Here is a 57,034-nt window from a genome sequence, read left to right on the forward strand (position 1 = left end):
TATTTCACCCAAATCCTCTTGGGGCCCCAAAGTTGGCAACATGGCGTTGGTAAAGATGGTGGCAAACTCCATGCCGATCAAACCAACCCCAAAAAAGAAAAGCGTTGTGGTGACATCAAATGCCCCGGGTTCCGTGTACCACAGCATCCATGCGCCAAGGACATACATGACCGAAAACACCCAAACCCAGCGCATTCGTTTTCCAGAACTGTCGGCAATTGCACCGAGAATCGGCGCCAACACAGCGATAAAAATGCCTGAAATCGTCAGCCCATAACCCCAATACGCCTGCGCCTGGGCTTTGGCCGCGTCCGAAGTCATGCCTTGTTGAGAAAGAGACTCGGCGACAACAGACGCAAAATACGGTCCGAAAATGAACGTCAGCAGCAACGTGTTGAACGGCTGACTGGCCCAATCAAAGAACCACCAGCCCCAAATACGCTTGCGCGCTGAAATTTCCGTCATGCCCATCCCTCTGGCGTTTTTTACTATTTAGACAAGCCGCGCGCCGGTAAGGCAAGTTAATCCTGCATCGGAGGCCACGGGCGGGCAGCTTCTGCCGTGATCCATTGTTGCACCCAATCCGGAAGTTCGGAAGAACGGTCTGATGTGCCAAGCGCCTGCAAAACCTGAGTTGGCGCAACTATGCCAGTCTTTCCGGTGAACGCAGCGCGGTAAAGCGCATGGTTGGCGCATTCGCCATCCATGCGCCACATGGACTGTTCTATATAGACAAATTTGTCATCAGACCCCACTGCGCGGCTGCGCATCTCGATCTTTTCGAACGTTCTGACGCGACGCCGGTAACGTACTGAAACGCCTGCCATTGTCATGCCCCATCCGTTCTTGCGCAACACACTCAAAAGCCCAATTCGATAGGCCATAGGAATACGCCCAAGGTCAAACAGCGACAATGTGCGCCCATTGTTCAACTCGGCCCACAGATCGATATCCCACGGCCAGCACCGGTGCGACGACACATGTGTTCCCATCAACGGCAAAGGCGCTGCTTTGCGATATTTCACCATCTCTTTGACCATGCGAATGAACGGATACATTGGCTTCTCCTTCGCGTCCGTTTTTCGGGCCGTTTCCGTAAAGGTCAACCGCAACCTCGCGGCAGTCTTGTGCTTTTTTGGCTGGATGCTTAACTGTGTGCCAATAAACAGAAGGAACGAATTCATGATGGCGATCTACGGCCCGCTGCGGCTGATACTGGACGTGGCCTTTTTTATCATGTTGGCCCATATCATCATGAGCTGGCTGATCAGCTTTCAGGTGTTAAACCTGCACCAACCGATTGTCGGCCAGATCTGGACAGGTCTGAACCGTCTGCTAGAGCCGATTTACACGCCAATTCGCCGGTTTATGCCCGATACCCGCCCACTGGATCTGGCCCCATTGGTGGCATTCATCATTATTATCAGCCTGCGCGACTATATTCTGCCTTCTATCCTGTTGGGATAACGCTCGGGGCTTGTTCCGGGATTCCGGTTGTGGGAAAGTCTGCTCAACGAGCAGGCTAACTATCACAAACAGGTAATTTCATGTGCGCCGCTGCCACGGTTCTGCGTGATGTCTTTGGGTTCGACAAGTTTCGACCCGGTCAGCAGGAAATCATTGACGCCGTCACACGCGGTGAAAACGTGTTGGCAATCATGCCGACCGGCGGGGGCAAATCGCTTTGCTTTCAACTGCCAGCACTGCTGCGCGATGGCGTTACGGTTGTGATTTCACCGCTGATTGCGCTGATGCGCGATCAGGTACGCGCCTTGCGAGAGGCCGGTGTGGAAGCTGGTGCGCTGACATCTGGCAACACCGAAGAAGAGACTGCGCAAGTCTGGGAGGCGCTGGATCAGCGGCGGCTCAAACTGCTCTATATTGCGCCGGAACGGTTGGCGTCAGGCGCAGCGCTAGGCATGTTGCGTAAGATTGGTGTAAGCCTGATTGCCGTGGACGAGGCGCATTGCGTCAGCCAGTGGGGGCATGATTTCCGCCCGGACTATCTTCGGATCGGAGAGCTGCGGCGCGCCCTGAATGTGCCATTGGCCGCCTTTACCGCAACTGCTGATGCAGAAACCCGGGAAGAGATTGCGACGCGCCTGTTTGATGACGCCGCGCCGCAGACGTTCCTGCACGGGTTCGACCGGCCCAATATTCATCTGGCCTTTGCGGCCAAAGACAACCCGCGCCGCCAAATTTTGCAATTTGCAGCCGCGCGCAAAGGGCAATCGGGCATCGTGTATTGCGGCACCCGCGCCAAAACGGAATCCCTTGCGGCGGCCCTGCGTCAGGACGGGCATCTGGCGCTGCATTATCATGGCGGCATGGATCCGGATCAACGCCGCGATACCGAAGTGCGGTTTCAACGCGAAGACGGGCTGATCGTGGTGGCCACAGTGGCCTTTGGCATGGGCATCGACAAACCCGACATTCGCTGGGTTGCGCATGCGGACCTGCCGAAATCTATTGAATCCTATTACCAGGAAATCGGCCGTGCCGGGCGCGACGGGGCGCCAGCGGAAACGCTCACGTTGTTTGGTTCCGATGATATTCGACTGCGCCGTTCGCAAATCGACGAAGGATTGGCCCCGCCGGAACGTCGTGCCGCAGATCACGCGCGCCTGAATGCATTGCTTGGTCTGGCCGAGGCGCTGAAATGCCGCCGCGAGACTTTGCTGAGTTATTTCGGAGAGGATCAGGTGTCTTGCGCCAAATGCGACCTGTGTGACACGCCCGCTGATGTGTTTGACGGCACCGAAGCTGTGCGCAAGGCATTATCGGCGATTTTGCGCACTGGTGAATGGTTCGGCAGCGGCCATCTGATCGATATTTTGCGAGGCAATGAAACCGACAAGGTGCGCCAGCGTGGACATGATGCGTTGCCGACATTCTCGGTAGGGCGGGACTACGACAAACGGCAATGGCAGGCGATTTTTCGTCAGATGATGGGGCACGATCTGATCCGCCCCGACCCGGAACGACATGGCGCGCTGCGCATGACGGATACGGCGTTGCCTGTTTTACGGGGCGAAGACAGCGTGTCGTTGCGGCGCGACTCGATCAAAGCCGCGACCCGCAGACCCGCTACCAAAATGCTGGTCAGCGAAGAAGATGCGCCTTTGTTGTCCGCACTCAAGGCCAAACGACGCGCCTTGGCAGAGGCCGCCAAAGTCCCGGCCTATGTGATTTTTAACGACCGAACACTGATCGAGATGGCAGAAACACGGCCTGCAAATCTTGATGATATGGCGCGGGTCAACGGCGTTGGCGCGAAAAAACTGGCCAATTTTGGCGACGCGTTTCTGGCAGTAATCAATGGCGAAGCAGAAGACATGCACCCCAGCCGCAGAAAGATCGCGGGCCGGGACGAAGCGGTTTTGTATGACCGATTGCTCGAAGCGCAGGCCACGCTGGTACGCGGCCCGGACGGGATCGACAAACCGATGACTTGTTCCGCGTCTCTTTTGGCCAAAGTTGCAAACAGCCGCCCGCATGATTTGAACGACATGTCGCGGCTGTTGGGTGAAAAACGGGCACAAAGGTTTGCCGAGGCGTTTCTGGACGTCCTGGCCGTGGCGCGTTAGGTCAGTTGAGCAGATACAGGAGAAACCCATGCTGGTAGTGGTGTCGCCCGCGAAACGTCTGGACTGGAGCGAAGTCCCGGGTGAAATGACGGAACCCGAATTTCAGGACGACGCCGTGCGGTTGTCAAAAACCGCCCGCAATCTGACGCTGGGCGATCTGAAAAAGCTGATGAGCCTGAGCCCTGATCTGGCCCGCCTGAACCGGGATCGTTTCAAAGCATTTGACCCGGAACCCGACGCGACCCTCACACGCCCTGCCGTGCACGCCTTTGCGGGCGACACATATATCGGGCTGGACGCGGCCGGTCTGGACGCCGAAGAAATGACGTGGGCACAGGATCATTTGCGCATTCTGTCGGGGCTTTACGGTATTTTGCGTCCGATGGATGCGATCCAGCCTTATCGGCTGGAAATGGGCAGCCGGTTGAAAACACGTCGCGGCAAATCGCTGTATGAGTATTGGCGCAAGGCACCCGCTATGGCGCTGCGAGCGCAGGCTGATACGCTGGAAACCGAGACCCTGATCAATTGTGCCAGTCAGGAATATTTTGGGGCGGTCGACCTCAAAGCATTTGGGTTGCGCGTTGTGACGCCGGTATTTTTGGAAGAACGGGACGGCGAGGCCAAAATCGTTTCCTTTTTTGCCAAAAAAGCCCGCGGATTGATGGCGCGTTATATCATCCAGCACCGCCTGACCGATCCCGAGGGCATCAAGGATTTTGATTTCGGGGGCTATGCGTTTCAACCAGACATGTCAGAGGGCGATCGCTGGGTGTTTGTGCGCGACTACCCCGAAGCCTGAAGATTCCCCGACGGGCTTTCCGCTTCTTTAGCCGGGAAAGGATCGAAAGTTTCTGCCGGGCGATACTTCTCGATAATTTCGAATATTGCCGCCTTGCGAAGCGGTTTCGTCAGGTAGTGATCCAGCCCTGCCGCTAAAATCCCCTCTTTGTCGCCGTCAACCGCGTGTGCCGTCAACGCGACAATGGGGATGTGACAACCTTTCTGTTTTTCAATGTCGCGAATGGCATTGGTAGCTTGTTTGCCGTCCATCTTAGGCATTGAAATGTCCATGAAGACCAGGTCAGGTGCGAAGCTGTCATAAAGCTCGACAGCTTCTTCGCCATTGGCGGCATATTGGATGTCTACATCCAGAGTCTTGAGCAGCTTCCCAAAGACCAGACGGTTGGTTTTGTTGTCCTCGGCCGCCAGAATGCGCATTTCGCGGACCGGGGCATCTTGTGGCAACGCATCCGATGGTTCCGGGTGTTCCGTCGCGGGCAAAACAGATTGATTGACCCGCAAAAAAAGATCGCCGCGCGAAATCGGTTTGGCCAGCATGCCTTGCACCAGTTTTGTCCGGGGATCATCGGCAACAGCGCCAATATCGGACCCCAGCATGATAATCGGCACGGCATTGTCCTGTTGTCTCAGTTTCTCGGCCAGCGCCAGTGCGTCCAGCCCCGGTAAGTTTTGATCCGCTAAAATCAAATCGACCTGATCAGAAAGTTCGTCGGCGCGGCACCCCGAAGAGCAAAGCGAGACGCGCGCGCCCAATTGTTCTAGCTGACGTTTCAGCAACTGCCCGTTGATTTCGGTTTCGTCCGCAATCAATACGTGGCGAATGGATCGGGGCAGGGGCGTTGGCAAGCTGTCGCAATTTTCCTCGATGGGAAGTGACAGACGGAACCCGAAGCTGGACCCTTCGTCCACAACAGAATCGACCCAGATTTCGCCTTCCATCAGATGAATAAGCCGTCGTGTGATGGCCAATCCAAGGCCTGTGCCTTCGAACGAACGGTTGCGTTCTTCGTCCACCTGATTGAATTCGCCAAAGACGTGGTCCACCTTATCCGATGGAATACCGATCCCGGTGTCTTGCACCGTGACATGCAGCTCTGCCTCGCGTCCCTGATTGCGCACAACGCCAACGACGCGCACCATAACATGACCCTCAGATGTGAACTTGACCGCATTGCCAACAAGGTTGGTCAAAACCTGCCGCATACGACCGGGATCGCCAATAAACACGGTTGGCAGAAACAGATCATAGTCAACGATCAGCTCAACCCCTTTTTGCCGCGCGGACAGCTGCAACAAAGTCATCACTTCGTGGATACAACGCTCCAGATCAAATGGTTCAGGGCGCAGTTCCAGCTTGTCGGCCTCGATTTTCGAATAATCCAGAACGTCGTTGATGATCACCAACAGCGCCTCGCCTGAGTTTTTGATGGTCGAAACAAACAAACGCTGCTCTTCGCTAAGGTTTGTGTCGGTCAAAAGATCAGCCATCCCGACAACGCCATTCATGGGGGTGCGAATTTCATGGCTCATATTGGCAAGGAACGCAGATTTGGCGCGACTTGCCGCTTCGGCCCGTTTGCGTTCGTTTTTAAGCTGCGCCTCATATCGTACCGTGTCGGTGATATTCAGAGCGAGGCTGACAATATCCCCGCCATGCCCGCGTTGGTCGATCAGTTTGATGTATTCGCCATTCCAAAGACGCTGCACTACGGGTTCCGGCGTGGGTTGATGCCAGCGTTCCAGCATCATTTCGCGCCATTCCGCGGCTGGTTTTTTGCCGATATTGAAAATGCCTTCGTCGGTGATGCATTGCAGGATTTCCTGATAAGTAATGCCCGGGCGCACATAATCCAGCTCATCAAAAACCGAGAGATATGACGGGTTGGCGGCGATCATCCGGCTTTCGGCGTCAAAAAAGGCAAACCCATCGCGGATCGAAGCAATCGAAAGCCACAAGCGCCGCTCTGCAATCTCGATTTTCTCATTCGCGATCTGAAGATCAGATTTAACCTTTTTGTTTTCGTTGATCACATTGGCCACTTCGGCGCGGGTTTCGACGATCTCATTGGACAACTGCGCCGCATGTTTGCCCAACTTTTTGTTGGCGGCAAACAGCTCGACCTGTTTCAGCTCCAATAGCCGTTCCGCGGCCAGCCGCGCGCGGCGCTCATCCGCCAATTTTCTAGTGAGCGACATCATCCAATCCCCGGAATCACAAAACGTTTCCCGGCAGCTTCGCCAATGCGAATGAATATCCGCTTAAACTGATCCAGGGCATTTGAATCGTTGCACAGTCACAATACCGCTGGCACGATACCTCTATTACAGAACCGGGAGAGTATTATGCGTTGGTTGATTTTGGCCCTGACCGGTCTTTTGTTCGTTCAGACGGCAACAGCCCAACAAAGCTATGTTCCTGACCGACGCATCGTGGCCAGCCGGGACGTGGATTTCTTTGGGTCCGATCTGCAAAACCTGTTTGATACGACTTATGAAGCCTGTGTGCAGGCATGCTTGTCCGACAATCGGTGCGCCGCATTTACGTTCAACTCTCGCTCCAACGCCTGTTTCCCCAAAAGTGCTGTGAAAGAAAAACAACCTTACGAAGGCGCGCTGTCTGCTGAAATCTACACTGCTGAACCGGGGCTTAAGGCCGTGGCCGAACAACGGGCTGGCGAACTTGGCTTTCTGGGCAATTCCAGCCTGACCCGCGCCGTCGATCTGGCCCAGAGAATAGGACGCCTGCACGCGGCCGGGCCTTGGGGTGTTCAGGAGATGACCGAATACGCCCGCCAGCGTGAAAACGACGGCAACCTTGTCAGCGCGATGCGTTGGACAGGTGGCGCAGTCAGCAAATCAGATGCCAGCGATCTTTGGCTGGACTACGGGCGATTGAACAACAAGGCCGAAGGCGCCAACAGCTCGGAAACACGTAATTATCGCGACCGGGCGTTTCTGGCGACGGTGAACGCATATCTGAGAGCCAAAACAGATCCCGCGCGGGTCAGCGTGCTTTCGCAATTGGCCGATATGCTGGAAGAGCGCAAACGCGGCCAAAACATGTTGCGCGCCCTGCGTTTGGCAGAATCGATTCAGCCGCGGTCGGACATCGTGAGCAAGCTGGACAGCGCGATTGCCAAATACGGATTCCGCATCAGCGAACACAAGGTTGAAAACGACCCCGAAGAGCCTCGGGTTTGTGCGGAATTCAACGAGCCGCTGGTCAAGGCAGGCGTCGATTATGCACCCTATGTCAAACTGCCTGATCAACGTATGGCGCTTCAGGTCAGCGACCGGCAGATATGTGTAGAAGGTGTCGAACACGGACAGCGTTATACTCTGACATTCCGCGAAGGCTTGCCTGCAGAAAGCGGTGAGAAACTGATCAAGGATATCGACCTGACGGTGTATGTCCGGGATCGCGGGCCAAGCGTCGCTTTTCCGGGGCGCGCCTATGTTTTGCCCCGCACGTCGGACGCCGGATTGCCTATTGAAACCGTTAATCTGGATCAGGTCGATCTGACCTTGCAACGTGTGAGCGACCGCAATTTGCTGCGCGCCTTTCAGGACAATTATTTCGGAAAACCTCTGTCCTATTGGCAGTTTGAGGATTTCAGCCGCGACGTGGCAGAAACCGTCTGGAAAGGCACTGGCGAGGTGCGCAATGATCTGAACCGGAATATGACGACACGTCTGCCCATCGGTCAGGCGCTGGCCGATCAGCCGCCCGGTGTCTATGCGCTGACGGCGGATATTCCGGGTGCTGACGTTTATGATGAAACATCCACGACGCAATGGTTTGTGTTGTCCGATCTGGGCGTCACCACGCTCAGCGGGGTAGATGGCCTGCATGTCTTTGTCCGTGGTCTGGCGGATGCACAGGCCCGCGCGGCGACCAAAGTCACGTTGCTGTCACGTGCCAACCGGGTCTTGGGCACGCTGGAAACAGACGCTCAGGGCTATGCCCGTTTTGAGGCCGGACTGACGCGCGGCACGGATGGCGCTGCACCAGCTATCTTGCTGTTAGAGGACGGCGATGATTTTTCATTCCTGTCTTTGACCGATCCTGCCTTTGATCTGTCCGACCGTGGTGTCGAAGGGCGTCCGCCTGCGCCGCCGGTCGACCTGTTCGTGTCAACAGACCGGGGCGCATATCGCGCGGGTGAGACGATCTTTGCCACAGCGCTGGCGCGGGGCGACGTGGCTCAGGCATTGCCGGGTCTGCCGTTGACCGCCATCCTGACGCGACCTGACGGGGTGGAATATGCCCGGCACGTGTCCACCAGGGATGCGGCTGGCGGGCATGTGTTTACGATGCCAACCGGCACCACCGTGCCACGCGGATCGTGGAAAATCGACTTTAAGTCCGATCTGGAGGCCGCCCCGTTGGCCACCGCCAAGGTGTTGGTCGAGGATTTTCTGCCGGAACGGATCGATTTCAAGCTGACTTTGCCAGATGCCCCACTGGACATGAACGATCCTGCACCATTGACCGTAGACGCGCGCTATTTGTTCGGCGCTCCGGGTGCGGGTCTGGCCATCGAGGGCAATCTGTCACTCAAGGCGCGCAACGATGTTGATGGTTTCAATGGGTTTCTGTTTGGTCGTTATGATGAACGCCTGAGCAGCCAGACAGAGTATTTCAGTGGCGATGAAACTGGCACCGACGGGATTGCAGTCGTGTTCCTGACCATGCCGGATGTGGCCTCTAAGGGGCGTCCGATGAATGCGGAAATCACCGTGCGCGTGATGGAAGGATCGGGCCGCCCGGTCGAACGCCGTATTTCGCACGCTGTCGCACCAACCGGACCGATGATCGGTATAAAACCGGGGTTCGAAGAGGATGTCGTTGCCGAAGGCACGTCGGCAAATTTCGACATTATCGCACTGGATGCCGATCTGTCACCGCAACCGATGCAGGTTCGCTGGACCATCAATCGCGTGCGCACGACGTATCAGTGGTATCAGCTTTATGGAAACTGGGAATGGGAGCCAACCACGACCCGCACCCGCGTTGCCGGTGGAGAAGCCACATTAGGCAGCGATCCATTTGAGGTTGGTGCACCGGTTGAATGGGGTCGATACGAAATCGTGGTAGAGCAGATTGGCGGCGACTATGTGGCCAGCTCAACGGATTTCTATGCGGGCTGGTATGCGCCTGTGGATGCATCCGACACACCGGATACGCTGGAATTGTCGCTTGATAAGCCCGGATATCGCAGCGGTGAAACAGCGACGGTCCGCATTGTGCCGCGTTTCTCGGGAACCGCGTTGGTCACGGTCATGTCCAATCGCCTGATCGCGATGCAGGCGGTCGAGGTGCAGGAAGGGGAAAACCTGATACCTCTGGAAGTGACCGACGCCTGGGGCGCAGGCGCTTATGTCACCGCCTCTGTGATCCGCCCGGCGGACGAACCAGCAGGCCAAAACCCGTCGCGCGCATTGGGGCTGAGCTATGCCAAAATCGATCCGGGCGCGAAACAATTGTCGGTGTCTCTGGATGTGCCAGCACAGGTATCTCCGCGCGGCGCGCTGGATGTCACGGTCAAGGTTGACGGGGTGTCCCCCGGTGAAACCGCTTATGTCACACTGGCCGCCGTGGATCTGGGCATTCTCAACCTGACAGGGTTTCAGGCCCCGGACCCGTCCGGACACTATTTCGGTCAACGTCGTCTGGGCATGGAAGTGCGCGACATTTACGGGCGTCTGATTGACGGCATGAATGGTGCCATGGGCGCTATTCGCTCCGGTGGTGACGCAACCTCCGGTTCTCAGTTTGACTCGCCACCACCAACCGAAGAGCTGGTCGCCTATTTCGAAGGGCCGGTTCAGATAGGCGTGGATGGCACAGCGCAAGTCAGCTTTGATTTGCCGGAATTCAACGGCACCGTCCGGTTGATGGCAATCGCGTGGAGCCCCACCGCCGTGGGGCAGGCAGATCAGGACGTTCTGGTGCGCGATCCCGTGGTTGTCACGGCCAGCCTGCCACGCTTTCTGGCACCCGGCGACAGCAGCCGCCTGTTGCTGGAAATCGTACATGCCGAAGGCCCTTCGGGGCGCATGGGGCTGGATATCGTGGCCGATGGGGTTGCGGTTGATGCTAACGCGGTTCCGTCTGGCGTGACCGTCGCAGATAAGGCCACAACCCGCCTGACCATTCCGGTCACGGCGCAGGACGTGGGCGATCACAGCTTGCGTATCGCGCTGACCACGCCGGATGGTCGCCAGCTGGTTAAATCTCTGACCTTACCAGTGCGTGCCAACGATCCGGAAATCAGCACAACCCAACGCATCGAACTGGCGGCGGGCAAGACCATGACCGTCGATGCCAATTTGTTTGCCAATCTCAGACAGGGCACTGGTTCTGCCGTCATTTCGTCGGGTGCTTTGGCACGGTTTGACGCGCCCGGGCTTTTGCAGGCGTTGGACCGCTACCCCTATGGCTGCACCGAACAGGTCACATCGCGCGCTTTGCCGTTGCTCTATTTTGACACGGTATCCAGCGCGCTTGGACTGGCGTCTCGTGACAAGGTGCAGGAACGGATTGATCAGTCGGTCGAGCGGGTGCTGACCCGTCAGGCAAGCAATGGCGCCTTTGGGCTGTGGCGTGCAGAAAGTGGTGATTTCTGGCTGGATGCCTATGTCAGCGATTTTCTGTCCCGCGCCCGGGCCAAGGGGTATGACGTGCCCGACCTGGCCTTCCGTCAGGCGATGGATAATTTGCGCAACCGCATCAATTATGCCCCCGATTTTGACAAAGGCGGCGAAGACATCGCCTATGCCATTCTGGTGCTGGCGCGCGAAGGTGCCGCCGCGATGGGCGATCTGCGATACTATGCTGACGTTAAGGCCGAGGCCTTTGGCACGCCGTTGGCCGCGGCACAGCTTGGTGCGGCACTGGCCTATTACGGTGATCAGACCCGCGCCGACCGGATGTTCCGTCAGGCCGCCAATCAGGTCGAAAACCTGTGGTCGCAGAACCCGTCACAGCTTTGGCGGGCCGACTATGGAACCCGGTTGCGTGACGCAGCAGGCGTGCTGACGCTTGCCGTTGAGGCGGGCAGCACAGCGTTTGATCGCAACCAGCTTGCAACGCGGGTGTCTGCCCCGGGGCGGACATTGTCGACCCAGGAATCTGTGTGGTCTTTGATGGCGGCGCATGCATTGATTGATGATGACAGCCTCAACAATCTGAGCGTCAACGGAACGCCTGTAGAGGGGCCGCTCTTGAGGGCGCTGGAACGCGATATGCTGGCGGATCCGCTGCAAATTCGCAACGATGGCAACGCCCCGACGGATGTGACTTTGACCACACTGGGCGTGCCAAATTACCCGGTTGAACAGGACGGGTACGGTTACACAATTGATCGCGATTATTATGCGATCGATGGCACAGCAATGGATGCCTCTAACGTACATCCCGGCGACCGGTTTGTCGTTGTTCTGACTGTAAAACCGTTTGAAAGCGGCGGTGCGCGTTTGATGGTCAATGATCCTTTGCCAGCGGGGTTTGAGATCGACAATCCAAACCTGCTCAGCTCAGGCGATGTACGGGAACTGGACTGGCTTGAGCCCGCCTATGCCGAGCATTCTGAATTCCGGTCAGACCGGTTTCTCGCTGCAGTCGACTGGCGTTCTGATGCGTCCTTCCGGCTCGCCTATATTGTGCGCGCGGTGTCGCCGGGAACCTATCATCATCCGGCAGCTGTGGTTGAAGACATGTATCGCCCGCAATACCGGGCACATACATCCGCCGGACAGTTGATCGTGCAGCCGTAATGCGTCGGCTTTGGCCTCTTTTTCTCGTTGCCTTGCTCTTGTTTGGAGCAGGGGCACGGGATGCGTTTGATCGCTGGATCAAAGCCACGGACTTGCCGGTGTTGCTGGCCGATACCTCCGTCGAAGTGCGCGACCGCAACGGCGATCTTTTGCGGGCCTACACCGTGGACGGGGGAATCTGGAGGCTTGGCATAACCCCTGATCAGGTGGATCAGACATATCTGAAGATGTTGATCGCCTATGAGGATAAACGCTTTTTTGAACATCGTGGCGTTGATCCAAGGGCGATGCTGCGGGCGGTCTGGCAGGCGACGACCTCTGGTCAGATTGTGTCGGGCGGATCGACGTTAACCATGCAAGTGGCGCGTCTGATGGAAGATTCCGGAACCGGACGCTGGGCGGGAAAGCTGCGCCAGATCAGGGTGGCACTGGCGCTGGAACAACAGGTGTCCAAAGATCAGATACTGACGCTGTATCTGACCCATGCGCCGTTTGGGGGTAATCTGGAAGGCATTCGCGCGGCCTCTCTGGCTTGGTTCCGGAAAGAGCCTACCCGACTGACCCCGGCGCAAGCGGCCATGTTGGTGGCGTTGCCGCAAAGTCCAACCGCGCGGCGCCCTGACAAAAATCCGAAAGCAGCTACTGCGGCGCGGGAACGTGTTCTGACGCGTATGGTGGCGGCCAGGGTTCTGACGCAGGGCGCTTTTGAGGCGGCACTAAGTGAACCGGTCTCGACGACGAGACAACAGTTTCCAACCGTCGCGGCGCATATGGCCGACCGAGCCGTGTCGGGGCAGCCGGACGCGCAAAGCCACGGTTTGACGCTCAACAAAACGCTGCAAGTGTCTTTAGAAAGCCTTGCGGACAAGGCGCTTCAGGGGTTGGGCGAACGCTTGTCTGTGGCGATGGTCGTGGCGGATCATACAACCGGAGAAATCCTCGCGTCAGTTGGGTCTGCAGGCTATGCGCAGGGGGATCACAGGCAGGGGTTTGTCGATATGACACGAGCCCGACGGTCGCCCGGGTCCACGTTGAAACCGTTGGTCTATGGGTTGGCGTTTGATCAGGGGTTGGTGCATCCCAATACCATGATCAATGATCGCCCGGTGCGCTTTGGCACCTATGCGCCCCAGAATTTCGATGGGGCCTTTCGTGGCGAACTTCGGGTGTCCGAGGCGTTGAAGAATTCGCTGAATATTCCGGTTGTTTTACTGGTGGATGAGATTGGCCCTGCCAACCTTATGGCGGCGATGCGCAAGGCGGGAACTGACCCGAAACTGCCCGGTGGCAAGCCCGGATTGGCGATGGCGTTGGGCGGTGTTGGGGTCACGCTGGAAGAGCTGGTTCAGCTTTACGCCATGCAAGCACGGGGCGGGCTGGCGGGTGAGCTGATATGGCGTTTGGGTCAAAAAGGGGAAGAAACACAAAGAGTTATAAGCCGGTCAGCGGCGTGGCAACTGGGGCATATCCTGTCTGGCATTGCGCCGCCTCCCGGATCTTCGACGAACCGTTTGGCGTATAAGACCGGCACCAGTTATGGCCACCGCGACACATGGGCGATTGGCTATGATGGGACCCATGTTGCCGGGGTGTGGATCGGTCGCCCCGATGGCACACCTGTGCCCGGCGCATTTGGGGCGGCCGTGGCAGCACCGGTGCTGTTTGACATGTTCCAACGCATCAAGCCCAAGCTTGACCCGCTGGGGCCTCCGCCACCGGAAACGATCCTGTTGGCCAATGCGCAACTGCCTCAACCGCTTCGTCAGTTTCGCGGGCGCAACGCTCTTTTTGCGCCGACGCAAAATGCCCTGAAGCTCAGCTTTCCGCCAAATGGCGCGCGGCTGGCCCGCACCGGACAGGACCTGACGATCAAGGTCAGAAACGGCCAGAAACCCTATACCGTTTTGGCCAATGGTGCGCCTTTGGCCACCGGGATCAGGCGTGAGGAAATACAATTGCCACTGGCCGAGATTGGTGCGTCGACTATCACCGTGATTGATGCCGCTGGTCAGTCAGACCGGGTGCGTATCTGGCTGGAATAATCCGGCAAAAACCGGCATCGGCAGCGCGTCGGTATCACGTCGGTAATGCGTCGGTCCCATAAAAAGACATCCGGCGCAGGCAGACCCCGCGCCGGATGCGTGTATCAGATACGTTCGATCGCCAGCGCGATACCCTGACCGCCGCCGATGCACATGGTGATCAGCGCTTTGGAACCGCCGGTACGCTCCAGTTCGTACATCGCCTTGACAGTGATGATTGCGCCGGTTGCGCCCACAGGGTGGCCAAGCGCGATGGCGCCGCCGTTTGGGTTTACTTTGGACGTGTCCAGCCCCAGCCCCTTGTTCACGGCAATGGCTTGCGCGGCAAAGGCTTCGTTGGACTCGATCACATCGAAATCAGCAATCGACAGACCCGTGCGCGCCATCAGGTTTTCGACCGCAGGGACCGGACCAATGCCCATCACTTCGGGGCGTACGCCAGCATGGGCATAGCCCAGCACGCGGAACTTTGGTGTCAGACCTGCCTTTTCGGCGGCGTCAGCGCGTGCCAGAACGATGGCCCCGGCGCCGTCATTGATGCCGGATGCATTGCCCGCTGTCACGCGACCGTCTTTCTTGAACACCGTGCGCAGTTTGGCCAGCGACTCTGGCGTCGAAGCCGTGGGGTGTTCGTCGGTATCAAACGGTACCATGTCGCGGCGCACTTTGACATCGACAGGAACAATCTGGTCCTTGAAATACCCGGCCTCAATGGCGGCGGCGGCACGGTTTTGGCTTTGCAGCGCGAACGCGTCCATGTCATCGCGGCTGACGTCGTGTTCGTCGGCAACATTTTCTGCGGTCACACCCATATGGCCGGTGCCAAACGGACAGTTCAGCGCGCCCAGCATCATGTCCAGCGTCTTGATGTCACCCATCTTTTGCCCCCAGCGCTGGGCCGGAACGATATAGGGGGAACGGCTCATGCTTTCGGCACCGCCCGCGACGGCAAAATCAGCGTCACCCAGCATCAGGGATTGTGTGGCCGACACGATGGCCTGAGCCCCCGAGCCGCACAACCGGTTGACATTCATCGCCGGGACAGTGTCCGGGATGCCTGCCTGCATCGCGGCAACGCGCGACAGATACATATCGCGCGGTTCGGTGTTGATGACGTGGCCAAAGACAACATGGCCAACCTGTGCGCCCTCAACTCCCGCGCGCTCCAGCGCGGCCCTGGCCACTGTCGCGCCCAGATCAATAGGGGCCGTTCCGGCCAGCGATCCGCCAAAAGTCCCGATGGCGGTACGTGCTCCGCCTAGTATAACGATGTCAGACATCAATGTTTCCTCCAAAATTCTTAAGTGACCGCATTATGCAGACGCAGCATTGAGAGTCATCCCGACGTGTCGTCACAGGCATTTGATTGACAATTGGCGCGCTTTCACGGCAGGAGTGGGCGCATGGTGGGTGATCAACAGATACTGGACCTTTTGCCATCGCGATTGCGCGAGGCACGGCGCAATCAGGGGCTTTCGCTGGATGCGGTTGCCAAGCTTTCGGGGGTGTCCCGATCGATGGTCAGCCAGATTGAACGCGGCGAATCCAGCCCAACCATTGCCACGCTCTGGAACCTGACGCGGGCCCTGCAGGTCGATTTTGCCGGACTGTTGGAAGAAGGTGCCGATGCTGACCGGATCGAGGTGTTGCGCGATACGCAGGTGCCAACCATCGAGAACCGTGGCGAGGGGTGCCGCATCCGTATTTTGTCGCCGCCCAAGGACGCCGGAAAGCACGAAGTTTATGACATTCGGTTTTCGCCAGACGGCATTCTGGACAGCAAACCGCACACGCGCGGTGCTCGCGAACATCTGACGGTTGTCGAGGGGCTGGTCGAAGTGACCTCTGGCGAGGGTTCAGAAGACCTGAGGTCCGGGGATACGGCACGTTACGCGGCTGATATCCCTCATTGCATTCGTGCCAAGGATGGTCCGGCACGGGTGTTTCTGGTGGTTCAGGACGCCTGACGCCTTTTTCCTATGATTATGAGCTCAATGGCGATGCTATATCCGCTCAGTCGCGTCTTGTGTGTCCGTTATAGTGGACATGTTCCGTAATGACGCAAATCCCCTATTTCGGAATTGTGTCCGTTATGGTAGACGTATGTCCAGAATCATGGAGAGTGACATGCCCGAAGCCTTTCTGACCCACATTCGCGACACGCTGACCCAGATCGAAGCCGAGGGGATGATGAAGCGTGAACGCATGATCACGTCGCCTCAGGCGGGTGAGATCACGGTGGGTGACCGCGAGGTGATCAATCTGTGTGCCAACAACTATCTGGGGCTGGCCGATCACCCCGCGTTGATCGAGGCGGCGCAGGGCGCGATGGCGCCGCGTGGGTTTGGCATGGCATCGGTGCGTTTTATCTGTGGGACACAGGACATTCACCGCACTCTGGAGCAAAAGCTGGCCGCATTCCTGAACAAGGATGACGCCATTCTGTTTGCCGCCTGTTTTGACGCCAATGGCGGGTTGTTCGAACCGTTGCTGGGGCCAGAAGACGCGATCATTTCAGACAGCCTGAACCATGCCTCGATCATTGACGGGGTGCGTTTGTGCAAGGCAAAACGATATCGATACATGAACAACGATATGTCCGATCTGGAAGCGATGTTGAAACATGCCCGCGAAGAAGGCGCGCGCCATATTATGGTTGCCACCGACGGTGTGTTCAGCATGGACGGATATCTGGCCAACCTGCCCGAGATCACACGGCTGGCGACAGAATATGACGCGCTGGTCATGGTCGATGATTGCCACGCGACCGGGTTCATGGGGCCAAACGGCGCGGGAACGCCGGATCATTTCGGGGTGGACGTGGACATCTTGACGGGAACGTTGGGCAAGGCACTTGGGGGGGCCATTGGCGGTTATATCGCCGGGCCGCAGCCAGTGATTGACCTGTTGCGGCAGCGCGCGCGGCCCTATCTGTTTTCCAACTCGCTGCCGCCATCGATTGTTGCGGCCGGGATCGAGGCGATCCGGCTGGTGGAAGACGGAGCGGAACAGCGCGCGCGCCTGTTTGAGAACGCGCAATATTGGCGCGACGGGCTGGAGGCGCTGGGCTTTGACATTCTGCCAGGTGAGCATCCGATCATCCCGGTAATGCTGGGCGAGGCTCAGTTGGCGCAAGAGATGGCGAGCCGTCTGTTTGAAGAGGGCGTTTATGTCAGCGGGTTCTTTTTTCCGGTGGTGCCACGCGGGCAGGCGCGTATCCGTACACAGATGAATGCGGCCCTCAGCCGCACCGAGCTTGACCGGGCGCTGGCTGCGTTTGGCAAAGTCGGTAAGGATTTGGGGGTGATCTGATGAGCAAACCCAACACGATGAAGGCGCTGGAAAAGACGTTCCCACGCGAGGGACTGTGGGCGACGCAAGCCCCGGTGCCAGAGATTGGGTCCGATGATGTGCTGATCCGCATCAATAAAACCGGCATATGTGGCACGGATATTCACATCTGGAACTGGGATGACTGGGCCAGCGCCACGGTACCGGTGCCAATGATCACGGGGCATGAATTCGCAGGCGAGATTGTCGAGATTGGCAAAGACGTCACCGGGTTGAACATTGGTCAGCGGTGTTCCGGTGAGGGGCATCTGATCGAGCATGACAGCCGTCAAAGCCGCGCGGGCAAATTTCATCTGGACCCGGGCACGCGCGGCATTGGGGTGAACGAGCAGGGGGCCTTTGCCCAGTATCTGCGATTGCCTGCGTTCAACGTCGTGCCCTTGCCGGATGACATCCCGGACGAGATTGGCGCCATTCTGGACCCGCTGGGCAATGCGGTGCACACCGCGTTGAGCTTTGATTTGCTGGGCGAGGATGTGCTGATCACCGGGGCTGGACCAATTGGCATCATGGCCGCCGCCGTGGCGCGCCATGCAGGTGCGCGCAATGTGGTGATCACGGATATCAACGCTGACCGGCTCAGGCTTGCGGAACATGTTGTGCCAACGGTACGCGCGGTGGATGTGACGCGCGAAGAGCTGGAAGATGTCATTGCCGAACTGGGGCTGACGCAAGGCTTTGATGTGGGGCTGGAAATGTCCGGCTCACAAGTTGCGCTGGATCAGATGGTCGAAGCATTGGTGATGGGGGGCAAAATTGCTCTGCTAGGTATTCCGCCCGGAAAATCTCCGGTGGATTGGAGCCGGATCGTGTTCAAGGCGATTACCCTGAAAGGCGTCTATGGCCGCGAGATGTTTGAGACGTGGTACAAGATGATTGCCATGTTGCAGAACGGTCTGGATGTCAGCCGGGTGATCACGCATCAGTTTGATGTCGATGATTTCGAGCAGGGCTTTGCCGCCATGAAGTCAGGTGCGTCGGGCAAGGTTGTGCTGAACTGGCGATGACAGATGGGGTTGTCGCATTGAATTGGCGGTGACAGGATTGGCACAAAGGGAGCCAGGCCATGTCGAGCGCGCCAATTTTTGAAATCGATCCCAGGACTTTTTCGCAAGACCCCTATCCCGATCTGAAACGCATGCGGGCCGAGGCCCCCATTGCCTTTGTGCCTCAGCTGGGCGCGACGTTGATCACCCGGCGGGATGCCATTTTTGAGAATGAGAAAAGGATCGACGTGTTTTCGTCGGATCAGCCAGACGGGTTGATGACCGTGTTGATGGGGCAAAATATGATGCGCAAGGATGGTGCGCCCCATGCCGCCGAGCGCAAGGTGATCTTTCCAACCGTGTCCCCCAAAACCGTACAGCAGGTCTGGAAAAGCCAGTTTCGCAGCGCCTTGGCCGCCATACTGGACCGTATTGCGCCGCTTGGTCAGGCCGATCTGGTGGCCGACATTGCACGCCCCGTTTCGGGCGAGGCGCTTAAGGCGATGACCGGGTTGACCAATATGAGCTGGCAGGAAATGGATCGTGTCAGTCAGGGCATGATCGATGGCTGCGCGAATTATGCGGGCGATGAAAAAGTGACTGCACGGTGTCATGACTGCACGACCTCGATTGACCGGCACATAGATGCGCGCATGCCAGATCTGCTGGCCACGCCGGACAAATCGTTATTGTCGGTGATGATGCAGGCGGGGCTGCCGGATGCGGCGATCCGCGCCAATATTAAACTGGCGATCAGCGGTGGTCAGAACGAACCGCGCGATGCCATTGCCGGGGCCGCGTGGGCCGTGCTGCGCCATCCTGATCAGCTGGGCCAAGTGCGCGATGGCAAAGCGACCTGGTTACAGGTGTTCGAGGAATACGCCCGCTGGATGAGCCCGATTGGCATGTCGCCGCGTCGGGTGGTGCAGCAATACTCAACCGAAGGTGTGATGTTTGAGCCAGAGGACCGGGTGTTCCTGATGTTTGGGTCGGGCAATCGGGACGAGGCGGTGTTTGCCCATCCCGACAGGTTTGACGTGACACAGGATTGCGGCAAGGCGATCAGCTTTGGTGCGGGTCCGCATTTTTGCGCCGGAGCGTGGGCGGCGCGCTGTTTGATTGCCGAGGTGGCCTTGCCAATGCTGTTTGAGCGTTTGCCGGGATTGCAGCTGAACGGTGACGCGCCATTTATGGGCTGGGCGTTTCGTGGGCCTGTGTCGGTTCCCGTGGTGTGGTCCTGATCAGGTCAGCACAAACAACAGCGCAGACAACGTGAAAAACGCCCCCGTTGTGGCCATCAATGCGGCAATCGAGGCCGCGCCCTGAAGCCCCTGTTCCTGTGCCAGAACCGTGTAGATGCCGAACATTGGCATGGCCGCAGACAGGATCAATGCAGCCTGCATGTCAGCGGGCAGGGTCACGCCGCCAATCACTGTGAACGCGACCGCTGTCAGAGCGATCATTGCCGGGTGCAGGGTCAGTTTGCCGATCGCAATCTGGACCGCCATGCGCCAGTTGCCTTTCAGTGGCAGCCCCACCAGCGCGCCGCCGATCACCAACAAAGAGAGCGCCGAAGCTGATGCGGCGAGCATCTGAAACAGACGGGAGACCGGGGCAGGCATCGGCAGTTGCAGCAAAGAAGCCACGAGCCCAAGCAGCAATCCGATGACCATCGGACGTTTGAGCACGCCCAGCAGAACCTGCCCTATCAAGCGGATCAGGGACTGACCGGTGCGGTCCTTGGCCAGCTCCATAAGAACAAGGCAGATCGGGATGATCACGACAAATTCCACCAAAAAATTCAGGGCCAGTATAAGCCCGGCCAGATCGGGAAACAGCAAGAGCATCATCGGGTAGCCGATAAATCCCGAGTTTGGACAGGTCGACCCCATGACGGCAACGGCCCGGCGCGGGCGGTCAGCGGCTGTCATGCTGAACCAGCCAAAGCTGAGCGCAATGGTCGCCACCCCGCCAATCGCGTAAATCAGCATGTAATCAGGGCGCAGGACTTCGGAAACCTGCCGGCTGGCCACAGCATGAAACAGAAGGGCCGGCATTGCGATATCCATCACGTATTTGCCCAGCACTTTGAGGTCGCCCGGCGCGAACCATCCACGTGCAACAACCAGATAGCCGATGGCTATGGCGGCATAGATCGGAAAGGTGATGGCCAAAATATCGCTCACGTCGGGTCCGTCCAGTCCGGGGGCAGGGTGGTGCCCATGTCGTTGGCCAGTGATCTGGCAAAGCGCAGCATGTCGGCGCGGCGCGTCAGTGCAATTTTGCGGCCGGTGTCCGTCATCATATCGTCGGGCAAACGCAAGAGTTTGACCGGCCAGTGATCCAGCGCAAACTGACCGTCATTCAGCGGGCGCGCGGTGGCAAACGGGTCTTCAGGATCATAAAGCGGACGGTTCAGCGCGCCGGACACTACAAAACACCGGGCAATGCCGATGGCGCCAAGCGCATCAAGGCGGTCCGCGTCGCGCAGGATGCGGGCCTCGGGTGTTTCCGGCGGGATGCCCGCTGAATAACTGTGGGCGGCGATAGCATGGCAGGCAGAGGCGATCTCAGGTTCACAAAACCCCAGATCGGTCAGAATTGGCGCGGCTTGTTTGGCGGCAAGGGTCGAAGCCTGCGCGCGGTTTGGTGCGTCTTTGGGCAGGTTCACAAGGTCATGCAGGTAACACGCGGCCATCAGTACCCGCAGCGCAACTGAATCGTCATCCAAAGCGATCTGTTCGGCGGTGCGCCAGACGCGGTCAAGATGGGCCAGATCATGGGCGGGGTCCTGGGCCATATGGTCCATGACGATCCGGCGCAGGCTGTCGCGAAGGGCGATCATCTCAGCCGATTTTGCCGCGATTTTCGCCAACCTGGCCGCGATGCAACAAAAGGTGGTCCAGCACGACGCAGGCCATCATCGCCTCGCCCACGGGCACGGCGCGGATGCCGACACAGGGGTCGTGACGTCCTTTGGTGATCACTTCAATCGGCGTGCCGTCTTTGCGGATCGACTTGCGCGGGCTGAGGATGGATGAGGTTGGTTTAACAGCAAAGCGCACAACCAGATCCTGACCGGTCGAGATTCCGCCCAGAATTCCGCCAGCGTGGTTCGAACTGAATTCCGGGCCATTGGCGCCCATTGTGATTTCGTCAGCGTTTTGCGTGCCTTTCAGGCGGGCAGCGGCCATGCCTTCGCCAATCTCGACGCCTTTGACGGCGTTGATTGACATCATCGCGGATGCCAGATCGGTATCGAGCTTGCCATAGACCGGTGCGCCCAGCCCGGCAGGCACGTTGCGCGCGACGATTTCGACGATGCCGCCAACCGAGTCATGGGCTTTGCGCAGGGCCTGAAGATAGTCTTCCCAGTTTTGCGCAATCTCGGGGCCCTGGGGTATCCAGAAATCGTTCTGATCGATGGCGTCCCAGTCAAACCTGGCGCGATCAATGTCCAGCTCGCCCATCGACACCATGTAACCTTTGATCTCCACCTCGGGTGCCAGTGCCTTGATCGCTTCGCGCGCAATACCACCTGCGGCAACCCGCGCGGCGGTTTCACGGGCCGAGCTGCGACCGCCACCGCGATAGTCGCGGATGCCGTATTTTTGCCAATAGGTGATGTCGGCATGACCCGGGCGGAAGGTTTCGGAAATATCGCCATAGTCACGGCTGCGCTGATCGGTGTTTTCGATCATCAGCTGAATCGGAGTGCCGGTCGACTGACCCTCGAACACACCAGACAGGATTTTCACCGCGTCCGGTTCGTTGCGCTGGGTGGTGTTCTTGTTCTGACCGGGGCGGCGTTTGTCCAGCCATTGCTGTAGCATCTCTGGTTCAATCGGGACGCCCGGGGGGCACCCGTCAACCGTTGCGCCCAGCGCAGGACCGTGGCTTTCGCCCCATGTGGTGACGCGGAAAAGGTGGCCAAAGCTGTTCATCGACATGGGGGACAGACTCCTGAAACGTTCCGCGCCGGTCTATCGGGCGAGGCGGGTTTGCTCAAGGGGGTTTGCCATTGGCGACGGGAGACAGACGGATTTATCCGAACCGAAAGCTGGACGCCGTGACGCCGCCGCGAATGCCCGTCTGGTGATAGGTGCGCGTTGCGCTCTCACCCTCTGCCGCGCCCAAAGCTGCAAACAGTGGCACGAGGTGATCTTCCTTGGCGTGGCAAATCCGGGCAGAGGGCGCGGTTTCCCAGTCCAACACCGCGTGGGTACGCGCCGCCGCAGGCAGGGCCAATGTCTGGGTGAGCCACGTGTCAAACGCAGTGGAAGGGTCACGCGCAGCGGGGGTGAACAGCCTCAGATTGTGATAGCTGAGCCCTGAGCCGATAATCAGCACATCGCGGTCGCGCAGGGGCGCCAGTGCGCGACCCAGCGCCATATGGTCCGCAGGGTCGTAACTGTGGCGCATTGAGACCTGCAAAAGCGGTACGTCGGCATTGGGGTACATCACGGCCATGGGGACAAACGTACCGTGATCATACCCTTGATCCGGGTCCAGTCGGGTGGGCAATCCGGCCCGTGCGATCAGATCGTGCACCTCTTTTGCCAGATCAGGCGCACCGGGTGCGGGATAGCTGACCTCATAAGTGTGCGGTGGGAAGTTGTTATAGTCGTAAACCATCGGCGGGCGCGGCGACGACATAACGGCAAAGGCGTCTGTCTCCCAATGTCCTGAAATCATCACGATGGCGCGCGGCGTGCGTCCAACCTCAAAGGGCATGTGTGCCAGAGATTCTGCGAGCGGTGCAAATTCTGCCGCCATTTCGGGAATCCACGGCCAGGGGCCTCCGCCGTGCGAAATGAAATAGGTGGGCATGCGGGTGGCCATGGCGAATTCCTTATCGATCCTGCTTTCTGCCAACATAGCCTGAGTGCGCCGCTTCATAAGGGGCATATTCCGAACAAGTCCTGTGCGCAGATTGACGGTTGGCAATGTGCAGGGTCTCAGTTCGTAAATGTTGCCGCGTTCGACAAGTTCAATTGGTGAAACCACTGAACTATATTAAGGTAGTTGGGCGAACAGTGTTGGAGCCCCGTTTTTTGGAACGCAAACTGGTAACTATTTTGGTTGGTGACTTTGTTGGATCGACCCCGGCGATGGAAACTGACGAAGAAGGTGTTCTGAGCCGTGTGGTTCTGGGGCTGGACCTTGTCGCAGGCTGTGTCGCCCGCCATGGCGGGCGGGTTTTTAATACGGCAGGTGATGCGATTCTGGCCGAATTTGACAGCCCGGTGAATGCGCTGAAGGCGGCGATCGAGTCGCGGTCGCTGATGGCGTCATCGGATGGGCTGTCACCCAAAGACATGCGTTTTGGTATGCACGTGGCGGATGTTGTCTGTGTCGGGGATGATTTGCGTGGTGATGGGGTCAATATCGCGGCGCGACTGCAGCAATCGGCAGACCCCGGCGAGATTGACGTTTCAAAAACGCTGTATGATCACGTGCGCCGGGTTTCGCCCTGCAACTTTTCCGATTTGGGGGATCGCAGGTTCAAAGGCGTATCTGAGACCATGCAGGTGATGCGCGTGGGGGCATCCATGGACCGGCATGTGTATCAAAGCGCGCCGACGGTCACGGCGCCCAAACCCGAGCTGCGTGCAAATTCGATTGCAGTTGTGCCGTTTCGGGCCAGTGGTGCGGATGATGATCAGGCGTTTCTGGCCGATGGATTGACAGAAGACCTTGTGCACGAGCTGAGCCTGAACCGATCGTTATTTGTCAGTTCCCGCACCGCGTCGACGGCGTTGCAAACGCAAGACCCGGTTGAGATTGGCGAAACGCTTGGGGTGCGGTATGTGCTGTCCGGGTCGGTGCGCAAGTTGGGCAATCGGGTCAAGCTGGGCGTGTCCCTGTCGCGTACCAGCGATGGTGGCATGGTGTGGTCTGATCGCATTCAGCGCCCCTTTGACGAAGTACTGGATGCGCTTGAAGACATTGTTGCCCGTGTGGCGGCGACAGTGTCGGGGCGGATTGATCATTCGGAAATTCACGCGGCCCGCATGAAGCGCCCTGAAAACATGACCGCCTATGAGTATTATCTGCGCGGGTTGGAAAAACATCGTCTGGGCGGCGTGTCTGATCGCCATGTTCTTGAGGCGCGGGATTGGTTCCAGAAGTCTCAGGAGGCCGACCCGGGCTTTGCCCGCCCGGTGGCCATGGAAATCTGTGCGTGGTCCTATTTGCCTGACTTTGATCTGACTGTTGCAGAGAGAAATCTGAACCGCGCAATGGAGCTGGACGTGTCCGACCCCGAGTTGCACCGGATATTCGGTATCCTGCAAATCAAGCTGAACAAAGATTTTGATGCCAGCCGCAGGCACCATGAAATGGCGCTGAAGCTGGCGCCCAATGATGCCTATATCGTGGGGCGCTGCGCTGCGTTTTATACTTTTGCCGGGGAACCTGAACGGGCGATGGAATTGCTGGATCGGGCCGAAGAACTGGACCCGTTTTTGCCCGTCTGGATCGTTGAAGAACGGGTTGCCGCGCTTTATGCGATGGGGCGGTATCCGGAAATGAATGACGAAGCCCGCAGCCTGAACTTTCAGACGCGGCGGTCGCGGTTGTATCGCGCGGCAGGGCGTGTTGCGCGCGGTGATGTCGAACGCGGGCGGGCCTTGTTGCAGGAAGCGCTGGCAGATGACCCGACGCTGAGCGTGGGCTATGTGAAGTCACAAGAGCTGTTTAACGGCCCGCAGGTCCTGGACCATTTGCTGGACCGATTACGTCAGGCCGGGTTGCCAGAAGCCGATCCGACGGGATCAGCCGCCGGTCCGGTCTTGGTGTCCAGCCAATAGCGCGTCAGCCTTTGTCGTTGCCCACGTTTTCGGCAAACGCGACCTTAAACGCGGCCTGTTTGTCGGGGCTGGCGTCTGTCTGATAGTTGGCTTTCCATTCATCCATGGTCATGCCGTAATAGAGTTCGCGGGCCTCATCTTTGGTCATGCCGATGCCACGTTCGTTGGCCGCCTCCTGATACCAGCGGCTCAGGCAGTTCCGACAAAACCCGGCCAGGTTCATCATGTCGATATTCTGCACATCGGTGCGCTTTTCCATCAGGTGATCACGCAACGTGCGAAACGCGGCGGCTTCGAGTTCAATCTGGGTTTGCTTGTCCATGACGGGCTCCGATGTGATGTCTGCGGGCTAAGGGGGTAACAGTCGCGCAAGGTGTGGGCAACCGGGTCACATGATATGTAACGCCAGCCAGGGCACCAGCGCGAAGACGAATATGAGCAATTTATAAGTGGCCAGCCATGAATAAAACGTCTGGCGGACCTGCTGTTCTTCAAGATCAAACAATTTGGCATGCAGGCCCGTTGCCCAGTCGCGCATCAGGAACATGGCAAGCGTGGCAATAGTCAGGATCACAAAGTGAACAACTGTCATCCATCCAAAGAATGTCGTCAGGGTCTCTAAGCTCATCGCAGCCTCCGTCACATGTGATCAGTATCTTTAGGAAATATGGGGGCGGGCTGAGGTCAAGACAAGCGCGGCGGTCTCTGATCCATTGGCCAGAACAGGCGCGATCAAAGACCGGTTCGGTTCAACGTGTCTGTCAGAATACCGGCCAGTCGTTCTGCCCACTGGGCCTGACCCTCTTCGGTGGCAATGATGTCCTGACGCAATTCGATCAGCGCATTCAGGCGGCGTTGACGCAAGGCGTGCTGGTCCACGCTGTCGCCCGGTAAATGGCCCGCGTAAGGTTCGTTGTCACCCACGGTCAGGTCAGGTTCCTCGCGCAGGCGGTCGATCAGGGGGATGCCAAACCGGTCTTCTTGCGGGGCGTGCAGAATGCCGATCTCCCATGGGCGCGGTGCCCGTCCGTTCAGCTTGGGGGAAAACGAATGCATGGCCACAACGATGATGTCATCCTGCGCAGCGGCGAGGTCTGACAAGGCATCATGATAGGGTTGATAATAGGTGTCGATGCGGCGCTGAATTTCGGTATCGTCAACGTGGCGGTTGGCCGGGATGATGGTGCCATCATAAAGGCGCATCACCAGCGTCGGGTCCTGAATGCCCCGGTTGGGGTCAATCACAAGGCGCGAGAAGTTCGAACAGATCACCGGAGCGTTCAGCAGTTCGCCCAGAATAAGCGATGTGCCGCGTATGCCGATGTCATAGGCGATGTGCCGGTTCATGTCAGCAGTGCCGATACCCAGATCGCCACCATTGATTTCCAAAGGTACAAAATTCGACGCGTGGTCGCAGGTGATCAGCCACCGAGACGCCCGTTCGGGCCCGAAAACAGAAAATGGTTGGTATGTCATGTGCCTGTAAAATCCTTCGCAAAATATCTAGGGCACCCGGCTGCAAAAGGGAATTGCACAAAACCTTAACTTGACCTTGTTAGCGTTAACACATAGCAAGGGCACGATTTTGATACGTCGCAGCGGGGGCGACGCAACGACGGATGATGAGAAAATGAGACGCTTAAGAAATGTGAAAATCGTGGCCACGCTGGGCCCGGCCTCGGAAACATATGACATGATCCGGGCGCTGCATGAAACAGGTGCGGATGTTTTCCGCCTGAACATGAGCCACGGCACACATGACGAAATTCGAGAAAAACACCGCATTATCCGGCAGGTAGAAAAAGACCTGCAAAGCCCGATCGCCATTCTGGCTGACCTTCAGGGACCAAAATTGCGCGTAGGCGCCTTTGCCAATGGCTCTGAAGATCTGGAAGTTGGCGCGGCGTTCCGGTTGGATCTGGACCCGGCAGAAGGCGATATCAACCGTGTTTGCCTGCCGCATCCTGAAATTTTTCAGGCTTTGGAGCCGGGTGCGAACCTGTTGGTCAACGACGGTAAGATTCGCCTTAAGGTCGAAAACTGTGGCGAAGATCACGCCAATTGTGTGGTTGTGATCGGTGGCGCGATCTCGAATCGCAAAGGTGTGAACGTGCCTGACGTTGTGCTGCCTTTGGCTGCGCTGAGTGAAAAGGACCGTGAGGATCTGGAATTTGCCTGTGGACTGGGTGTCGACTGGTTGGCGCTGAGCTTTGTTCAGCGTCCTGCAGACGTGGAAGAAGCCCGCACGTTGGCGCAGGGCCGCGCGTCGATCCTGTCCAAAATTGAGAAACCGCAAGCGGTAGAATCATTTGACGACATCCTTGCCGTTTCTGACGGTATTATGGTTGCGCGTGGTGATCTGGGTGTGGAATTGCCAGTTGCGGCGGTGCCTCCGATCCAGAAACAGCTGGTGCGCAAATGTCGTTTTGCTGCCAAACCGGTGATTGTGGCGACTCAAATGCTGGAAAGCATGATCGAAAGCCCGATGCCAACCCGCGCCGAAGTCAGCGACGTGTCCGGTGCCATCTATGAAGGCGCGGATGCGATTATGTTGTCTGCGGAATCTGCCGCCGGTCAGTTCCCGTTGGAAGCGGTGTCTACCATGAACGATGTCGCCATCGAGGTGGAAAACGATCCCACCTATCGTCTGGTGATCGACGCATCGCGCAAGGCCCCCCGGTCAAGTGTTGCAGACGCAATCGTTGCAGCGGCACGTGAAGTTGCCGAGACCACCGAAGTGGCCGCAATCTGTTGTTTCTCGCAATCGGGCACAACGGCATTGCTGATCGCGCGCGAACGTCCCCGTGTGCCAATTGTGGCCATGACATCGTTGCGTGGCACAGCCCGTCGACTGGCGCTCAGCTGGGGTACAAACTGTGTGATCACCTCAGAAGTGTCCCGCTTTAAGATGGCGGTTGTTGCTGCGTCCCGCGCGGCATGTGGTCTGGGTTATGCTCAGAAGGAAGACCAGATTGTTGTGACAGCAGGTCTGCCGTTCAACATGCCGGGTTCGACCAACATCCTTCGGGTTGCGCCTTGTGATGAACGTTTGATTTTCAACATGGAAACCGAGTAGGTATGTCCCCGGGCAACCGGGGAATACTTTGACATGGCGACCGATTACCTGATGACAGTTGGCTTGGTAATCGGTCTGTTTTCCATCCCGGCGATGTTGTCAGCCTATGCGGATGAACGGTTTCCGCGCGGCCCTATGGCAGCCTTCATTCTGTCAGCCGCTATTATTGTCCTTGCCTGGGCGATGAACCCCGCACTTTACACCTTTGCTGAGCTGCCAAATGTGGTTGTACGGGTGATCGCGGATATCGTTAAATAAGCCCTTGCAGTTAAGTGTTTTGGCGACTATACGGCGCCTCTATTCGCGCGACCGGCCTGAAAGGCATGCCGAGTCGCGTTTGTCACCGACCGAATACTAAAGGAGACGGAAATGCCTAAGATGAAGACCAAGTCGAGCGCCAAGAAGCGCTTTAAGGTCACTGCCACAGGCAAAGTACTGGCTGGCCAAGCTGGTAAGCGCCACGGCATGATCAAACGCACCCGCAAATTCATTCGTGACGCCCGTGGCACCACGACCTTGTCTGCCCCAGACGCCAAGATCGTCAAGGGCTTTATGCCCTACGACCGCTAAGAGGAGATTGAGATATGTCCCGCGTTAAAGGTGGTACCGTTACCCACGCCCGTCACAAAAAAGTCGTCAATGCCGCAAAAGGCTATTATGGCCGTCGCAAAAATACCTTCAAGGTAGCGCGTCAGGCCGTCGACAAGGCGAACCAGTATGCAACCCGCGACCGTAAGAACCGCAAGCGCAATTTCCGCGCGCTGTGGATCCAGCGGATCAACGCAGCCGTGCGCAGCCACGACGAAGCACTGACATACAGCCGCTTCATCAATGGTCTGACATTGGCCGGCATTGAAGTGGACCGTAAGGTTCTGGCCGATCTGGCCGTGCACGAGCCCGAGGCATTCACTGCCATCGTGGATCAGGCGAAAGCCGCGCTGCCTGCATAAGCGGCCCGTCGGTTTAAAGATAAAAAGACCCCGTCAGCATCGCTGGCGGGGTTTTCTTTTTGCGCGGGCCGTGGCTTGCTGCAAACACATAACACAGGCGTCCCAATGTCAGACCCTTTTTGTCATCACCCCCGGCTTGCCGGGCTGATCACACCTCCTGCTGAGTCGTCGTTTCGCGAATTCGACCCAGCCAACATAAATGAGATCGTGCGGGCAAACGGCGCGCCGGAAGATTGGATGTTATCGGACGAGCTGCGTTCTGCAGATCGGATGGCGACGCTTGAAGGGCGTTGGGAACAGGATCTTTGGGTGTTTGCCTATGGCTCATTGATGTGGGATCCGGGTGTGCATTTTGACGAGGTTCGCCGCGGGTTCGCGCCCGGGGTCGAGCGGCGCTTTATCCTGTGTGACCGGTTTGGCGGACGTGGCACACAGGACGCACCGGGCGTTATGGCGGCGCTGGAAACCGGGGCGGGCTGTAACGGGCTGGCATTTCGGGTGACACGCGACAACATCGATTGTGAAACCGAGCTTTTGTGGCGCCGTGAACGCTTGGGCAATGCCTATCATTCCGAATTCATTGCCGTTGAAACTGACCATGGCACCATTCAGGCGCTGGCGTTTCTGGCCAATCACGAGGCGGAACTGATCGTGCCCGACCTGAGCCACGAAGATCAGGTAAGGTATTGTGCAACCGGCAAAGGCTGGCTGGGCACCAGCTTCGACTATGTCGCCAATTTGGCCGAACATTTTGAAACGATGGGGATCGAGGACGCGGGTGTGACCCGGTTGCTACGTGATGCGCGTGCGTTTCGCGGAGAGTGACAAACATGGTGCTTAGTCGCTGGGTTTGGACACTTTTTGGATCAGAGCCACCAGGATCAACGCCCCAACTGGCCACAAAGCCCATGCGTGCCCGCTCCAGCTAAACAAGTTGATCCCAATGAGCCCGGCAGACAGTATCACAGTGCGTACCGGTAGGGGGCCAATGGACTCGCGGTCCAGTATGTCTTCGCCCCATATCAGCCCCGACACGACCAGAGCGACCAGAACTACCCAATGTGTCCAGAACCCATCGCCTGTGAACAGGTCCGCCAAGACCAGCCCGCCGGTTGCCAAGAGCCCAACTTTTACCGTCCGTTTAAACGCGTCAGAGCCAAGATCAACCGGACCGGTTGGTGGGAACCTTTGCACCCCGATATCAGGGGTTTCATGTGGCTTTTTGTTCGGCCGGTTCTTTTGGAAGGTTTTCTTTTGGCGCACACCGGTCGACACCCGATAAATGGGTACGTCTTCGGTCAGGTTCTTTGGACGTTGCTCGCCAAGGTATTCAAACCCAATGGACAGCTTGGCGTGCACCTGATCATAAACCTGTTGTGAGATCAGCACCCCGCCGGGTTCCGCCATGGTTTGCAGGCGGGCGGCCAAGTTGACACCTTCCCCGATCAAATCCTCACCGTCGACGATCACGTCGCCCAGATGCACCCCGATACGGAATTGCAGGCCCTGTTCGCGCAGGCCCAGTTCCTGTTGGGCTTCGATGGCACATTGCACGGCTTCGACAACAGACGGAAATTCGGCAATCAGCCCGTCTCCGGCAGTGTTCGCAATGCGTCCGTCGTGACGCTCGATCAGCTTGGCAAACACGGCCCGCGCCGCGTGCAGGTCGGCATAGGTGCCCTCTTCGTCGAGGTCCATGGCCGTGCTGAACCCTGCGGCGTCCGCCGACAGGATCGTTGTGAGTTTGCGTGTGACTTTTTCAGACATAATTGTTCCAACGGGGTTGTCGAGAACATGGGGATGTTCGCGGTCGAGCGCAAGATGGCCCGCGTGATCCGGCCGGATGTGTTGTGAAACGGAGGGTGCCCACGGGAAACCGCGTCGGGGTGGTCTTGCTTTCGCGCGCCTATGTGGTAGCAGGACGCAAGCAGAATTTGAGGGACCGTCATGGACGATCTGAAGGCAAAATACCTGAGCCAGATTTCGCAAGCCGCCGATGAGGCCACGCTGGAAGCGATCCGTGTCGCCGCGGTTGGTAAAAAGGGCGAAGTCGCGTTGAAAATGCGTGAGCTGGGCAAGATGACAGCCGAAGAACGGCAGGTCATGGGCCCCAAGCTGAACGCGCTGAAGGACGAGATCAACAGTGCGCTGGCAGCCAAGAAAGTGGCGTTGGCCGATGCCGCGCTGGATGAGCGACTGAAAACCGAATGGCTGGACGTGACGATGCCTGCGCGCGCTCGGCGTCAGGGCTCGATCCATCCGATCAGTCAGGTCACCGAGGAAGTCACCGCAATCTTTGCGGATATGGGTTTCGCCGTGGCCGAAGGGCCGCAGATCGAAACCGACTGGTATAATTTTGACGCGCTGAACATTCCCGGACATCACCCAGCCCGTGCCGAGATGGACACGTTTTACACACACCGTGCTGAAGGCGATAATCGCCCGCCACATGTGCTGCGCACGCATACTTCGCCGGTGCAGATCCGGACGATGGAAAAAACCGGCGCACCGATCCGCATCATTTGCCCGGGCCGTGTGTATCGCGCCGATTATGACCAGACTCACACACCGATGTTCCATCAGGTCGAAGGTCTGGCGCTGGGCAAAGATATCTCGATGGCCAACCTGAAATGGGTTCTGGAAGAATTCTTTTCGGCGTTTTTCGGCACTCATGTGGAAACCCGTTTCCGCGCCTCGCATTTCCCGTTCACGGAACCCTCTGCCGAGGTGGATATCCAGTGCAGCTGGGAAGGTGGCACGGTCAAAGTGGGTGAAGGCAATGACTGGCTTGAGGTTCTGGGGTCCGGCATGGTGCATCCCAATGTTCTGAGAGCTGGGGGAATTGACCCGGACGAATATCAGGGCTTTGCCTTTGGTATCGGGATCGACCGTCTGGCGATGCTGAAATACGGCATCCCCGATCTGCGTGCGTTCTTTGACAGCGACCTGCGCTGGCTGCGCCATTATGGCTTTGCCGCGCTGGATCAGCCGACGCTGCATGGCGGTCTGAGCCGCTAGAACAGTAGCTTCGTATATCCAGAGAGATCGTAAGAGCCGCCTTTTTGGCGGCTTTTTCATTTTGGCGGCCGCGTTATGTCCCAAAGCCCGTCTTGCTGTGTAGTATGAGGGTCGCGACAAAGGGTGAGAGACCATGACCACAATTTCAATTCTGGAAGGCAATCCGCCCGTTTTGTTACAGCAAGGCAAATCTGCTGCCTTGCCTTTTGTGACCTGTTTGATGGCGCTGGATGCGAGCGCGTCATTGCAGATGGTCTGTCCCTACGCCGTGGATGTGACAGACGAAATGATTGATTGGGCAGATGGGGTTGTGTTCAGCGGTGCGGGGACCGTGTGGTCGGCTGCCGCGTCTGAGGCGGCGCCTCAGAGGGCGGCGATGCAGCGTGGTTTTGGCAAAGGCGTTCCGGTTTGGGGATCGTGCAACGGGATGCAACTGGCGTCCGTGGTGTTGGGCGGCGATTTAGGTGTTTCTGCGAATGGCGATGAATGTGGGGTGGCGCGCGATATCGCGCTGACACAAGCGGGGGTGGCCCATCCGATGATGACCGGCAAAGCCCCGGTTTTTGCGTCGCCATGTTCGCACCGGGATGAAGTGCAGACCTTGCCGGGCGGGGCCATTCTGATCGCCGGGAACGACCATTCACCAGTGCAGGCGATGGTTTACGAAAAAGACGGCGTTGATTTCTGGGGGGTGCAGTACCACCCGGAATGCTCCGCCCCTGATATTGCCGGTTGGATGCGGGGACGCGGGCCGGACTTTGCTCAGTTGGCGGATAATCTGGAACAGGCTGAAGCTGATCCGGCAGCGGCCGCAAGAATTGGTGCGACACCTCAGGAACTGGCGTTCTCACAGCGCACGCAAGAATTGTCCAATTGGTTGTCCCACGTCAAAGCCCGCGCCTAGGCGGCGAGCTTCTCCCCCAGCGCCTTAATCCTCGTGATACGGTTTTCCTTGTCGGGGACGATAATGCTCTTGAGCTTTTTCTGAACCATCCCGTTCATCAGTTTGCCCATGAATTTGGTCGATTTAGGTTTTTCAAAACGAAGTTTGATCATTGTGCCGTCACCCATCTCGACCAGTTCCATGGTTTCCAGCATGGACAGGCCCATTGGCAAATTGTACCGGCCGGTGACGTATTCACCCGGATTCCAGTCCACAATCTCAAATGGGAATATTTCGTCGCCGTGATAGCAGTGATACGTCGTGCCCGGTTCAATTTTGCCGTTATTGGTGTTCAAAAGTTCAACCTGATCCGCGCCGATCCATTCCGCGCGCAAGTCCGGTCGGGTGCAGATCGTAAAGGCGATATCCGGTGAAACCGGCACAGGGATAATCCATTCTTCCATCAGCAGGTCTGCGCCACCGTCGATGAATGTTCTATCGGTGCCGCGTCGACGTTCCCAAGCGGCGCGCATATCGCGCACCACAAATTCGACATCGCCAATATGTTCAATGTTTTCGGAGTGAAACTCTGAATCGTCAAAGTATTCGACCATGTCCATTGTGCGCAGAGCGTCACATGTAATCAGTGTATAGGCGTTCAGCCCGGTAGTTTCCTTCACGCTGTTCTTGAGAAGTCGAAAGGACGTAATAACGTCCTGCCCAGCCAATTCCTCCCGGTCGCCTGTTTCTTGAATAACGCACTCGCCATGGTGCACCACGATTTTTAGCTCCAATGCGTTTACATTCGAACAGGCATCACAAGGGCAACTGGTATTGATCAGCATTTTCTCTTTGCTGCGGGCAAAAACGCAATACAGCTGCTCTGAGAAGTCCAGAATGAACTGTTTGGTCATCACATCACTCTCAAACGCATAGGCAAAGACGGCATCTCCCTGAAGCCCCGAGATTTTCATTGGGGTTCTTATGGCTGGGACGAGGTCACCAAAGAGAGACTCCAAAATTCCCTTGGCGTGCTCGATGGCTGTTTCGGCCATGAATTTGGTATATCCCGAAATATCCGCAATCACGAAAAAGGCGGTTTTTACGCCGCTGTCTGGCTTGGCCATCGAACTACTCCCCTATTCTTCCCAGGGTCACTATGCGCCGAAGTCGCCCATTCTCAAACAAATATCGGGCGCGGCTGTTTCCATTGGCAGCCGCGCCCTAGATGAAATTGGTGAGGATGGGTTCAGGCCGTCACGATGTGCCTCAGCCCTGAAGTTCCTTGAGGATCTCTTCCAGCATATCCATGCCTTTGCCCCAACCCTGACCCATGCCATCCATTGCGGCCTCAAAGCAGGCAATCTCTTTGTCAGTGGCCTCGTGCGGTGTCCATGTCAGGCGCAGCCGGGTTTTGTCGCCCTCGGCGTCCATGGTGACAACCGTCAGCAGCAGGCGGGGCCAGTCGGGCATCATCGGGTTGGCGGTGATCATCCAGTCGCCATCGGTGTTGGCGTGCAGCCAGACCAGCCGGGTGTGCGGGGTCACCTCGGAGTAATCCGCGCGCTGATAGTTCGAATTGCCGCCCCATTGCATTTCATGCAGCCATTCACCGCCTTCGCGCACGTCCATCTTGTGCACGATTGACGTCACGCCTGGCCCGTACCACCGCTGGACCAGCTCAGGCTCGGTCCACGTGCGCCACACCAGCGCGGGCGGGGCATTGAAGGTGCGGTCCAGTACATATGTCGGCAATTCACTCATTTGGCGTCTCCTCGGCGGTTTTAAGGTCTTCAAGCAATATGTCGAGCTGATCAAAGCTGCCCGACCAGAAATTTCGGAATTCTTCCAGCCACGCCACCGCGTCTGCCATGGGCTGCGCGCACAGGCGGGCCGGGCGGCGTTGGCGGTCTATGTCGCGTTCGACCAATCCTGCGCGTTCCAGCACCTTGAGGTGTTTGGAGATTGCTGGCTGGCTGATCGAAAACGGTTCCGCAAGTTCTTGCACCGCGGCCTCGCCCGTGGACAGGCGGGCCAGAATGGCGCGCCGCGTCGGGTCGGCCAGCGCGGAAAACACCGCGTCAAGATTTGCGGAAGGATTAATATAACCAACTTGTTCCATAACTAAGTGGATATATAGGGGCGCGAAACTTGTCAACCCGACACAAAAGCGGGGTGAGTCTGGCAAGTGCCCTTTCCCCGCTCTGACATATCCGCTAAAGCCATTTTGACCTTAATTTCTGGACCGGACGCACGCGATGAAGTTCACTCTTTCCTGGTTGAAAGATCACCTAGAGACCGACGCCAGCGTAGACGAGATTGTCTATGCGTTGACTGACCTTGGGTTGGAGGTGGAAGAAGTGTTCAACCCTGCCGACCGTCTGTCGGCCTTTACGCTTGCCAAAGTGAAGCACGCCGAGCAGCACCCGGATGCAGACCGTCTGCGCGTGTGCACGGTTGAAACCAACGACGGTGACAAGCAAATCGTTTGCGGCGCCCCCAATGCGCGCGCCGGAATCACTGTGGTTCTGTGTAAGCCCGGCGATTATGTGCCCGGCATCGATATTACCCTGTCGGTTGGCAAAATTCGCGGCGTCGAAAGCCACGGCATGATGGCGTCCGAGCGCGAGCTTGAGCTGAGCGACGAGCATGACGGTATTGTCGAATTGCCTTCGGGTGAGGTGGGTCAGCTGTTTGTTGACTGGCTGGCAGAAAATGACCCCAGCAAGGTCGATCCGGTGATTGAGATTGCCATCACGCCAAACCGCCCGGATGCGCTGGGCGTGCGTGGGATTGCACTGGATCTGGCGGCGCGTGGGCTGGGGACGATGAAACCAGCCAAGACGGCGCAGATCGAGGGCAGCTTTCCTTGCCCCATCTCGGTGACCATCGACGAAGACACGCGCACCGATGGGTGTGAGGTGTTCGCCGGCCGTCTGATCAAAGGCATCAAGAACGGGCCCAGCCCCGAATGGCTTCAGGACCGGCTAAAGGCGATTGGCCTGCGCCCGATTTCCGCGCTGGTGGATGTGACCAATTTTTTCACGTTTGACTGCAACCGCCCGCTGCACGTGTTTGATGCCGACAAGGTCAAAGGCAACCTGCGGGTGCACCGCGCGAAAGGTGGCGAAACGCTGGTTGGGCTGGACGAGAAAGAATACATCTTCGGCCCCGGTATGGTGGTGATTTCCGACGACGAAGGTATCGAGTCGATTGGCGGCATCATGGGCGGATTGCAGACCGGCTGTACCGAAGACACGACAAATGTGTTCGTTGAGGCGGCATTCTGGGATCACATCCAGATCGCCTATACGGGCCGTGGGCTTAAGATCAATTCAGACGCGCGCTATCGCAACGAACGCGGCATTGATCCGGCGTTCAATATCGAAGCGGTCGATCTGGCCACTCAGATGATCATTGATTTGTGCGGTGGAGAGCCGTCTGACGTGATTGTCGCAGGTGAAGTGCCGGATGTCAGCCGCGCTTACAAGCTGGACACGGACCGTGTGCAATCGCTGGTCGGTATGGAAATTCCAGCCGAAACGCAGATCAAGACCCTGACCGACCTTGGCTTTGTCATGGATGGCGATATGGCGCAGGTGCCAAGCTGGCGCCCGGATGTGCGCGGCGAGGCCGATCTGGTCGAAGAAGTGGCGCGCGTTGCCTCGCTGACAAAGTTGCAAGGCAAGCCGATGGTGCGCTCTACGGCTGGCGTGCCGAAACAAATTCTGTCCCCGATGCAAAAGCGTGAACAAATCGCGCGGCGCACCACTGCGGGACTGGGTTACAACGAATGTGTGACCTACTCCTTTATCGACAAGGCAGCGGCCGAGCTGTTTGGCGGCGGTTCTGACGCCACGATGCTGGAAAACCCGATTTCGTCGGAAATGTCCCACATGCGCCCCGATCTTTTGCCGGGTCTTTTGCAGGCCGCAGCGCGCAATCAGGCGCGCGGCTTTATGGACATGGCGTTGTTTGAATGCGGCACGGCGTTTCAGGGCGGTGAACCGGGCGAGCAACATCTTCAGGTCGCGGGTCTGTTGGTTGGCAAAATCGTCCAAAAAGACGTGCATGGCGAAAGCCGTGGCGTGGACCTGTTTGACGCCAAGGCGGATGCCGAGGCGGTTCTGGCCGCCATTGGCGCGCCTGCCAAGGTTCAGATTTTACGCGGCGGTGCTGGTTGGTGGCATCCCGGGCGGCATGGCCGCATTTGTCTGGGACCGAAAAAGATGCTGGGCGTGTTTGGTGAAGTGCACCCCAAAGTGCTGAACGCGCTGGACGTCAAAGGCCCGGCTGTGGCCTTTACCTTGTTCCCCGAAGAAATCCCGATGCCACGCAAGAAATCGGCCAGCAAGGGCGCGCTTGAACTGCGTGACTTGCAAGCGGTCGAGCGTGATTTCGCCTTTGTCGTGGATGCACAGGTCGAGGCGTTGTCCCTGGTCAATGCGGCCTCTGGCGCGGATAAGACGCTGATCGAAGACGTGCGCGTGTTTGATGAGTTTATCGGCGGATCGCTGGGCGAAGGTAAAAAATCCATCGCTGTGACGGTGCGCCTGCAACCCACTGAAACGACGCTGAAAGAAGCCGATATCGAGGCTGTGGCCGCAAAGATCGTCGAGAAGGTCAGCAAGGCCACCGGCGGCACGTTGCGGGGTTGAACTGGTGACGCCGCGTCTTGCCCAACCGCAAGAAGCTGCTGAACTGGCCGCAATGATCGACGGTGCCTATCAGGCATACCGCGATCGCGGCGTCGCGTTGCCGGACGTCAGCGCGGGCGTGCCAGAGGCGATTGCCGCCGGCCAGGTCTGGACCATTGGGGACGCCCCTTTGATGGGCGTTCTCATGCTGAACACCCAAGGCGATGACGCGCATCTGATGAACGTCGCGGTTGCCGCCACGGCTCAGGGACAGGGCATTGGCGGTATCCTGATCCGCCATGCGCTGGCATTGGCCAATGCGGCGGGCTGCAAGGGCATTGCCTTGGCCACGCATCAGGATTTGTCGGAAAATCTCGCCCTCTATCAACATCTTGGCTGGTCTGAAACGGGCCGCGAAGGGGCCCGGGTCATGATGTATCGGGCGCTTACAAACGACGCCTAGTCTCGGCGCTCAGCCTGTTTTGGACAAATGATCCGCCAGTATGTCGAATACCAGCCGAATGCGGGCGCTGGTGTGCAATTCGCGATGTGTGGTGAGCCAGATGGGAAACACCACCGGATCAAGATCGGGCAAGACGCGCTCCAGCCCCAACGTATTTGCAGCCACATCATCGGACATGGGCGCAATACCAAACCCCTGCAGAACCAGTTCCCACGCCACCAGCCCGCTTTGTGACCCAACCCGGAAATTGTCATGCGTCAGATGGATGCCCAGCGGCTCCAGATAATCCAGCATCCGCTGTGTGTCGCCAAAGCTGACAAAATCATGCCGGATCAGATCACTGACGGTTTCAGGGCGCCCGGCACGATCCAGATACGCGGGAGTGGCGTAAAAATGCGCGGTTGCTTCGCGCACCATCCGGGCGATCAGGTCCGGTTGTTCGGGGCGGACATGCCGAATGGCAATGTCTGCCTCGCGGCGCATCAGATCACGAATGTCATTGGCCGCCACCACATCCACGGTCAGGCGCGGGGCCCTGATCCGCAACTCGCGCAGCGCGGGCGGCAGCAAAAAGGCAGAATAAACATCGCTGGCGGTGATCGCGACGCGCCCCTCGATGGATTGGGACTGACCCATCGCAACCAACGCAACCCTGTCCGCCGCCGCCCCCATCGAACGCACATGATCCAACAACTCGGCCCCCGCCGATGTCAAAGCCAGCGTGCGTCCGACCCGTTCAAACAACAACAGCCCAAGGTCTTCTTCAAGTGCAGCCACCTGACGTCCCAAGGTGGGTTGGGTCAGCCCAAGCTTGCGCGCAGCCGCAGACAGCGACCCTTCCTCAGCTGTGGCCAGAAAGGCGCGGATATGGTTCCAATCAAAGGGTGCAGGCGACGTATCCATGCATATCTGTATAACCAAAAACCGGAAATTGGCAATTTATGCGTTGAATGCCGTCAGATATGTATGTCGCCAAAGGAGACATACCATGCAATCCGCATCCAAATTCTGGGACCGGCTGGCCGCAAAATACGCTCAGGACCCAATTAGCGACGTAGAAGCCTATGAATACGCGCTCGAGCGCACCCGCTCGTATCTCAAACCCGATGACCGTGTGCTGGAACTGGGCTGCGGTACGGCCTCAACCGCCATCCGCCTTGCTGATGTGGTTGCCGAAGTGGTCGCCACCGATTTCTCGGCTGGCATGCTGGAACAGGGGCGCTTGCGCCTCGACGAAGCCGGAACGCAGAATGTCGATCTGGTTCAGGCCGACGCCGAAACGGCCCCGGCTGGCCCGTTTGATGCGGTGATGGCGTTTAATCTGATCCATCTGATCGAAGACACTGATAAGACGCTGCAATCTGTCTCGGATCGAGTGAAACCCGGCGGGTTGTTCATCTCTAAAACACCATGCATTGGCGAAGGCTTCAAATCGTTCAAATTCCGTCTCCTGAAGCTGGCGATTCCCGTGATGCAAATGATCGGCAAGGCTCCGTTTGTGCATTTCTTTAACATCGCCGATTTGGAAGCTGCCGTTGCCCGTGCGGGATTTCAGATCATTGAAACCGGAAACTATCCTGTTGATCCGCCCAGCCGCTATATTGTGGCGCGTAAAATCTGACCCGGTTTTTGCGCAAAGCACTTACTTGCGAATTCGTCGTTGGAGCTGTCGCCGCAAACAGATAAACCCGGGGCAACAAGGAGAGTATCTCATGAGTTTGAAAGTATATCTGTCAGGCGAGATTCACACAGACTGGCGTGAACAGATCGTCGAAGGCGCCAAGGGCTTGGATGTCAGCTTTGACAGCCCTGTCACAGATCACGCCGCCAGCGATGATTGCGGCGTCGCCATTCTGGGCGCAGAGCCGGATAAATACTGGCACGATCACAAAGGCGCCATGGTCAACGCCATCCGCACCCGCAAAGGCATCGAAGGTGCCGACGTGGTGGTTGTGCGCTTTGGCGACAAATACAAACAATGGAATGCCGCCTTTGACGCGGGCTATGCGGCAGCTTTGGGCAAGTCCATTATTGTGCTCAACCCGCCGGAGCATCAGCATGCCCTCAAAGAAGTGCATGCCGCAGCGCTGGCCGTTGCGCAAGAGCCGCCTCAGGTTGTCGAAATCCTGCGCTATGTTCTGACCGGTTCTCTGCCGGGTTGAAACGCACCAGATCAACCCGGCGCCCGGCCTGATCTTCATTTTGCCAGAAATACTCACGGGGGGTGAATTGTCCCGCAGGGGCAAGAGGGGGGCAGACAGCCCCCCACAACCCGGCTCAGTCGCGCGGTGGTGTCACCAGTCCTTTTTGCACAGCCGGGCGCGCCAGAAAACGGTCGAGATAGGCAATCACGTTGGGAAAATCGTCTAAGCCAACGATGCTCTGCGCTTTGTAAAAATCCAACGCGCGCAACCAAGGTCCCAGCGCGATGTCGGCAATGGAATAATCTCCGGCAATCCAGTCCTGCCCGTCTAATTGGGTGTTGACCACGTTCAGCAACCTTTTGGCTTCGTTGATATACCTGTCACGCGGACGGGGGTCTTCGATCTCGGCACCGGCGAATTTGTGAAAATAGCCAAGTTGGCCAAACATTGGCCCAACGCCGCCCATCTGAAACATAAGCCATTGAATGACCGTGGCCTTTTCAACCGGGTTGCGGCCCATCAGTTGCCCGGTTTTTTCGGCCAGGTAGATCAGGATTGCGCCACTTTCAAACAAAGCAACCGGCGCACCATCCGGTCCGTCCGGGTCCAGAATTGCGGGGATTTTGTTATTGGGGTTCAGCGACAGAAACTCAGGGCTTCTGACGTTGGCGTCTGACAGCCCAACCTTGTGCACTTCATAAGGCAGCCCGGTCTCTTCCAGCATGATCGACACTTTGACCCCGTTGGGGGTCGGAAAGGAGTAGAGCTGCAGGATATCCGGGTTTTTAGCTGGCCATTTGGCATTGATCGGGTGGTCCGTGACAAAACTCATCGCGTGGCTCCTGTGTCTGTTCACGGGAAAGATAGGTGGTTTTTCCCATCCCGCCAGAGGTGTTTACGTGCAAAAGACAACAGGCATCTCTGCGCAGACGCAGAGAGAACAAGACAACGCGCAACAGGGAAAAAGGGGAATATTGTGCTTCAGGAATTTAAAGACTTCATTGCCAAAGGCAATGTTATGGATATGGCGGTCGGGATCATTATCGGCGCGGCCTTCACCGCAATTGTCAAATCGATGGTTGGCGATCTGATCAATCCGTTTGTCGGGCTGTTCATGGGCGGTATCGACTTCACCAACCTCTATGTTGTGGTATCCGGCGAGGTGGCCGAGGGCACCAGCCTGGCCGCTGCGCGCGAAGCGGGGGCCGCAGTGTTTGCATATGGTGCGTTCTTTATGGCCGTGATCAATTTCCTGATCATCGCCTTCGTGGTCTTCATGCTGGTGCGCTATGTCAACAAGGTCAAAGAGGCCGCTGCGAAAGAGGAAGAAGAAGCACCTGCTGCCGAAGAACCCGCAGGCCCAAGCGAACTGGACGTTTTGCTGGAAATCCGGGATGCTCTGAACAAGTAAGTTGACCCCACGATAATTCCCGGCGGTGCGCATCATACTTGCGGGCCGCCGGGTTTCGTTTATGGACGCATAAAACGCGTTAAGAGGACATTCTTATGGAACTCATTATTAATCAGCTGGAGAATTTGGGCCCATTGGCTCTGGCGTCCGGTAAAGCGGCGATTGTTCTGATCCTTGGGTGGATCGTCGCCGGTTGGGTTGGCCGTTTTGTGCGGCGCCGGGTCAATGCCATGCCCGAGATCGACCAGACATTGGGCAATTTCGCCGCCAGCGTTGTGCGCTGGGTCATTTTGTTGATGGTGCTTGTCGCCATCATGGGCATCTTCGGGATCGAAGCCACATCGCTTGTCGCCATGATGGGGGCTGCCACTCTGGCCATCGGTCTGGCCTTGCAAGGCACGCTCAGCGATCTGGCCGCAGGGTTCATGCTGATCCTGTTCCGCCCTTACAAGATTGGCCAATATGTAGATGTTGGCGGAACCTCGGGTACAGTTGTCGACCTGAACCTGTTTGTGACTGAATTGGTCACGCCGGACAATATTCAGATCATCGTGCCAAATGGTCAGGCGTGGGGTGCGATTATCACCAACTATTCCGCGCACGACAACCGGCGTGTCGATCTTGTGTTTGGCATTGATTACGGTGACGAGGCCGAAAAGGCGAAAGACGTTATTCTGGCGGTTGCCACCGCAGATGACCGGGTGCTGAACGATCCGGAACCATGGGTGCGGGTGACCAATCTGGGCGACAGCTCGGTCGACATCACCGCCCGGCTTTGGTGCAAGACCGACGATTATTGGGAACTCAAATTTGCCATGACCCAAGCCGTCAAAGAAGCCTTTGATCAGGCTGGCATCTCGATCCCCTATCCGCACACGGTTATGGTTCAGTCCTGACCGGCTGATTGAAAATCACTCAGCCCGGATAATCTCGCTATAGGATTGACCGGGCTGGATCTGTTGCGCCTTGGTGCTGATCGCAGCACGCGCACGGAAATCCCCAAGCGGAGCGTCCCAGGCCAGCATGTCATGCTCGGCGAAGTATTCTGGCAATCCCCCCGACAGCACAAACCGCGGATCAAATTTTCGCCCGGGGCTGAAGCTGCGCACCAATCGATAAACGGCCGTTGAACAATTGGCCGTGATGGTGTTGTACCAGCGTGGTTCTTTGGCCAGCTGATTGCCCAACCGTGCATAAGACATAAACAGATCGCGCCGTGCCTTGGCGTCGACTTTCAGCGGATAAAGATAGACATCCTCTCGCGGGTCGCGGGCATTGGTCCGCAGGTACAGGATGTCCTGTTCGGTTGCCGCAATCAGCGAAAGCTCGAACTGCTTGAACAGACCGCCGAGTTCTGAAAACGCCTCGCCCAGTTCCTTGCGGATTTCGACTGAAAAGACGATCTGCTCGCCGTCCGCAAAACCAAAGCTCACCAACACATGCGCGATTTTGTCGATGCCCCAATAGCTGAGCGCAACGTCGACGCTGTCCAAAGTGTCCAGATCAAATGTGCGGCTGACCCAGCGTTCTTCGAATTCGGTTTCGCTGATCCATGTGAAATCGCGCACATTGTGCAATGTTGCCTGCGACCCTTCAAAGTCTGTCTGAACGGTTTGGGCCAGCTCTGGTGCCCAGTTTCGGTCATTGCGTGGCGCAACTCCGCTCCACCAGAACAGCGCTGCGATCACGGGCAAAAATCCCACAGTGATCGCGATGACGGGGCGTTTTGACGTGAAGACCAGGATCACAAAGACAATGCCAAGCCCGCCCGCGATGAGTGCGGTAATCGTACTGACATGCAGGGATAGCGCGGTCGCGCTAAGCCCATACCCAACCGCCAGCACCAACGCCGACAAACCCAGCGCGAGGAATTTGAACAAAGTTTTCAATGCAATCGCCTTGAAGTAGTTCTGTCCGGTTTAGGCAACTCTACAAAGCTTGGCAAAAGAAAACTGTGCCCTTGGGCTGATGTGAAACAGCACAAAAGCCAGGGCCGCCCCGAAGAGCGGCCTTGGTGAAATGAGTGTTGTGGCGAGTTGTCGCTCAGGCTTTCAGAGCCAAATTGGGCGACAGCACATCAAGGCCCAACGCTTTGCCCACCGCATAGTAGGTCAATTGACCGGCATGTACATTCAACCCGTTCAGCAAATGTGGATCATCCTCGCACGCCTGACGCCAGCCCTTGTCCGCCAGTGCCAGCAAGAAGGGCAGGGTGGCATTGCCAAGCGCAATGGTCGATGTCCGGGCAACCGCGCCCGGCATGTTGGCGACGCAATAATGCATGATGCCGTCCACGTCATAGATCGGATCGCCGTGGGTGGTGGCTTTGGACGTTTCAAAACACCCGCCCTGATCGATGGCCACATCCACAAGCGCGGCCCCCGGTTTCATGGTCGACAATTGTGCGCGGCTGACCAATTTGGGCGCGGCGGCGCCGGGGATCAGAACCGCACCGATCACCATGTCAGCGGATTGCAACAATTCAGCGGTGTTGCCCGCCGAGGAATACCCGGTCTTGAACACGTTTCCAAAGACGTCGTCGAGATAGCGCATGCGCGGCAACGAGCGGTCCAGCACGGTCACATCCGCGCCCATGCCTGCCGCAATCCGGGCCGCGTGCGTGCCCACGACACCGCCACCAATAACCATGACCCTGGCCGGACCCACACCGGGAACACCGCCCATCAGAACGCCGCGGCCGCCATTGGCCTTTTGCAGGGTCCAGGCGCCGACCTGAGGCGCCAGACGCCCGGCCACTTCGGACATAGGCGCCAGCAGCGGCAGCCCGCCCGCCGCGTCTGTAACGGTTTCATAAGCGATCGCCGTACAGCCCGACGCCAGAAGGTCATGGGTCTGGTCAGGGTCAGGCGCGAGGTGCAGGTAGGTGAACAGCAGCTGCCCTTCGCGCAGCATTTTACGCTCGACGGCCTGAGGCTCTTTGACCTTAACGATCATATCAGCGGCGGCAAAAATTTCTTCGGCAGTTCCAATGATGGCAGCGCCTGCGGCGATGTAATCTTCATCGGTAAACCCGGACCCTATGCCCGCGCCGGACTGGATGATCACTTCGTGACCATGCGCGACGGCCTCTTGCGCAGCATTGGGGGTCATGCCAACGCGAAACTCCTGTGGTTTTATTTCTGTGGGGCAGCCGATTTTCATGTCGCTCTCCTGTTGGCGGATGTCCCTTTAGTCTGCGCTGCGCGTTTCGAAATGTGCTTGTTTTTTGTGCGGTTTGAAAACTGGTGTTTCGAAGATTCTTCGAATAATGTGTTCGAAACTGCAAGGACCCCCGAACATATGTCTCTTGATCAAACGGATCACCGGATTCTCAGAGCCCTTCAAAAGCAAGGACGCATTTCAAACGCTGAGCTTGCCGAGCGGGTTAATCTGTCGGCATCTGCCTGTCATCGCCGGGTGCACCGGTTAGAAAAAGATGGCTATGTGCGCGACTATGTGGCGTTGCTTGATCCGCGAAAAATGAACTTGCCGACCACGGTTTTTGTCGAAATCACCCTGTCTGGTCAGGCGGACGAAGTGCTTGACGCGTTTGAAAAGGCCGTGTCCCGGGTGCCGCATGTTCTGGAATGCCATCTGATGGCGGGCACGGCGGATTACGTTCTCAAGGTTGTTGCCGAAGACACCGAAGATTTCGCCCGCATCCACCGTCAGCATCTGGCACGCTTGCCCGGGGTGGCGCAAATGCAAAGCTCTTTTGCCCTGCGCACGGTTTTCAAAACAACGGCGCTGCCGGTCTGAGTGTTGGAGAATAACGATGGATTGGGATCATATTGTTGTGGGCGCAGGCAGCGCGGGGTGTGTGGTGGCCAGCCGTTTGGCCAAAGCCGGGCGCAAGGTGTTGTTGCTCGAGGCCGGGGGCCGGGACAATTACCACTGGATCCATATCCCGATGGGATATCTGTATTGCATTGGCAATCCGCGCACCGACTGGATGTACAAAACCGCGGCTGACGCCGGGTTGAATGGCCGGTCATTGTTGTACCCGCGTGGCAAGGTGCTGGGTGGGTGTTCGTCGATCAATGGTATGCTTTATCTGCGCGGGCAGGCCGCCGACTATGATGGCTGGCGTCAAATGGGCAATCCCGGCTGGGCGTGGGACGATGTGTTGCCACTGTTCAAAGATGTCGAAGATTACATGGACGGCCCATCGGACATGCACGGCACGGGCGGTGAATGGCGTGTAGACAATCAGCGTTTGCATTGGGACGTGCTGGACCACTGGATGGCCGCCGCCGAGGCTGCGGGCATTCCGCGCACCGATGATTTCAACACTGGCACCAACGAAGGTGTCGGCTATTTCAAGGTCAACCAAAAGGACGGCTGGCGTCTGAACACATCCAAGGCGTTTTTACGCCCTGCGCGAGACGCCAAACTCAAGGTCGAAGTGCACGCGCTGACCGAACGGTTGCTGATCGAAGACGGACGTGTGGTGGGGGTCGCGTACCGCCAGAACGGCACGCTGAAACAGGCGCGATGCGGAGGCGATGTGGTGCTCAGCGCAGGGGCGGTGAACTCGCCTCAGATCCTGCAGCTTTCGGGCATCGGCCCGGGGGATGTTCTGCAAAAGCATGGGGTAGATTTGCGCCGCGAGATACCGCAGATCGGGGCCAACCTTCAGGACCATCTGCAATTGCGCTGCGCATGGAAGCTGGACGGCGCCAAAACACTGAACACGATGGCAAACTCGCTGATCGGCAAGGCAAAGATCGGGCTGGAATATCTGATGACCCGCTCTGGTCCGATGTCGATGTCCCCCAGCCAGCTTGGCGCCTTTACCAAATCGCGCCCCGATCTGGAAACGCCTGACCTTGAATATCACGTCCAGCCCCTGACGCTTGAGGCGTTTGGCCAGCCGCTGCATGATTTCCCGGCGATGACAGCCAGCGTATGTAACCTGCGTCCGGAAAGCCGGGGGCATGTGCATATCACGTCGCCCAACCCCGGTGATGCGCCTGAGATTGTGCCCAATTATCTGTCGACCGAAGGCGATCGTGCGGTGGCGGTGGCCTCTCTCAGACAGGCCCGCACAATTATGGCGCAGGCGCCCATGGCGCGTTACAGCCCCGAGGAAATGAAGCCCGGGATCACGGCACAGGATGACGCCGCTCTGGCGCGTGCGGCCGGGGACATTGGCACAACGATCTTTCACCCTGTCGGCACCATCCGTATGGGGGCAGACGACGCTGCCCCGCTGGATGCGCAGCTGCGGATGAAGGGGATTGGCGGATTGCGCGTCGCGGATGCGTCAATCATGCCAACCATCACCAGCGGGAACACCAATTCGCCGACCATCATGATCGGCGAAAAGGCAGCCCGGATGATGTTGCAAGAGGCGTGATTACGCCTCTTCTGCGGGTTCCAGCTTGTCTTGGGTCCGCGTGTCGAAATCGCTGGCCGAATGACGTTCGTGCAACTGGGTGTTCAATTCGCCAAAGGCGCGGTTGACCATGCGGCCACGCTGAACTGCAGGGCGGGCGTCAATCTCTTTGGCCCACCGCATCACGTTCTTAAAGCTTTCGACGTCAAGGAATTCGGCGGCGCTGTAAAGGCGTCCCAGAACCAGCTGTCCATACCATGACCAGATCGCGATATCAGCAATCGTGTAATTGTCGCCAACCATGAACCGGTTGTCGGCCAATTGCCGGTCCAGCACGTCAAGCTGTCGCTTGGTCTCCATCGCAAAACGGTTGATGGGGTATTCCCACTTTTCCGGCGCATAGGCGTAGAAATGACCAAACCCGCCCCCAAGATAGGGTGCGCTGCCCATCTGCCAGAACAACCAGCTGAGCATTTCCGTGCGCTTGCCTGCATCGCTTGGCAAAAACGCGTTAAATGTTTCGGCCAGATGCAACAGGATGGCGCCGGATTCAAACACCCGTGTGGGCGTGTCGCCGCTGCGGTCCATCAGGGCGGGAATTTTTGAGTTTGGGTTCACATCCACAAACCCCGACCCAAACTGATCGCCGTCACCAATCTTAATCAGCCACGCATCATATTCGGCACCGCTGTGGCCCGCTGCTAGCAACTCTTCCAGCATGACCGTCACTTTCACGCCATTGGGCGTGGCCAGCGAATAAAGCTGATAGGGGTGTTCGCCCACAGGCAGGTCTTTGTCATGGGTTGGTCCGGCAATCGGACGGTTGATGCTGGCAAACTGCCCGCCGCTTTCAGAGTCCCATGTCCAGACTTTCGGGGGGGTATAGGTATCGGTCATTATGCGCGCCTAGTTTGATTCCAATTGCTGTAACCTAGGCGCTTTATTTAGAATTTGCAGTGGCAAGTGAAAGGATTTTTCCGAGATCACACGAGCGTGTTCACCGGCAGATGTTTCCAAAGTGACAAGACAGGATGGGTTTGCCCGCCCTCTCAGCGTGGTTTCCCCCACGGCGCGCCAGCTGGTTGGGCCTGACACGGGCAGGTGCATGGCGCTCGTCTCATCCGTCAAAAGACAGACGCTGTGTTGTTTGCAAGCTTCCTGCAAACGTTTGGCGCGATTGATGGTGTCGCCGATATAGACAACCTGCCGCTTTTCCCATCCGCATTCCCCAACCGCCACAGGACCAGCCGCCACGCCAATTCTAAGTGTCGGGGCATGGCCAAAGCGCTGCATGTAATAAGGGCGTCGCGTTTCGAGGATGCGCGTGATGTCTGACAAACACCGCACCACACGCGCATTGGCGCGCCGGTCCCGTTGCGCCCAGCTGATCACGACCTCGTCGCCAACATATGAATGCACTTCGCCACCATGTCGCCGGATGGCCGGGTCAATGTCCAAAAACACACTGCTGATCATGTCCAGCGCGGCTGCGTCGCCCAGCTGTTCTGCAATGCTGGTCGATCCGACCATATCCGCCAGCACAAAAATCCGGTTTTCATGGGTTGGGCGGCTGTAGCGCCCCAACAGGAAATTCGTCAGCGTTCGGGCGCCGATCAGGCGGCGCGTGGCCAACATGACCTGCACCAGAAAGGCCATTGCCGCCGCCAGCATGAAATCGTTGGGCAGCCCGCGCTGCACCCAGACCAGATAGTTCTGGAGGTCGCGTATGAACACGATATGCGTGGTCGACAGCACCGTCAAAAGGATCAGCGTTGTGATCGCCACGCGGAGTGCCAGCGCCGGTCCAAACGCCATCTTGCGCAACCATTGTCCGATGACACCAGCGCTGACCCACATCTCAAGGCCTGCAACTGCAGATGCGACGATGATGCCCCGCACTGCGCCGCGCGGCATGGCTGCGATGCCATTTCCGCGATCCAGCAGCGTGTCGATCAACAACCCATACAACGCGCCAATCACGCCGCCCACAATGGCGATAAACAAAAATGCCTGGATGTTACGTTTCATCTGGGTGCCATGGGTTCGCGTTTCAGTGGGTGTCGTGCACCTGATACGCAGTCCGCCTGAAATTCCGGCGCGAAATCTTTTGTGTGCCGTAAAAAATGACAAACCCCCGAGGGCAAAGCCACCGGGGGTCGTCAATTCATGTGTCCAAAGCTGAAAAGTCGCTCTTAGAGCAAACCTTCACGCTGTGCTTTCTTACGCGCCAGTTTACGGGCACGGCGGATCGCTTCAGCTTTCTCGCGCGCTTTTTTCTCGGACGGCTTCTCGAAATGTTGCTTGAGCTTCATTTCACGAAAAACGCCTTCACGCTGCAGCTTTTTCTTCAGGGCACGAAGCGCCTGATCGACATTGTTGTCACGAACACTAACCTGCATGTGGTTTTCACCACCTTTCTAGATAGAGTTGCAATGATTTGCAGGAACCCGCGCTATAGCAAAGCCCGGTGCAAGTGTCTAGTATGCGCCGTACAAAGGAGTTCCCACATGAGCCAGGCCCCGCGCGACGATCTGAAAACCCGTCTTCTGGACGCAGCCGCGTTGCATGTGCCCTTTGATGGCTGGTCTGAAACGACATTTGAGGCCGCCGTGGCTGAATGTGATGTTGATCCGGTTGTGGCGCATGCCCTGTTTCCACGCGGTGCTGTTGATCTGGCTGTGGCCTTTCACAAACAGGGCGATTCGCTGATGAGCGCGCAACTGGCAGCTCAGGATTTGTCAGAGATGAAAATCCGCGAGAAAATCACACATGCGGTGCGCGTGCGGTTGGAAATTTGTCCGGACCGCGAGGTCGTGCGCCGCGGATCAACGCTGTTTGCATTGCCAAAATACGCCCCCACCGGTGCCGAGCTGATCTGGGGCACGGCAGATGCGATCTGGACCGCCATTGGCGACACATCCGAAGATGTGAACTGGTACACCAAACGCGCGACGCTCAGCGGTGTGTACGGTGCTACTGTGCTCTATTGGCTGGGCGATGACAGCGAAGGACACGAGGCGACTTGGGCCTTTCTGGACCGTCGCATTGAAAACGTCATGCAGTTCGAAAAGGTCAAGGCGCAGATGCGCAATGGGCCGCTGGGCAAACTGATGTCCGGCCCGCTTCAGGCCATGGGCCGCATACGCGCGCCATCTCCGATGCGCGATATGCCCGGACAATGGCGCCGCCCCAACACCTGACCCGGCCTTCGCCGATTCCCCTTGCCAGCTTGGCCTTGCCCGCATAAAACCCGCCTTACCTCGGGGTGCTCTGTCATGTGGACAGAGCTGAGATAGCATGATGCGAACCCGTAGAACCTGAACCGGTTAAGACCGGCGGAGGGAAGGTATGGACATGCTCCTACTTGCTCCGCCCGTCGCAATAAGGAGGATACCATGAAGTATCTGAGCATTGCCGCGGGACTGTTTGCTGCCACCACTGCTGTGGCTGACACTCCAGTTCTTACTGTTTACACCTATGACAGCTTTGTGTCTGACTGGGGTCCCGGTCCGGCTGTGGAAAAGGCATTTGAAGAAACCTGCGCCTGTGATCTGAAATTTGTAGGCGCTGACGATGGCGCGGCGCTGTTGGCCCGTGTCAAGCTGGAAGGCGCACGCACGGATGCCGACATCGTGCTGGGGCTGGACACCAACCTGACCGCCGCCGCCCGCGAAACCGGGCTGTTTGCCGATCACGCGGTTTCGGCAAACTATGCCTTTCCATTGGGTTGGAACGACGCTCAGTTTGTGCCGTTTGACTGGGGTATCTTTGCGTTTGTCAAAAATGCTGACCTTGACGCTCCAACCGATTTCAAAGCGCTGGGCGCGTCTGATCTGAAAATCGTCATTCAGGATCCCCGGTCGTCGACACCGGGTCTGGGCCTGCTGATGTGGGTCAAAACCGCCTATGGCGACGAAGCTCAGAGCGTCTGGGAAGGGCTGGCCGACAATATCGTGACCGTGACCAAAGGCTGGTCGGAATCCTATGGCATGTTCATCGAAGGCGAAGCTGACATGGTGCTCAGCTACACAACTTCACCGGCCTACCACCTGATCGCCGAAGAAGACGCCTCCAAGGATGCGGTCAAATTCAGCGAAGGTCACTATATGCAGATCGAAGTGGCCGGAAAGCTGAAATCGACCGATCAGGATGCACTGGCGGATCAGTTCCTTGCATTCATGGTCTCTGACGCGTTCCAGTCGATCATCCCGACAACCAACTGGATGTACCCGGCGGTCACACCAGCCGACGGCCTGCCCAAAGGGTTTGAGACATTGGTTGTGCCCGACAAGGGTCTTTTGGTGGCGTCCGACAAGGTGCCCGCGCTGCGCGAAGAAGCACTGGCCGAATGGCTTACCGCGCTGTCGCAATAAAACGCTGGCCCGGCATGGTTGCGGCGGCTTTGGTCGCCGCCATTGTGCTGGGCACGCTTTTGGCCGTCACTTTGCGGGCCGAGGCCGGACGTGGGCTTGGCCCGTCTGAATGGGCGGCCATCCGGTTTACCATTTTGCAGGCCGTGATCTCTGCCGCGATCAGCGTTGCGCTGGCTGTCCCGGTGGCCCGCGCGCTGGCGCGGCGTCGTTTTTTTGGGCGGCGCATCCTGATCACGCTGCTGGGTGCGCCGTTTATTTTGCCGGTGATCGTGGCCGTCATGGGATTGTTGGCGGTGTTCGGGCGCAGTGGCGTGCTGAATGTCGCGCTGCGCTGGCTTGGGCTGCCCGAAATGCAGGTCTATGGCTTTCACGGTGTGGTGCTGGCGCATGTGTTTTTCAATCTGCCACTGGCCTCGCGGCTGATCCTGCAGGGCTGGCAGGACATTCCGGCAGAACGGTTCCGGCTGGCGGCGCAACTGGGCTTTGGCCCGCGTGACATCTGGCGTGTGCTGGAGCGTCCGATGCTGCGCCGTGTGCTGCCCGGAGCGGCGGCGGTGATTTTTGCCATCTGCCTGTCCAGCTTTGCCGTGGCGCTGACACTTGGCGGCGGGCCCAAAGCCACCACCGTGGAACTGGCTATCTATCAGGCGTTTCGGTTTGATTTCGATCTGGGCCGGGCGGCGCTTTTGTCATGTGTGCAAATCCTGTTGGTGGGCACAGCCGCTTTGCTGGCGCTGCGCCTGTCCGGGCGGGACAGTTTTGGCGCGGGCATGGACCGCCAATTGCAGCGCTGGGATGCGCAATCCCGTGCGCTCAGGGTGACCGATGCAGCTTGTATCATGCTGGCCGCATTGTTTCTGGTCCTGCCGATTGGGCTGGTGCTGGCCAAAGGCCTGCCGGGTCTGCCGCAGCTTCCCGTAACTGTCTGGCGCGCGGCGGGTGTTTCGCTGATTGTGGCGTTGGTCTCAACCGTATTGATGCTGGTCTTTGCGCTGCCGATGGCCGTTGCCGCCGCCGCCGGGCGCGGACGATTGGAAGCGGCGGGGCTTTTGGGCATTGCCGCCTCTCCGCTGGTGATTGGCACCGGGCTGTTTATCGTGATCCACCCAATCGCCGATCCGTTTGCGTTTGCATTTCCGGTGACGGCGGTGGTGAACGCCATCATGGCGCTGCCTTTTGCATTGCGTATCATGGTGCCTGCGGTGCGCGACACGGTTCAAAGCTATGGCCAGCTGAGTGCGACACTGAACCTGAGCGGCATCACGTGGTTGCGTCTGGTTCTGATCCCACGCATTCGGGGCACGTTGGGGTTTGCCTGTGGTTTGACGGCGGCCATGTCGATGGGAGATCTGGGGGTCATCGCGCTGTTTGCTGATCCCGAACATGCGACATTGCCATTGCAGATGTACCGGCTGATGGGGGCGTATCAACTGCAGGCCGCCGCCGGTGCGGCGGTGTTATTACTGGTGCTGAGTTTTGGACTGTTCTGGCTGATGGACAAAGGGGGGCGCGGACATGCTGAGGCTTGACGGTATAGAGATCGTGCAGGACGCGTTTCGCCTGAACGCGCGTTTTGAGATCAACGACGGCGCGCGGGTGGCTGTGGTAGGGCCATCCGGGGCGGGCAAGTCCACCTTGTTGTCGGTGATCGCCGGGTTTCTGGCTCCGGTTGCAGGGCGCGTGTTGTGGGACGGGCGGGACATCACCGGGGACGCGCCCGGAGCGCGGCCAATTGCGATGCTGTTTCAGGACAATAACCTGTTCCCGCATATGAGCGCGGCACAGAATGTCGGGCTGGGGCTGCGCCCTGATCTGCGCCTGAACGCGGACCAACAAGCTCAGGTCACGCGCGCGTTGGATCAGGTCGGTTTGGGCGGTTTTGAAGATCGCAAACCAGGTGCCTTGTCCGGCGGACAACAAAGCCGCGTCGCGCTGGCGCGGGTTTTGGTGCAGGATCGGCCGCTGGTATTGCTGGATGAACCTTTTGCCGCGCTGGGACCGGCGCTCAAGGTGGAAATGCTGGATCTGGTGGCTGAGTTGCTGGACGGGACCGGGGCCACCATGTTGATGGTCAGCCATGATCCCAACGACGCGCGCCGCGTTGCGCCGCACACCATTCTGGTGGCCGAAGGACAGGCGCATACGCCGCAAGCGACAGCGGATTTGTTGGACAATCCACCACCGGTATTGCGCGACTATTTGGGCTAGCCGCTCCGACGCCCCCATTGAAGGGGCGGTCGGAGCGGCCCAACCCTGCGGGTCGGACGGCCCCCCCTCAATCGTGGGAAAAACCGGCGATGCGCGCGCCTTGTGTTGCGCAGGTGCGGATCAGCGGGCTGGGCTCCCAGACCAGCGGATCATGCTGGGCCAGCGCCTCAAGGCCCTCCTGCATAGCTTGTGCGCCCTGCGTATCGGCATAGTGCAGCAACCCGCCGCGCCACCGCGGGAAGCCATAGCCAAACACCGTAACCAGATCGATATCACGCGCGGATTGGGCGATGCCTTCCTGCAGGATATTTGCGGCCTCGTTGATCATCGCCAGCACCAGCGTATGGGCGATTTCGCCCTCTTCTAAAGCCCGTCGTGTGACACCAGCCGTTGCTGACTCTGTTTCAATAATGCGCGTCACCTCAGAATCCACAGCTTGCCGATCGGTATAATCATACCACCCCGCCCCGGTCTTGCGCCCCAGCCGGCCCGCATCAACCAGATGGTCGGCAATCGCAACATAGTGCTGCGCCGGATCGCGCGAGGCATCCTGACGGCGGCGATTGGCAAAGGCGATGTCCAGCCCGGACAAATCCTGCGCCTCATACGGACCCATCGCATAGCCAAAACCCCGCATTGCGGCGTCCACCTGATGCGGCAAGGCCCCCTCCAGCAACAGCGAATCCGCCGCCTCGCGATAACGGGCCAGAATGCGGTTGCCGATAAACCCGTCGCAGACCCCGGCCAGTACCGGCACCTTGCGCAGCCGTTTGGCCAGCGCAAACCCCAGCGCCAGCGCGCGGTCTGATGTGGCCTGTCCGCGCACAATTTCGAGCAGTTTCATAATATGGGCCGGGGCAAAGAAATGCAGCCCGACCATGCGTGTTGGATCATTCAGAACCGCCGCGATCTCGTCCACATCCAGATAAGATGTGTTGGTGGCCAGCACCGCGTCGGGCGCCATCACCGCCTGCAATTTCGTGAAAATCTCTTTCTTCACAGCCATGCTTTCAAAGGCCGCTTCGATGGCCAGCTCTGCATCCGCTGCCAGAGTGTAGTCATGCGTGCACACCAAATGGGCGCGCCGGTCCTGTGCCTTGGCTTCGTTGATCAAACCGCGTTTCAGGCTTGCCGAGATGATCTTTTCCACATTGTCCTGCGCGCGGGCCACGCCCTCGGCGCTGGTTTCCAGAACGGTCACGCGCAGCCCGGCATTCAGCAACGCATAGGCGATGCCCGCGCCCATCGTGCCACCGCCAACAACGGCCACATGGGTTGGATCGGGGGCAGCCGCATCGCGCAACCAGCCCGGAGCCTTGGCCGCACGTTCGGCAAAAAACACATGGCGCAAGGCGCGGGCCTGATCGCCCTGGCGAAGCGCGAGAAACGTCGCGCGTTCCTGTTGCATCGCGTCTTCGAAATCGACCGAACTGCTTTGAGCGACCAGATCGATGGCACACTGAGGCGCGATCTGGCTGGCGGTTTTCTGGTCCGCCGTTGCGCGCGCTGCAGAAACAGCCCCTTCATTGGCCTCCGGCCCGGGCAAATCTGCCAAGGCGGGCAGGGTGGTCAACAATTCGGCGTTCACCTCTTGGGCGGCAAAGATCACGTCATCCGCAACGTCTTGGATCAACCCGAGTTCGAGGGCCTGCGCGGCTTTGACTGGTTTGCCAGTTGAAATCATCTGCAACGCGTCTTCCAGCCCGACCAACCTTGGCAATCGCTGGGTTCCGCCTGCGCCGGGGATCACGCCCAGGGTCACTTCTGGCATTCCGATCAACGCGCCCGGCGCGGCGATGCGATACTGACAGCCCAGGACCAGCTCGCACCCGCCCCCAAGCGCCACGCCATCCACGGCGGCGATCCATGGGACATCACTTTGCTCCATGCGGCGGATCACATCGGGCAAATGTGGTGCGACGGGCGGGGCGTCAAATTCACGCGCATCAGCCCCGGCGGCAAAGGCACGCCCCTTACCGCTCAGGATGACCCGGTCCAGATGAGGTTTCCCAGCGATCCAGTCCAGCGCGTCCATCAACCCTTGCCTGATGTCCAAACCAATGGCATTCACTGGGGGGTTATCGAGTTCGACATAGGCGACGGGGCCTTCGCGGCGATAAGTGACGGGCATTGGTCCTCCTGACGTTTGTGCTTTTTAATGCACAATGCGTAATATAATGCAATCTCGAAAAGGAGAATGCTGATGACCGAACCTGTCCTGATGACCATCGAAAACGGCGTGGCCACGATTACGCTGAACCGCCCGGACCGGCTGAATGCGCTGACACGCGAACTGATCCTGTCGCTGCGCCAAAAAATAGATGCGGCGGCGGCGGATGATTCCATCCGTGTGATTTGTCTGACGGGGGCGGGCCGCGGGTTTTGCGCTGGGCAGGATCTGTCAGAACGTGATCCGCGCGGGCGCAGCGAACCCTTTGATCTGGAAGAGATTCAAGCCGAACTTTATCATCCGATTGTCCGCGCGATCGCCAATATGCCCAAACCCGTGGTGGCCAGCGTCAACGGAGTGGCGGCCGGAGCCGGTTCAGGATTGGCGCTGGCCTGCGATATCGTGATTGCTGCTGACAGTGCAAAGTTCATTCAGTCCTTTTCAAAGGTTGGTTTGTCCGTAGACGCGGGTGGTGGTCTTGCGCTTTTGCGCGGATTGGGCGCGCCGCGCGCCAAGGCCGCGCTGATGCTGGCCGAATCTCTTGCGGCAAAGGAAGCCGCCGCCTTGGGGTTGATCTGGAAATGTGTTTCCGATGATGCGCTGAGCGAAGAAACCGCCCGTCTGGTGGCAAAACTGGCCGCAACCCCCCGCACAGCGCTGGCCTGCATCAAACAAGCCATCGCCGCAGCAGCCACAGCGCCCGATCTGGATGACTACCTGAAACAGGAAGCCGCGCTTCAGGGCGTGGCAGGCGCGCACCCGGATTACAGCGAAGGTGTGTTGTCGTTTCTGGAGAAGCGCAAGCCGGATTTTGAATAAGTAGGGGACGATGCGAATTTGAGAATACGGGCGTAATTGTTTTTCCACAGATTCGGCTGTGTACGGTCATTGCGCGCGCCTCAATCAACGGCAGATTTGTTCCGCGCAGTCGGCATTGATGTCGAGCGATCCATGCCTGTAGACGTGGCCAGTTTCGCCAGAGCCTCGCATCTGTCGGATCAG

The 57,034-nt window shown here is 58.1% G+C and carries 54 protein-coding genes and 1 riboswitch (1 of these 55 cut by a window edge); of the genes, 30 read left to right on the forward strand and 24 right to left on the reverse strand.

Translation table 11 applies throughout. The annotated features are described in order from the left end of the window. Both ABJI08_RS15615 and ABJI08_RS15620 read right to left on the reverse strand, forming a co-directional pair. On the reverse strand, positions 1-465 hold a 465-nt coding region (locus ABJI08_RS15615), incomplete at its 3' end, for an MFS transporter (RefSeq protein ID WP_348402775.1). A 56-nt stretch (positions 466-521) separates the two neighbouring features. Beyond that, positions 522-1,058, reverse strand: a complete 537-nt coding sequence (locus ABJI08_RS15620) for an acyl-CoA thioesterase (protein WP_348402776.1) — start codon at positions 1,056-1,058, stop codon at positions 522-524. A 124-nt stretch (positions 1,059-1,182) separates the two neighbouring features. Here ABJI08_RS15620 and ABJI08_RS15625 point away from each other — a divergent pair, with 124 nt between their 5' ends. The 3 genes from ABJI08_RS15625 (at position 1,183) to yaaA (ending at position 4,389) form a co-directional block, all read left to right on the forward strand. Next, the gene (locus tag ABJI08_RS15625) at positions 1,183-1,467 is read left to right on the forward strand and encodes a YggT family protein (protein WP_348402777.1); all 285 of its coding nucleotides are present in this window, start codon (positions 1,183-1,185) and stop codon (positions 1,465-1,467) included. An 80-nt stretch (positions 1,468-1,547) separates the two neighbouring features. Further along, entirely contained in the window at positions 1,548-3,587 is a 2,040-nt protein-coding gene (recQ, locus tag ABJI08_RS15630) for a DNA helicase RecQ (RefSeq protein WP_348402778.1), read from the forward strand. Between the two features lie 28 nt (positions 3,588-3,615). Continuing rightward, the gene (yaaA, locus tag ABJI08_RS15635) at positions 3,616-4,389 is read left to right on the forward strand and encodes a peroxide stress protein YaaA (RefSeq protein WP_348402779.1); all 774 of its coding nucleotides are present in this window, start codon (positions 3,616-3,618) and stop codon (positions 4,387-4,389) included. On the opposite strand, the gene ABJI08_RS15640 is transcribed toward yaaA, so the two are convergent. After that, positions 4,374-6,587, reverse strand: coding sequence for a response regulator (locus ABJI08_RS15640; protein WP_348402780.1), 2,214 nt, complete (start codon positions 6,585-6,587; stop codon positions 4,374-4,376). The genes yaaA and ABJI08_RS15640 overlap by 16 nt on opposite strands. 147 nt (positions 6,588-6,734) lie before the next feature. Between ABJI08_RS15640 and ABJI08_RS15645 the strand changes: the two genes are divergently transcribed. Both ABJI08_RS15645 and pbpC read left to right on the forward strand, forming a co-directional pair. Next, entirely contained in the window at positions 6,735-12,170 is a 5,436-nt protein-coding gene (locus ABJI08_RS15645; protein WP_348402781.1) for an alpha-2-macroglobulin family protein, read from the forward strand. Further along, complete coding sequence (pbpC, locus tag ABJI08_RS15650) at positions 12,170-14,212, forward strand: penicillin-binding protein 1C (protein ID WP_348402782.1); 2,043 nt, start codon at positions 12,170-12,172, stop codon at positions 14,210-14,212. Before ABJI08_RS15645 ends, pbpC begins: the two co-directional genes overlap by 1 nt. Before the next feature lie 104 nt (positions 14,213-14,316). On the opposite strand, the gene ABJI08_RS15655 is transcribed toward pbpC, so the two are convergent. Continuing rightward, on the reverse strand, positions 14,317-15,492 hold the full coding sequence (locus ABJI08_RS15655) for an acetyl-CoA C-acyltransferase family protein (protein ID WP_348402783.1): 1,176 nt from the start codon (positions 15,490-15,492) through the stop codon (positions 14,317-14,319). A 123-nt stretch (positions 15,493-15,615) separates the two neighbouring features. On the opposite strand from ABJI08_RS15655, the gene ABJI08_RS15660 reads away from it, so the two are divergent. From ABJI08_RS15660 to ABJI08_RS15675, 4 genes are all read left to right on the forward strand, one after another. Beyond that, positions 15,616-16,179: an XRE family transcriptional regulator gene (locus ABJI08_RS15660; protein ID WP_348402784.1), complete on the forward strand. Its 564-nt coding sequence runs from the start codon at positions 15,616-15,618 to the stop codon at positions 16,177-16,179. 160 nt (positions 16,180-16,339) lie between these two features. Further along, positions 16,340-17,524 carry a glycine C-acetyltransferase gene (locus ABJI08_RS15665; protein ID WP_348402785.1) on the forward strand — a complete coding sequence of 395 codons (1,185 nt, stop codon included), beginning with the start codon at positions 16,340-16,342 and terminating at the stop codon, positions 17,522-17,524. 17 nt (positions 17,525-17,541) lie between these two features. Then, positions 17,542-18,570 carry an L-threonine 3-dehydrogenase gene (tdh, locus tag ABJI08_RS15670; protein WP_348402912.1) on the forward strand — a complete coding sequence of 343 codons (1,029 nt, stop codon included), beginning with the start codon at positions 17,542-17,544 and terminating at the stop codon, positions 18,568-18,570. A 59-nt stretch (positions 18,571-18,629) separates the two neighbouring features. After that, the gene (locus ABJI08_RS15675; RefSeq protein ID WP_348402786.1) at positions 18,630-19,790 is read left to right on the forward strand and encodes a cytochrome P450; all 1,161 of its coding nucleotides are present in this window, start codon (positions 18,630-18,632) and stop codon (positions 19,788-19,790) included. Here the strand turns inward: ABJI08_RS15675 and ABJI08_RS15680 are convergent, their stop codons facing one another. The 4 genes from ABJI08_RS15680 to ABJI08_RS15695 form a co-directional block, all read right to left on the reverse strand. Beyond that, positions 19,791-20,735 (reverse strand): AEC family transporter, encoded by a 945-nt coding sequence (locus tag ABJI08_RS15680; RefSeq protein ID WP_348402787.1) that lies wholly within the window; start codon positions 20,733-20,735, stop codon positions 19,791-19,793. It abuts the gene before it with no gap. Then, positions 20,732-21,394 (reverse strand): HD domain-containing protein, encoded by a 663-nt coding sequence (locus ABJI08_RS15685; protein WP_348402788.1) that lies wholly within the window; start codon positions 21,392-21,394, stop codon positions 20,732-20,734. Before ABJI08_RS15685 ends, ABJI08_RS15680 begins: the two co-directional genes overlap by 4 nt. A gap of 1 nt (position 21,395) precedes the next feature. After that, on the reverse strand, positions 21,396-22,499 hold the full coding sequence (gene aroC / locus ABJI08_RS15690) for a chorismate synthase (protein WP_348402789.1): 1,104 nt from the start codon (positions 22,497-22,499) through the stop codon (positions 21,396-21,398). Between the two features lie 94 nt (positions 22,500-22,593). Continuing rightward, positions 22,594-23,457 (reverse strand): class III extradiol ring-cleavage dioxygenase, encoded by an 864-nt coding sequence (locus ABJI08_RS15695; protein WP_348402790.1) that lies wholly within the window; start codon positions 23,455-23,457, stop codon positions 22,594-22,596. A gap of 146 nt (positions 23,458-23,603) precedes the next feature. On the opposite strand from ABJI08_RS15695, the gene ABJI08_RS15700 reads away from it, so the two are divergent. Continuing rightward, entirely contained in the window at positions 23,604-25,361 is a 1,758-nt protein-coding gene (locus tag ABJI08_RS15700) for an adenylate/guanylate cyclase domain-containing protein (protein WP_348402791.1), read from the forward strand. A gap of 4 nt (positions 25,362-25,365) precedes the next feature. Here the strand turns inward: ABJI08_RS15700 and ABJI08_RS15705 are convergent, their stop codons facing one another. The 3 genes from ABJI08_RS15705 to ABJI08_RS15715 form a co-directional block, all read right to left on the reverse strand. After that, the gene (locus tag ABJI08_RS15705; RefSeq protein ID WP_348402792.1) at positions 25,366-25,683 is read right to left on the reverse strand and encodes a DUF1244 domain-containing protein; all 318 of its coding nucleotides are present in this window, start codon (positions 25,681-25,683) and stop codon (positions 25,366-25,368) included. A gap of 66 nt (positions 25,684-25,749) precedes the next feature. After that, positions 25,750-25,989, reverse strand: a complete 240-nt coding sequence (locus tag ABJI08_RS15710) for a DUF6868 family protein (protein ID WP_348402793.1) — start codon at positions 25,987-25,989, stop codon at positions 25,750-25,752. Between the two features lie 104 nt (positions 25,990-26,093). Continuing rightward, positions 26,094-26,837 (reverse strand): N-formylglutamate amidohydrolase, encoded by a 744-nt coding sequence (locus ABJI08_RS15715; RefSeq protein WP_348402794.1) that lies wholly within the window; start codon positions 26,835-26,837, stop codon positions 26,094-26,096. A gap of 154 nt (positions 26,838-26,991) precedes the next feature. On the opposite strand from ABJI08_RS15715, the gene pyk reads away from it, so the two are divergent. The 5 genes from pyk to ABJI08_RS15740 all read left to right on the forward strand — a co-directional run bounded on the left by pyk (position 26,992) and on the right by ABJI08_RS15740 (position 30,212). Further along, entirely contained in the window at positions 26,992-28,437 is a 1,446-nt protein-coding gene (gene pyk / locus ABJI08_RS15720) for a pyruvate kinase (RefSeq protein WP_348402795.1), read from the forward strand. Between the two features lie 33 nt (positions 28,438-28,470). Next, positions 28,471-28,695, forward strand: coding sequence for a hypothetical protein (locus ABJI08_RS15725; RefSeq protein WP_348402796.1), 225 nt, complete (start codon positions 28,471-28,473; stop codon positions 28,693-28,695). A gap of 111 nt (positions 28,696-28,806) precedes the next feature. Continuing rightward, positions 28,807-29,007: a 50S ribosomal protein L35 gene (gene rpmI, locus ABJI08_RS15730; RefSeq protein WP_014873788.1), complete on the forward strand. Its 201-nt coding sequence runs from the start codon at positions 28,807-28,809 to the stop codon at positions 29,005-29,007. Positions 29,008-29,021: 14 nt separating this feature from the next. After that, positions 29,022-29,387 (forward strand): 50S ribosomal protein L20, encoded by a 366-nt coding sequence (gene rplT, locus ABJI08_RS15735; protein WP_348402797.1) that lies wholly within the window; start codon positions 29,022-29,024, stop codon positions 29,385-29,387. Between the two features lie 105 nt (positions 29,388-29,492). Continuing rightward, complete coding sequence (locus tag ABJI08_RS15740) at positions 29,493-30,212, forward strand: gamma-glutamylcyclotransferase (protein ID WP_348402798.1); 720 nt, start codon at positions 29,493-29,495, stop codon at positions 30,210-30,212. 12 nt (positions 30,213-30,224) lie between these two features. On the opposite strand, the gene ABJI08_RS15745 is transcribed toward ABJI08_RS15740, so the two are convergent. Next, positions 30,225-31,154 (reverse strand): adenylate/guanylate cyclase domain-containing protein, encoded by a 930-nt coding sequence (locus tag ABJI08_RS15745; RefSeq protein ID WP_348402799.1) that lies wholly within the window; start codon positions 31,152-31,154, stop codon positions 30,225-30,227. 180 nt (positions 31,155-31,334) lie between these two features. Between ABJI08_RS15745 and pheS the strand changes: the two genes are divergently transcribed. Both pheS and ABJI08_RS15755 read left to right on the forward strand, forming a co-directional pair. Further along, the gene (pheS, locus tag ABJI08_RS15750) at positions 31,335-32,405 is read left to right on the forward strand and encodes a phenylalanine--tRNA ligase subunit alpha (protein ID WP_348402800.1); all 1,071 of its coding nucleotides are present in this window, start codon (positions 31,335-31,337) and stop codon (positions 32,403-32,405) included. Between the two features lie 133 nt (positions 32,406-32,538). Then, on the forward strand, positions 32,539-33,309 hold the full coding sequence (locus tag ABJI08_RS15755; protein ID WP_348402801.1) for a gamma-glutamyl-gamma-aminobutyrate hydrolase family protein: 771 nt from the start codon (positions 32,539-32,541) through the stop codon (positions 33,307-33,309). Here the strand turns inward: ABJI08_RS15755 and ABJI08_RS15760 are convergent. The 3 genes from ABJI08_RS15760 to ABJI08_RS15770 all read right to left on the reverse strand — a co-directional run bounded on the left by ABJI08_RS15760 (position 33,306) and on the right by ABJI08_RS15770 (position 35,410). Continuing rightward, entirely contained in the window at positions 33,306-34,415 is a 1,110-nt protein-coding gene (locus ABJI08_RS15760; RefSeq protein WP_348402802.1) for a DUF2652 domain-containing protein, read from the reverse strand. The genes ABJI08_RS15755 and ABJI08_RS15760 overlap by 4 nt on opposite strands. A gap of 142 nt (positions 34,416-34,557) precedes the next feature. Next, the gene (locus tag ABJI08_RS15765; protein ID WP_348402803.1) at positions 34,558-35,052 is read right to left on the reverse strand and encodes an SRPBCC domain-containing protein; all 495 of its coding nucleotides are present in this window, start codon (positions 35,050-35,052) and stop codon (positions 34,558-34,560) included. Further along, the gene (locus ABJI08_RS15770) at positions 35,045-35,410 is read right to left on the reverse strand and encodes a metalloregulator ArsR/SmtB family transcription factor (protein WP_348402804.1); all 366 of its coding nucleotides are present in this window, start codon (positions 35,408-35,410) and stop codon (positions 35,045-35,047) included. The genes ABJI08_RS15765 and ABJI08_RS15770 overlap by 8 nt, the downstream gene beginning before the upstream one ends. 136 nt (positions 35,411-35,546) lie before the next feature. Between ABJI08_RS15770 and pheT the strand changes: the two genes are divergently transcribed. Together pheT and ABJI08_RS15780 are read left to right on the forward strand one after the other, a co-directional pair. After that, positions 35,547-37,946, forward strand: a complete 2,400-nt coding sequence (gene pheT / locus ABJI08_RS15775; RefSeq protein WP_348402805.1) for a phenylalanine--tRNA ligase subunit beta — start codon at positions 35,547-35,549, stop codon at positions 37,944-37,946. 4 nt (positions 37,947-37,950) lie between these two features. Beyond that, positions 37,951-38,388 (forward strand): GNAT family N-acetyltransferase, encoded by a 438-nt coding sequence (locus ABJI08_RS15780; protein ID WP_348402806.1) that lies wholly within the window; start codon positions 37,951-37,953, stop codon positions 38,386-38,388. Between the two features lie 9 nt (positions 38,389-38,397). Here the strand turns inward: ABJI08_RS15780 and ABJI08_RS15785 are convergent, their stop codons facing one another. Then, entirely contained in the window at positions 38,398-39,291 is an 894-nt protein-coding gene (locus ABJI08_RS15785; protein ID WP_348402807.1) for a LysR family transcriptional regulator, read from the reverse strand. Between the two features lie 85 nt (positions 39,292-39,376). Between ABJI08_RS15785 and ABJI08_RS15790 the strand changes: the two genes are divergently transcribed. Both ABJI08_RS15790 and ABJI08_RS15795 read left to right on the forward strand, forming a co-directional pair. After that, entirely contained in the window at positions 39,377-40,009 is a 633-nt protein-coding gene (locus tag ABJI08_RS15790; protein ID WP_348402808.1) for a class I SAM-dependent methyltransferase, read from the forward strand. A 91-nt stretch (positions 40,010-40,100) separates the two neighbouring features. Then, positions 40,101-40,550 (forward strand): YtoQ family protein, encoded by a 450-nt coding sequence (locus ABJI08_RS15795; protein ID WP_348402809.1) that lies wholly within the window; start codon positions 40,101-40,103, stop codon positions 40,548-40,550. 115 nt (positions 40,551-40,665) lie between these two features. Here the strand turns inward: ABJI08_RS15795 and ABJI08_RS15800 are convergent, their stop codons facing one another. Beyond that, the gene (locus tag ABJI08_RS15800; RefSeq protein ID WP_348402810.1) at positions 40,666-41,364 is read right to left on the reverse strand and encodes a glutathione S-transferase N-terminal domain-containing protein; all 699 of its coding nucleotides are present in this window, start codon (positions 41,362-41,364) and stop codon (positions 40,666-40,668) included. A 144-nt stretch (positions 41,365-41,508) separates the two neighbouring features. On the opposite strand from ABJI08_RS15800, the gene mscL reads away from it, so the two are divergent. After that, positions 41,509-41,943 carry a large conductance mechanosensitive channel protein MscL gene (gene mscL, locus ABJI08_RS15805; RefSeq protein ID WP_348402811.1) on the forward strand — a complete coding sequence of 145 codons (435 nt, stop codon included), beginning with the start codon at positions 41,509-41,511 and terminating at the stop codon, positions 41,941-41,943. Positions 41,944-42,038: 95 nt separating this feature from the next. After that, on the forward strand, positions 42,039-42,839 hold the full coding sequence (locus tag ABJI08_RS15810) for a mechanosensitive ion channel domain-containing protein (RefSeq protein WP_348402812.1): 801 nt from the start codon (positions 42,039-42,041) through the stop codon (positions 42,837-42,839). Between the two features lie 15 nt (positions 42,840-42,854). On the opposite strand, the gene ABJI08_RS15815 is transcribed toward ABJI08_RS15810, so the two are convergent. Together ABJI08_RS15815 and ald are read right to left on the reverse strand one after the other, a co-directional pair. Beyond that, positions 42,855-43,832 (reverse strand): DUF4105 domain-containing protein, encoded by a 978-nt coding sequence (locus ABJI08_RS15815; protein WP_348402813.1) that lies wholly within the window; start codon positions 43,830-43,832, stop codon positions 42,855-42,857. Between the two features lie 154 nt (positions 43,833-43,986). After that, positions 43,987-45,105, reverse strand: coding sequence for an alanine dehydrogenase (gene ald, locus ABJI08_RS15820; protein WP_348402814.1), 1,119 nt, complete (start codon positions 45,103-45,105; stop codon positions 43,987-43,989). Positions 45,106-45,243: 138 nt separating this feature from the next. Between ald and ABJI08_RS15825 the strand changes: the two genes are divergently transcribed. Both ABJI08_RS15825 and ABJI08_RS15830 read left to right on the forward strand, forming a co-directional pair. Further along, positions 45,244-45,702 (forward strand): Lrp/AsnC family transcriptional regulator, encoded by a 459-nt coding sequence (locus tag ABJI08_RS15825; protein ID WP_348402815.1) that lies wholly within the window; start codon positions 45,244-45,246, stop codon positions 45,700-45,702. A gap of 16 nt (positions 45,703-45,718) precedes the next feature. Further along, complete coding sequence (locus tag ABJI08_RS15830) at positions 45,719-47,302, forward strand: GMC family oxidoreductase N-terminal domain-containing protein (protein WP_348402816.1); 1,584 nt, start codon at positions 45,719-45,721, stop codon at positions 47,300-47,302. On the opposite strand, the gene yghU is transcribed toward ABJI08_RS15830, so the two are convergent. The 3 genes from yghU to rpsU all read right to left on the reverse strand — a co-directional run bounded on the left by yghU (position 47,303) and on the right by rpsU (position 49,680). After that, a complete protein-coding gene (yghU, locus tag ABJI08_RS15835) occupies positions 47,303-48,178 on the reverse strand; it encodes a glutathione-dependent disulfide-bond oxidoreductase (RefSeq protein WP_348402817.1) in 876 nt (291 codons plus the stop codon). Between the two features lie 9 nt (positions 48,179-48,187). Then, the gene (locus ABJI08_RS15840; RefSeq protein WP_348402818.1) at positions 48,188-49,309 is read right to left on the reverse strand and encodes an adenylate/guanylate cyclase domain-containing protein; all 1,122 of its coding nucleotides are present in this window, start codon (positions 49,307-49,309) and stop codon (positions 48,188-48,190) included. Positions 49,310-49,473: 164 nt separating this feature from the next. Beyond that, positions 49,474-49,680, reverse strand: a complete 207-nt coding sequence (rpsU, locus tag ABJI08_RS15845; RefSeq protein WP_005614280.1) for a 30S ribosomal protein S21 — start codon at positions 49,678-49,680, stop codon at positions 49,474-49,476. Between the two features lie 108 nt (positions 49,681-49,788). Here rpsU and ABJI08_RS15850 point away from each other — a divergent pair, with 108 nt between their 5' ends. The 4 genes from ABJI08_RS15850 to thiQ all read left to right on the forward strand — a co-directional run bounded on the left by ABJI08_RS15850 (position 49,789) and on the right by thiQ (position 53,862). Next, entirely contained in the window at positions 49,789-50,481 is a 693-nt protein-coding gene (locus ABJI08_RS15850) for a COQ9 family protein (RefSeq protein WP_348402819.1), read from the forward strand. Positions 50,482-50,532: 51 nt separating this feature from the next. Then, a riboswitch (TPP riboswitch) is annotated at positions 50,533-50,642 on the forward strand. 34 nt (positions 50,643-50,676) lie between these two features. Further along, entirely contained in the window at positions 50,677-51,654 is a 978-nt protein-coding gene (gene thiB / locus ABJI08_RS15855; protein ID WP_348402820.1) for a thiamine ABC transporter substrate binding subunit, read from the forward strand. Continuing rightward, entirely contained in the window at positions 51,630-53,183 is a 1,554-nt protein-coding gene (locus ABJI08_RS15860; protein WP_348402821.1) for a thiamine/thiamine pyrophosphate ABC transporter permease ThiP, read from the forward strand. The genes thiB and ABJI08_RS15860 overlap by 25 nt, the downstream gene beginning before the upstream one ends. Next, positions 53,170-53,862: a thiamine ABC transporter ATP-binding protein gene (gene thiQ, locus ABJI08_RS15865; RefSeq protein WP_348402822.1), complete on the forward strand. Its 693-nt coding sequence runs from the start codon at positions 53,170-53,172 to the stop codon at positions 53,860-53,862. Before ABJI08_RS15860 ends, thiQ begins: the two co-directional genes overlap by 14 nt. Before the next feature lie 67 nt (positions 53,863-53,929). Here thiQ and ABJI08_RS15870 read toward each other — a convergent pair whose 3' ends face one another. After that, positions 53,930-55,993: an FAD-dependent oxidoreductase gene (locus ABJI08_RS15870; RefSeq protein WP_348402823.1), complete on the reverse strand. Its 2,064-nt coding sequence runs from the start codon at positions 55,991-55,993 to the stop codon at positions 53,930-53,932. A 72-nt stretch (positions 55,994-56,065) separates the two neighbouring features. On the opposite strand from ABJI08_RS15870, the gene ABJI08_RS15875 reads away from it, so the two are divergent. Beyond that, on the forward strand, positions 56,066-56,851 hold the full coding sequence (locus ABJI08_RS15875; protein ID WP_348402824.1) for an enoyl-CoA hydratase-related protein: 786 nt from the start codon (positions 56,066-56,068) through the stop codon (positions 56,849-56,851). Between the two features lie 179 nt (positions 56,852-57,030). Here the strand turns inward: ABJI08_RS15875 and ABJI08_RS15880 are convergent, their stop codons facing one another. Then, positions 57,031-57,034 carry the final stretch of a helix-turn-helix transcriptional regulator gene (locus ABJI08_RS15880; protein ID WP_348402825.1) on the reverse strand. Its footprint extends 914 nt past the window's final position, so only the last 4 of its 918 coding nucleotides appear in the window; its start codon lies beyond the right edge, outside the window; the stop codon is at positions 57,031-57,033.

Origin of the sequence: Shimia sp. (genome assembly GCF_039969785.1) — a bacterium.
Lineage (GTDB): Bacteria > Pseudomonadota > Alphaproteobacteria > Rhodobacterales > Rhodobacteraceae > Shimia.

Coding starts and splice junctions, on each gene's coding strand:
- ABJI08_RS15640 (WP_348402780.1), bottom strand. CDS start 6,587: ATGTCGCTCACTAGAAAATTGGCGGATGAGCGCCGCGCGCGGCTGGCC.
- recQ (WP_348402778.1), top strand. CDS start 1,548: ATGTGCGCCGCTGCCACGGTTCTGCGTGATGTCTTTGGGTTCGACAAG.
- thiQ (WP_348402822.1), top strand. CDS start 53,170: ATGCTGAGGCTTGACGGTATAGAGATCGTGCAGGACGCGTTTCGCCTG.
- ABJI08_RS15800 (WP_348402810.1), bottom strand. CDS start 41,364: ATGAGTTTTGTCACGGACCACCCGATCAATGCCAAATGGCCAGCTAAA.
- ABJI08_RS15620 (WP_348402776.1), bottom strand. CDS start 1,058: ATGTATCCGTTCATTCGCATGGTCAAAGAGATGGTGAAATATCGCAAA.
- ABJI08_RS15745 (WP_348402799.1), bottom strand. CDS start 31,154: ATGTCTGAAAAAGTCACACGCAAACTCACAACGATCCTGTCGGCGGAC.
- yaaA (WP_348402779.1), top strand. CDS start 3,616: ATGCTGGTAGTGGTGTCGCCCGCGAAACGTCTGGACTGGAGCGAAGTC.
- rplT (WP_348402797.1), top strand. CDS start 29,022: ATGTCCCGCGTTAAAGGTGGTACCGTTACCCACGCCCGTCACAAAAAA.
- ABJI08_RS15645 (WP_348402781.1), top strand. CDS start 6,735: ATGCGTTGGTTGATTTTGGCCCTGACCGGTCTTTTGTTCGTTCAGACG.
- ABJI08_RS15850 (WP_348402819.1), top strand. CDS start 49,789: ATGAGCCAGGCCCCGCGCGACGATCTGAAAACCCGTCTTCTGGACGCA.
- ABJI08_RS15655 (WP_348402783.1), bottom strand. CDS start 15,492: ATGTCTGACATCGTTATACTAGGCGGAGCACGTACCGCCATCGGGACT.
- ABJI08_RS15870 (WP_348402823.1), bottom strand. CDS start 55,993: ATGCCCGTCACTTATCGCCGCGAAGGCCCCGTCGCCTATGTCGAACTC.
- pyk (WP_348402795.1), top strand. CDS start 26,992: ATGAGACGCTTAAGAAATGTGAAAATCGTGGCCACGCTGGGCCCGGCC.
- ABJI08_RS15660 (WP_348402784.1), top strand. CDS start 15,616: ATGGTGGGTGATCAACAGATACTGGACCTTTTGCCATCGCGATTGCGC.
- ABJI08_RS15705 (WP_348402792.1), bottom strand. CDS start 25,683: ATGGACAAGCAAACCCAGATTGAACTCGAAGCCGCCGCGTTTCGCACG.
- ABJI08_RS15625 (WP_348402777.1), top strand. CDS start 1,183: ATGATGGCGATCTACGGCCCGCTGCGGCTGATACTGGACGTGGCCTTT.
- ABJI08_RS15830 (WP_348402816.1), top strand. CDS start 45,719: ATGGATTGGGATCATATTGTTGTGGGCGCAGGCAGCGCGGGGTGTGTG.
- ABJI08_RS15790 (WP_348402808.1), top strand. CDS start 39,377: ATGCAATCCGCATCCAAATTCTGGGACCGGCTGGCCGCAAAATACGCT.
- ABJI08_RS15715 (WP_348402794.1), bottom strand. CDS start 26,837: ATGACATACCAACCATTTTCTGTTTTCGGGCCCGAACGGGCGTCTCGG.
- thiB (WP_348402820.1), top strand. CDS start 50,677: ATGAAGTATCTGAGCATTGCCGCGGGACTGTTTGCTGCCACCACTGCT.
- ABJI08_RS15760 (WP_348402802.1), bottom strand. CDS start 34,415: ATGGCCAAGCCAGACAGCGGCGTAAAAACCGCCTTTTTCGTGATTGCG.
- ABJI08_RS15740 (WP_348402798.1), top strand. CDS start 29,493: ATGTCAGACCCTTTTTGTCATCACCCCCGGCTTGCCGGGCTGATCACA.
- ABJI08_RS15710 (WP_348402793.1), bottom strand. CDS start 25,989: ATGAGCTTAGAGACCCTGACGACATTCTTTGGATGGATGACAGTTGTT.
- ABJI08_RS15765 (WP_348402803.1), bottom strand. CDS start 35,052: ATGAGTGAATTGCCGACATATGTACTGGACCGCACCTTCAATGCCCCG.
- ABJI08_RS15825 (WP_348402815.1), top strand. CDS start 45,244: ATGTCTCTTGATCAAACGGATCACCGGATTCTCAGAGCCCTTCAAAAG.
- ABJI08_RS15840 (WP_348402818.1), bottom strand. CDS start 49,309: ATGAAACGTAACATCCAGGCATTTTTGTTTATCGCCATTGTGGGCGGC.
- ABJI08_RS15755 (WP_348402801.1), top strand. CDS start 32,539: ATGACCACAATTTCAATTCTGGAAGGCAATCCGCCCGTTTTGTTACAG.
- ABJI08_RS15860 (WP_348402821.1), top strand. CDS start 51,630: ATGGCTTACCGCGCTGTCGCAATAAAACGCTGGCCCGGCATGGTTGCG.
- aroC (WP_348402789.1), bottom strand. CDS start 22,499: ATGTCGATGAACAGCTTTGGCCACCTTTTCCGCGTCACCACATGGGGC.
- ABJI08_RS15810 (WP_348402812.1), top strand. CDS start 42,039: ATGGAACTCATTATTAATCAGCTGGAGAATTTGGGCCCATTGGCTCTG.
- ABJI08_RS15665 (WP_348402785.1), top strand. CDS start 16,340: ATGCCCGAAGCCTTTCTGACCCACATTCGCGACACGCTGACCCAGATC.
- yghU (WP_348402817.1), bottom strand. CDS start 48,178: ATGACCGATACCTATACCCCCCCGAAAGTCTGGACATGGGACTCTGAA.
- rpmI (WP_014873788.1), top strand. CDS start 28,807: ATGCCTAAGATGAAGACCAAGTCGAGCGCCAAGAAGCGCTTTAAGGTC.
- ABJI08_RS15795 (WP_348402809.1), top strand. CDS start 40,101: ATGAGTTTGAAAGTATATCTGTCAGGCGAGATTCACACAGACTGGCGT.
- ABJI08_RS15695 (WP_348402790.1), bottom strand. CDS start 23,457: ATGCCCCTTATGAAGCGGCGCACTCAGGCTATGTTGGCAGAAAGCAGG.
- pheT (WP_348402805.1), top strand. CDS start 35,547: ATGAAGTTCACTCTTTCCTGGTTGAAAGATCACCTAGAGACCGACGCC.
- pheS (WP_348402800.1), top strand. CDS start 31,335: ATGGACGATCTGAAGGCAAAATACCTGAGCCAGATTTCGCAAGCCGCC.
- ald (WP_348402814.1), bottom strand. CDS start 45,105: ATGAAAATCGGCTGCCCCACAGAAATAAAACCACAGGAGTTTCGCGTT.
- ABJI08_RS15685 (WP_348402788.1), bottom strand. CDS start 21,394: ATGATCGCCCTTCGCGACAGCCTGCGCCGGATCGTCATGGACCATATG.
- ABJI08_RS15875 (WP_348402824.1), top strand. CDS start 56,066: ATGACCGAACCTGTCCTGATGACCATCGAAAACGGCGTGGCCACGATT.
- rpsU (WP_005614280.1), bottom strand. CDS start 49,680: ATGCAGGTTAGTGTTCGTGACAACAATGTCGATCAGGCGCTTCGTGCC.
- ABJI08_RS15770 (WP_348402804.1), bottom strand. CDS start 35,410: ATGGAACAAGTTGGTTATATTAATCCTTCCGCAAATCTTGACGCGGTG.
- ABJI08_RS15785 (WP_348402807.1), bottom strand. CDS start 39,291: ATGGATACGTCGCCTGCACCCTTTGATTGGAACCATATCCGCGCCTTT.
- tdh (WP_348402912.1), top strand. CDS start 17,542: ATGAAGGCGCTGGAAAAGACGTTCCCACGCGAGGGACTGTGGGCGACG.
- pbpC (WP_348402782.1), top strand. CDS start 12,170: ATGCGTCGGCTTTGGCCTCTTTTTCTCGTTGCCTTGCTCTTGTTTGGA.
- ABJI08_RS15675 (WP_348402786.1), top strand. CDS start 18,630: ATGTCGAGCGCGCCAATTTTTGAAATCGATCCCAGGACTTTTTCGCAA.
- ABJI08_RS15725 (WP_348402796.1), top strand. CDS start 28,471: ATGGCGACCGATTACCTGATGACAGTTGGCTTGGTAATCGGTCTGTTT.